This is a genomic window from Larkinella rosea (assembly GCF_003858635.1).
In the GTDB taxonomy this organism is placed as follows: Bacteria; Bacteroidota; Bacteroidia; order Cytophagales; family Spirosomataceae; genus Larkinella; species Larkinella rosea.
Genome location: NZ_RQJO01000008.1, coordinates 1 through 57,671, shown reverse-complemented (window position 1 = coordinate 57,671; position 57,671 = coordinate 1). Strand labels below are relative to the sequence as shown.

At 50.0% G+C, this 57,671-nt stretch carries 47 protein-coding genes, 1 rRNA gene and 1 riboswitch (1 of these 49 running past the window's edge); of the genes, 32 read left to right on the top strand and 16 right to left on the bottom strand.

Going from position 1 to position 57,671, the window contains the following annotated elements:
• From EHT25_RS09120 to EHT25_RS09100, 5 genes are all read left to right on the top strand, one after another.
• Positions 1–269, top strand: partial view of a SusC/RagA family TonB-linked outer membrane protein gene (locus EHT25_RS09120; RefSeq protein ID WP_124873663.1) — the end only. 3,190 nt of this gene lie to the left of the window's left edge; the window shows 269 of its 3,459 coding nt (coding positions 3,191–3,459); the start codon falls outside the window, past its left edge; its stop codon occupies positions 267–269.
• Positions 270–289: 20 nt separating this feature from the next.
• Complete coding sequence (locus EHT25_RS09115; RefSeq protein ID WP_124873661.1) at positions 290–1,729, top strand: RagB/SusD family nutrient uptake outer membrane protein; 1,440 nt, start codon at positions 290–292, stop codon at positions 1,727–1,729.
• A 114-nt stretch (positions 1,730–1,843) separates the two neighbouring features.
• Complete coding sequence (locus EHT25_RS09110; RefSeq protein WP_124873659.1) at positions 1,844–3,256, top strand: FAD-dependent oxidoreductase; 1,413 nt, start codon at positions 1,844–1,846, stop codon at positions 3,254–3,256.
• A gap of 51 nt (positions 3,257–3,307) precedes the next feature.
• Entirely contained in the window at positions 3,308–4,084 is a 777-nt protein-coding gene (locus EHT25_RS09105) for an alpha/beta hydrolase (RefSeq protein WP_185731320.1), read from the top strand.
• Positions 4,081–5,769, top strand: a complete 1,689-nt coding sequence (locus EHT25_RS09100) for a NosD domain-containing protein (protein ID WP_124873655.1) — start codon at positions 4,081–4,083, stop codon at positions 5,767–5,769. The genes EHT25_RS09105 and EHT25_RS09100 overlap by 4 nt, the downstream gene beginning before the upstream one ends.
• Before the next feature lie 4 nt (positions 5,770–5,773).
• Here EHT25_RS09100 and EHT25_RS09095 read toward each other — a convergent pair whose 3' ends face one another.
• Complete coding sequence (locus EHT25_RS09095; RefSeq protein ID WP_124873653.1) at positions 5,774–6,661, bottom strand: DUF6528 family protein; 888 nt, start codon at positions 6,659–6,661, stop codon at positions 5,774–5,776.
• 116 nt (positions 6,662–6,777) lie between these two features.
• On the opposite strand from EHT25_RS09095, the gene EHT25_RS09090 reads away from it, so the two are divergent.
• Both EHT25_RS09090 and EHT25_RS09085 read left to right on the top strand, forming a co-directional pair.
• Complete coding sequence (locus tag EHT25_RS09090) at positions 6,778–7,227, top strand: DinB family protein (protein ID WP_124873651.1); 450 nt, start codon at positions 6,778–6,780, stop codon at positions 7,225–7,227.
• Positions 7,228–7,355: 128 nt separating this feature from the next.
• Positions 7,356–7,745, top strand: a complete 390-nt coding sequence (locus EHT25_RS09085; RefSeq protein ID WP_124873649.1) for a hypothetical protein — start codon at positions 7,356–7,358, stop codon at positions 7,743–7,745.
• Between the two features lie 101 nt (positions 7,746–7,846).
• Here the strand turns inward: EHT25_RS09085 and EHT25_RS09080 are convergent, their stop codons facing one another.
• The 5 genes from EHT25_RS09080 to msrB form a co-directional block, all read right to left on the bottom strand.
• Complete coding sequence (locus tag EHT25_RS09080) at positions 7,847–8,482, bottom strand: gluconate 2-dehydrogenase subunit 3 family protein (protein ID WP_124873647.1); 636 nt, start codon at positions 8,480–8,482, stop codon at positions 7,847–7,849.
• Positions 8,483–8,677: 195 nt separating this feature from the next.
• Positions 8,678–10,423: a GMC oxidoreductase gene (locus tag EHT25_RS09075; RefSeq protein ID WP_124873645.1), complete on the bottom strand. Its 1,746-nt coding sequence runs from the start codon at positions 10,421–10,423 to the stop codon at positions 8,678–8,680.
• A 133-nt stretch (positions 10,424–10,556) separates the two neighbouring features.
• The gene (locus tag EHT25_RS09070) at positions 10,557–11,030 is read right to left on the bottom strand and encodes a hypothetical protein (protein WP_124873643.1); all 474 of its coding nucleotides are present in this window, start codon (positions 11,028–11,030) and stop codon (positions 10,557–10,559) included.
• A 261-nt stretch (positions 11,031–11,291) separates the two neighbouring features.
• The gene (locus tag EHT25_RS09065; RefSeq protein ID WP_124873641.1) at positions 11,292–12,572 is read right to left on the bottom strand and encodes a D-alanyl-D-alanine carboxypeptidase/D-alanyl-D-alanine-endopeptidase; all 1,281 of its coding nucleotides are present in this window, start codon (positions 12,570–12,572) and stop codon (positions 11,292–11,294) included.
• 79 nt (positions 12,573–12,651) lie between these two features.
• Positions 12,652–13,047, bottom strand: coding sequence for a peptide-methionine (R)-S-oxide reductase MsrB (gene msrB, locus EHT25_RS09060; RefSeq protein ID WP_124873639.1), 396 nt, complete (start codon positions 13,045–13,047; stop codon positions 12,652–12,654).
• A gap of 114 nt (positions 13,048–13,161) precedes the next feature.
• Here msrB and EHT25_RS09055 point away from each other — a divergent pair, with 114 nt between their 5' ends.
• Positions 13,162–15,081, top strand: a complete 1,920-nt coding sequence (locus tag EHT25_RS09055; protein ID WP_124873637.1) for a RecQ family ATP-dependent DNA helicase — start codon at positions 13,162–13,164, stop codon at positions 15,079–15,081.
• Positions 15,082–15,085: 4 nt separating this feature from the next.
• Entirely contained in the window at positions 15,086–16,489 is a 1,404-nt protein-coding gene (locus EHT25_RS09050; protein ID WP_124873635.1) for a DUF5723 family protein, read from the top strand.
• A 71-nt stretch (positions 16,490–16,560) separates the two neighbouring features.
• On the opposite strand, the gene tpiA is transcribed toward EHT25_RS09050, so the two are convergent.
• A complete protein-coding gene (gene tpiA / locus EHT25_RS09045; protein WP_124873633.1) occupies positions 16,561–17,319 on the bottom strand; it encodes a triose-phosphate isomerase in 759 nt (252 codons plus the stop codon).
• A 236-nt stretch (positions 17,320–17,555) separates the two neighbouring features.
• On the opposite strand from tpiA, the gene EHT25_RS09040 reads away from it, so the two are divergent.
• Positions 17,556–18,809 carry an aspartyl protease family protein gene (locus tag EHT25_RS09040; protein ID WP_124873631.1) on the top strand — a complete coding sequence of 418 codons (1,254 nt, stop codon included), beginning with the start codon at positions 17,556–17,558 and terminating at the stop codon, positions 18,807–18,809.
• 139 nt (positions 18,810–18,948) lie between these two features.
• Here the strand turns inward: EHT25_RS09040 and rpmB are convergent, their stop codons facing one another.
• Both rpmB and EHT25_RS32630 read right to left on the bottom strand, forming a co-directional pair.
• The gene (gene rpmB / locus EHT25_RS09035; protein WP_124873629.1) at positions 18,949–19,188 is read right to left on the bottom strand and encodes a 50S ribosomal protein L28; all 240 of its coding nucleotides are present in this window, start codon (positions 19,186–19,188) and stop codon (positions 18,949–18,951) included.
• 140 nt (positions 19,189–19,328) lie between these two features.
• Positions 19,329–19,496: a C1orf53 family protein gene (locus EHT25_RS32630; RefSeq protein ID WP_185731319.1), complete on the bottom strand. Its 168-nt coding sequence runs from the start codon at positions 19,494–19,496 to the stop codon at positions 19,329–19,331.
• A gap of 113 nt (positions 19,497–19,609) precedes the next feature.
• On the opposite strand from EHT25_RS32630, the gene rocD reads away from it, so the two are divergent.
• The 4 genes from rocD to EHT25_RS09015 all read left to right on the top strand — a co-directional run bounded on the left by rocD (position 19,610) and on the right by EHT25_RS09015 (position 23,378).
• A complete protein-coding gene (gene rocD, locus EHT25_RS09030) occupies positions 19,610–20,860 on the top strand; it encodes an ornithine--oxo-acid transaminase (protein WP_124873627.1) in 1,251 nt (416 codons plus the stop codon).
• Between the two features lie 265 nt (positions 20,861–21,125).
• Positions 21,126–21,698: an RNA polymerase sigma factor gene (locus tag EHT25_RS09025; protein ID WP_124873625.1), complete on the top strand. Its 573-nt coding sequence runs from the start codon at positions 21,126–21,128 to the stop codon at positions 21,696–21,698.
• A gap of 65 nt (positions 21,699–21,763) precedes the next feature.
• On the top strand, positions 21,764–22,345 hold the full coding sequence (locus EHT25_RS09020; RefSeq protein ID WP_310588743.1) for a hypothetical protein: 582 nt from the start codon (positions 21,764–21,766) through the stop codon (positions 22,343–22,345).
• Positions 22,320–23,378 carry a hypothetical protein gene (locus EHT25_RS09015; RefSeq protein WP_229311485.1) on the top strand — a complete coding sequence of 353 codons (1,059 nt, stop codon included), beginning with the start codon at positions 22,320–22,322 and terminating at the stop codon, positions 23,376–23,378. Before EHT25_RS09020 ends, EHT25_RS09015 begins: the two co-directional genes overlap by 26 nt.
• A gap of 8 nt (positions 23,379–23,386) precedes the next feature.
• Here EHT25_RS09015 and EHT25_RS09010 read toward each other — a convergent pair whose 3' ends face one another.
• The 3 genes from EHT25_RS09010 to lpdA form a co-directional block, all read right to left on the bottom strand.
• Positions 23,387–23,890 (bottom strand): cupin domain-containing protein, encoded by a 504-nt coding sequence (locus EHT25_RS09010; protein ID WP_124873623.1) that lies wholly within the window; start codon positions 23,888–23,890, stop codon positions 23,387–23,389.
• Between the two features lie 148 nt (positions 23,891–24,038).
• On the bottom strand, positions 24,039–25,724 hold the full coding sequence (locus EHT25_RS09005; RefSeq protein ID WP_124873621.1) for a hypothetical protein: 1,686 nt from the start codon (positions 25,722–25,724) through the stop codon (positions 24,039–24,041).
• Positions 25,725–25,929: 205 nt separating this feature from the next.
• On the bottom strand, positions 25,930–27,330 hold the full coding sequence (gene lpdA / locus EHT25_RS09000; protein ID WP_124873619.1) for a dihydrolipoyl dehydrogenase: 1,401 nt from the start codon (positions 27,328–27,330) through the stop codon (positions 25,930–25,932).
• 200 nt (positions 27,331–27,530) lie between these two features.
• Between lpdA and EHT25_RS08995 the strand changes: the two genes are divergently transcribed.
• The 3 genes from EHT25_RS08995 to EHT25_RS08985 all read left to right on the top strand — a co-directional run bounded on the left by EHT25_RS08995 (position 27,531) and on the right by EHT25_RS08985 (position 30,404).
• Complete coding sequence (locus EHT25_RS08995) at positions 27,531–28,376, top strand: RpnC/YadD family protein (RefSeq protein ID WP_124873617.1); 846 nt, start codon at positions 27,531–27,533, stop codon at positions 28,374–28,376.
• Positions 28,377–28,507: 131 nt separating this feature from the next.
• Positions 28,508–29,585 (top strand): peptide chain release factor 2 gene (prfB, locus tag EHT25_RS08990; protein WP_124873615.1). Its coding sequence is split into 2 segments (ribosomal slippage): positions 28,508–28,567 and positions 28,569–29,585, totalling 1,077 coding nucleotides; the frame shifts between segments, so codons are not numbered across the junction.
• Between the two features lie 60 nt (positions 29,586–29,645).
• Positions 29,646–30,404: an alpha/beta fold hydrolase gene (locus tag EHT25_RS08985; RefSeq protein WP_124876064.1), complete on the top strand. Its 759-nt coding sequence runs from the start codon at positions 29,646–29,648 to the stop codon at positions 30,402–30,404.
• Here EHT25_RS08985 and EHT25_RS08980 read toward each other — a convergent pair.
• On the bottom strand, positions 30,396–31,070 hold the full coding sequence (locus tag EHT25_RS08980; RefSeq protein WP_124873613.1) for a TVP38/TMEM64 family protein: 675 nt from the start codon (positions 31,068–31,070) through the stop codon (positions 30,396–30,398). The genes EHT25_RS08985 and EHT25_RS08980 overlap by 9 nt on opposite strands.
• 66 nt (positions 31,071–31,136) lie before the next feature.
• On the opposite strand from EHT25_RS08980, the gene EHT25_RS08975 reads away from it, so the two are divergent.
• Entirely contained in the window at positions 31,137–32,279 is a 1,143-nt protein-coding gene (locus EHT25_RS08975) for a cystathionine gamma-synthase (RefSeq protein WP_124873611.1), read from the top strand.
• A gap of 115 nt (positions 32,280–32,394) precedes the next feature.
• Here EHT25_RS08975 and EHT25_RS08970 read toward each other — a convergent pair whose 3' ends face one another.
• On the bottom strand, positions 32,395–34,776 hold the full coding sequence (locus tag EHT25_RS08970) for a TonB-dependent receptor (RefSeq protein WP_124873609.1): 2,382 nt from the start codon (positions 34,774–34,776) through the stop codon (positions 32,395–32,397).
• Positions 34,777–34,862: 86 nt separating this feature from the next.
• Positions 34,863–34,959: riboswitch (TPP riboswitch) on the bottom strand.
• Between the two features lie 170 nt (positions 34,960–35,129).
• On the opposite strand from EHT25_RS08970, the gene EHT25_RS08965 reads away from it, so the two are divergent.
• From EHT25_RS08965 to EHT25_RS08940, 6 genes are all read left to right on the top strand, one after another.
• Positions 35,130–36,071, top strand: a complete 942-nt coding sequence (locus EHT25_RS08965; RefSeq protein WP_124873607.1) for a ring-cleaving dioxygenase — start codon at positions 35,130–35,132, stop codon at positions 36,069–36,071.
• Between the two features lie 79 nt (positions 36,072–36,150).
• On the top strand, positions 36,151–36,816 hold the full coding sequence (locus EHT25_RS08960; protein ID WP_124873605.1) for an alpha/beta hydrolase: 666 nt from the start codon (positions 36,151–36,153) through the stop codon (positions 36,814–36,816).
• A 13-nt stretch (positions 36,817–36,829) separates the two neighbouring features.
• Positions 36,830–37,126 (top strand): muconolactone Delta-isomerase family protein, encoded by a 297-nt coding sequence (locus EHT25_RS08955; protein ID WP_124873603.1) that lies wholly within the window; start codon positions 36,830–36,832, stop codon positions 37,124–37,126.
• Between the two features lie 31 nt (positions 37,127–37,157).
• Complete coding sequence (locus EHT25_RS08950) at positions 37,158–37,595, top strand: barstar family protein (protein ID WP_124873601.1); 438 nt, start codon at positions 37,158–37,160, stop codon at positions 37,593–37,595.
• A 93-nt stretch (positions 37,596–37,688) separates the two neighbouring features.
• The gene (mfd, locus tag EHT25_RS08945) at positions 37,689–41,042 is read left to right on the top strand and encodes a transcription-repair coupling factor (RefSeq protein WP_124873599.1); all 3,354 of its coding nucleotides are present in this window, start codon (positions 37,689–37,691) and stop codon (positions 41,040–41,042) included.
• A 90-nt stretch (positions 41,043–41,132) separates the two neighbouring features.
• The gene (locus EHT25_RS08940) at positions 41,133–42,398 is read left to right on the top strand and encodes an SUMF1/EgtB/PvdO family nonheme iron enzyme (protein WP_124873597.1); all 1,266 of its coding nucleotides are present in this window, start codon (positions 41,133–41,135) and stop codon (positions 42,396–42,398) included.
• A gap of 36 nt (positions 42,399–42,434) precedes the next feature.
• On the opposite strand, the gene EHT25_RS08935 is transcribed toward EHT25_RS08940, so the two are convergent.
• Entirely contained in the window at positions 42,435–43,151 is a 717-nt protein-coding gene (locus EHT25_RS08935) for a ComF family protein (protein WP_229311484.1), read from the bottom strand.
• 132 nt (positions 43,152–43,283) lie between these two features.
• Between EHT25_RS08935 and EHT25_RS08930 the strand changes: the two genes are divergently transcribed.
• The 6 genes from EHT25_RS08930 (at position 43,284) to EHT25_RS08905 (ending at position 54,166) form a co-directional block, all read left to right on the top strand.
• Positions 43,284–43,670 carry a hypothetical protein gene (locus tag EHT25_RS08930; protein ID WP_124873595.1) on the top strand — a complete coding sequence of 129 codons (387 nt, stop codon included), beginning with the start codon at positions 43,284–43,286 and terminating at the stop codon, positions 43,668–43,670.
• 108 nt (positions 43,671–43,778) lie between these two features.
• Complete coding sequence (locus EHT25_RS08925) at positions 43,779–47,300, top strand: DUF4175 family protein (protein ID WP_229311483.1); 3,522 nt, start codon at positions 43,779–43,781, stop codon at positions 47,298–47,300.
• A gap of 184 nt (positions 47,301–47,484) precedes the next feature.
• Entirely contained in the window at positions 47,485–49,347 is a 1,863-nt protein-coding gene (gene mnmG / locus EHT25_RS08920; protein WP_124873593.1) for a tRNA uridine-5-carboxymethylaminomethyl(34) synthesis enzyme MnmG, read from the top strand.
• Between the two features lie 62 nt (positions 49,348–49,409).
• The gene (locus tag EHT25_RS08915) at positions 49,410–50,240 is read left to right on the top strand and encodes a class I SAM-dependent methyltransferase (RefSeq protein ID WP_229311482.1); all 831 of its coding nucleotides are present in this window, start codon (positions 49,410–49,412) and stop codon (positions 50,238–50,240) included.
• Between the two features lie 57 nt (positions 50,241–50,297).
• Positions 50,298–51,905: an Ig-like domain-containing domain gene (locus EHT25_RS08910; RefSeq protein WP_124873591.1), complete on the top strand. Its 1,608-nt coding sequence runs from the start codon at positions 50,298–50,300 to the stop codon at positions 51,903–51,905.
• A 452-nt stretch (positions 51,906–52,357) separates the two neighbouring features.
• A complete protein-coding gene (locus tag EHT25_RS08905; RefSeq protein WP_229311481.1) occupies positions 52,358–54,166 on the top strand; it encodes a tetratricopeptide repeat protein in 1,809 nt (602 codons plus the stop codon).
• A gap of 38 nt (positions 54,167–54,204) precedes the next feature.
• On the opposite strand, the gene thrC is transcribed toward EHT25_RS08905, so the two are convergent.
• On the bottom strand, positions 54,205–55,509 hold the full coding sequence (gene thrC / locus EHT25_RS08900; protein WP_124873589.1) for a threonine synthase: 1,305 nt from the start codon (positions 55,507–55,509) through the stop codon (positions 54,205–54,207).
• A 158-nt stretch (positions 55,510–55,667) separates the two neighbouring features.
• Here thrC and pruA point away from each other — a divergent pair, with 158 nt between their 5' ends.
• Both pruA and EHT25_RS08890 read left to right on the top strand, forming a co-directional pair.
• A complete protein-coding gene (gene pruA / locus EHT25_RS08895) occupies positions 55,668–57,296 on the top strand; it encodes an L-glutamate gamma-semialdehyde dehydrogenase (RefSeq protein WP_124873587.1) in 1,629 nt (542 codons plus the stop codon).
• Between the two features lie 252 nt (positions 57,297–57,548).
• A 16S ribosomal RNA gene (locus EHT25_RS08890) occupies positions 57,549–57,671 on the top strand; the annotation flags it as partial.

Here is a 57,671-nt window from a genome sequence, read left to right as displayed (position 1 = left end):
ATCTGGGCGTCAACTCGTTTTACGTGGAAGACGGTTCATTTCTGCGGCTGAAAAATGTGTCCCTGAGCTACCAGCTTCCGCTGAAAACCAGGTACATCAAGCGCGTTCGGGTTTATGTGAGCGGCCAGAATCTGCTGACGTTTACGCGCTACAAAGGGTATGATCCGGAAGTAAATTCCGATTTCAACAGCAACACGCTGTACGGTTTCGACCGGTTTGCGTATCCGGCTTCCCGCACCTTTACCCTGGGAGGAAATTTCACATTCTAAACGTCTTACCGTCCTAAACCATGAAACTCCGTACGATTTGTCTGCTTGGCGTCATTCTACTAGCTTCGGTCAGTTGCGAGCAGATTCTGGAAGAAACGCCCAAAAGTTTTTTTGAGGAAGGAAACGCCTTCCAAACCGGCAAGGACGCTACCTCGGCTATCAACGGCGTTTATAACCGGCTGCGAAGTGTTTATAACATGAGCTGGTTTCACCTGTCCGACGTCAGTGGCGAAGAGCTCGAAGCGAATCCGGTTCTGGCCGAAGCCCGCGATATTGATTTAAACCGCTACACTTCGGGTACCACCATTTTCGACGGTTTTTATACCAACTCCTACATCCTCATCGACCGGGCCAATCGGGTGATTGCCAACGTGCCCGCCATCGCGATGGACGCTAAATTACGGGATCAGATCGTTGGGGAAGCCCGGTTTCTGCGGGCGCTGGTGTATTTCAACCTCGTGCGAACCTTCGGCGACGTGCCGCTGGTGACGAGTCCGACCACGGATGTGACCAACGTACAACGCCCGCGCGACGAAACGGAGAAAGTCTATCAGCAAGTTATTCAGGATCTGAAAGAGGCCGAAGCGGTTTTGCCCGCGAAGTATACCGTTGTGGCCGAAATTGGCCGGGCCACTTCTGGAGCAGCCAAAGCCATGCTGGCGAAAGTGTATCTGACCCGGAAAGACTGGACGAACGCGGCCGCTAAAGCCAAAGAAGTCATCGACTCCAAAGCCTACAGCCTGGTACCCAATTACAAGGATATTTTTCCGCCCGAAAAGAAAAACGGCCCGGAGCACATTTTCTCGGTTCAATTCAGCTGCGTGCTGAACACCTACGGAAGCCCGATGGCTGAAGCCTTTGCCATGGTCTTCACGTATCCCGTTCAGCAGGCCGGTGGTTTTTTATACGTTACGCCGTACCACATCAAAACCTACTTGCCCGGCGATGCGCGGCAGGAAATCAACGTAGTGACCGAGAAAAAGAACATCGCGACGGGCGCCATCATCAAACCCGGGGCCGACCAGGGACCCGCAAACGACAAATACTGGGATTCTGCGCCCTGTGGCCGCTCGCAGGCTCGGAATAACTTCATGGTCATTCGCTACGCCGACGTATTGCTGATGTACGCCGAAGCCCTCAACGAACTGAATGGCCCGGGTACCGACGCCTATGCCGCCATCAACCAGATCCGGGCGCGGGCACGAAACGGCGTTGCGACGGCCGAACCACAGGATTTGAAAGGACTCACGCAAGCGCAGTTCCGCGATGCGGTTTTGCAGGAACGAAGCTGGGAACTGTGTTTTGAAGGCCATCGCCGGTGGGATTTACTGCGGACGGGCAAGTTTCTCGAAACCCTCCAGAAAGCCGGAATTCCCGTCGCCGAGAAAAACCTGCTCTATCCCATTCCCCAAAACGAAATCGATGTTAACCCGGCTCTCAAACAGAATCCGGGGTATTAATTAGTTTAGAGTTTATGGTTTAAAATGGATAGCTTAAAAGCGCGTATTGTATTTATTACCAGCGACTTTACTATTGGAACCATAAACTTTAAACCATAAACCTTCAACTGATTTATGGCTTCTTCCAAGAATACGCGTCGCGAGTTTGTCAAAAATACCGTAGCGGCAACGGGCACGTTAACGCTTGCCACCCCCTTGCTGTCGACCCATTCGTCGTTGTCGCGGCTACCGCTGAAAACCGTAAAAACCGAGGTGCTGGTGTGCGGGGGCGGCTGTGCCGGTATTGCTGCGGCCTTGGCATCGGCCCGGAGCGGGGCCAAAACCGTTCTGGTCGAACGGGCCGGTTTTGCCGGTGGCATCATCACCTGCGTCGGGCTGCCTTATTTCGACGGACTCATCGATAAGCCAACGGGGCGGTTTGTCACCTTCGGGATTGTTGCCGAATTTCTCCAGAAAATGGGCGTCGCCAAACCCGGTGCCAAACACATCGACGATTGCCGACCCGATTTGATTACAAAATACTGGGGCTCAGTCCTGATCGATAACACCGAACAGTTCAAGGTGTTGTGCGACGACCTGATTCAGCAGCAATCGGACCACTTGAGCGTGTTGTATCACACCACGGTTTGCGATACGGAGGTGAAAGATGGCCGGATTTCGGCGGTGATGATTGCCAACAAAGATGGCATTACGCGCATCGAAGCCAAACAGGTCATCGACTGTACGGGCGATGCGGACGTAGCCACCTGGTCGGGAGCACCGGTTGAAAAAACCACCCCGCTCATGCCGTTAACGCTGCATTTTCGGATCGGAAATGTGAAACGAAATCCCGAAATGACCGAAGCCGCCAAGCAGGAAATGATCAAAGCCAATCAGCGCGGTGAGTTGCCGTTGTTTTACGGTCCGGGGCTCATTTTCGCTTTTGCCAAAGACGAAGCGTACGTTCACGCGGTGCGGGTGGCGGCCGATGCGAGCAATGCTGCCGACCTCACCCGCGCCGAAATGCAGGGGCGAAAAGATGCCTGGACGATGTTCAGCCACTGGAAAAAGTCCGTACCCGGTTTTGAAGACAGTTATTTCATCACCAGCGGACCGTACATCGGGGTGCGCGAAAGCCGGCGGATTATCGGACAACACGTTCTGTCGGTAGACGATTTACGAATAACCCGCCAGCATGCCGACGCGGTGGCAACTGGCTGCTGGTTTGTCGATATTCACCCGAATAAAATTACGACGGACAAGCCTTTTGCGGGTTCCGGTTTTCAGCCCAAACCGTACGACATTTCGTACCGTTCGCTGGTTCCGCAGAAATTATCCAACCTGCTGGTGGCCGGGCGTTGCCATTCTGCCAGCGCCGACGCGGCTGCGTCCTCGCGGGTGACGGCCACGGCGATGGTATTGGGCGAAGCCGCCGGAACGGCTGCCGCACTGGCCGTCAAAGCCCGAACCGAAGTGGCGCTTTTCGACGGCGTAAAAGTGCGCGAACGGCTGGCGCAGCGGGGAGCCGGACCTTTTTCGGAAGTGTAAAGGCGTATGATGTATTATTGGCTAATTTTTGCTTTACCGGTTTTCGGGGAATTGGCGAAACCGAACGCGGTTTCTTCGCCGGATGATGTGCTAATTAAAGAATACCGGTTTTTCTGCAAAGCTCTCGGTCGGGAAGTACCTTACTCGCTCTTTTTACCGAAGTCCGAAGGGAGTCGGCGGGATAGTTTCCCGGTTTTATTGTTGCTGCACGGCGACGGGCGAACGCACCGCACCATCGCCGACGATTCGGTTTGCCGTCGGGAAATTCTGAAACGGAATTTTGCCATTATCTTCCCCAACGGCGACCGCTCCTGGTATCTGGACAGTAAAACCGATCGAAAAAGTCATTATCAATCGATGCTGCGGGAATTATTGGACCATGTCCGGTCAAGGTTTCCGGTTTACAAATCTTCGCGGTATACCGGTATTTGCGGGTGGAGCATGGGCGGTTTTGGGGCGGTTCATTTTGCGGAAACGTTTCCGGAGGAAATAGGAGCAGTGGCCACCACAATTGGCCTGCTCGATTACCCGAATCCGCAATTACCCGCCGATCAGAACTATCCGGTTTCGGCGGTTTTTGGTACGGATACAACGGATTGGGCGCGGGTGAACTGCCGGAACAACGCAGCGGTTTTACGCGGCAAACACCTGTTATTCATTGCCGGAACGCAGGCATTTGATTACCGAATGAACCAGAATTTTCACCGGAAGCTACAACAATTTCCCATTGACCATACGTATCTTGAACTCGACGGAAAACATGATTTTGAGATGGTGCGGAAATCGATTCCCTTGCTCCTTGATTTTTTCCAGAAAAACCTCCCATGAGACTCCTGCTTAACCTGCTTTTTTGCCTGCATCTGACCCTTCACGTTCTGGGACAATCGTTTAATCTGAGTACGTACAAACCCGTCGCCGATGGCAAAACCGATGACAGCCCGGCCTTCCGACGGCTTTTTGCCGATGTGGCCAAAGCCGGGGGCGGAACTGTCACCATTCCGGTCGGAAATTACTTTCTGAAAGGCGAGACGCCCATCCCGGTTTCGGCCCATACCACCGTTTCGGCCTACGGTGCGCGGTTTTACCTGCCGAAGACGCTGGGCGATAAAGCCCGTATTGTCGTCTTTTCCGGGATTGATATTCAGGACTTTTCGTGGTTCGGCGGTTATTTCGAGGGGTATTGTTTCGACCACCGCAACCCGCCCAACACCTGGGAGCCGAACGTAACCACCCGCATGATCGTGATTACAACGTCGGCCACCGGGAAAACCGACAATTTGCTGTTTCGGGATATTCAGTCCAGCAAGGTTGCGGGCGCCGTTATCACCGTGCAGGGGCTACACCGGGAAGGCTCAGAATCGGAGGTGCAGAACTTTGCCACCAACGTAACCGTCGAAAATTGTACACTCCTGAACAGCGGTAAATTCATGTGGGATTACGGCCTGCTGTGGCAAATCCTGGTCTGGCCGGAAGATTATTCGTCTACCGATCAGGCGATGGCCCAAAAATACTTCCGGAATGACCTGATCCGTTCCGGCGTCAGTCTGGCCGATGGCACCACGCAGGTGCGGTTTGCCAACACCCAGCAACCGATTCCGGTCAGCAAACAGGACTCCCCCCACCACGTGGTTTGTTTTTACGGGGACAAATTGCCCGCCAACATCCGACGCGGCCGCAAGTATTACGTAGTGGCCTCCGCGGCCGATCACATCCAGGTCAGTGAAACATTTGGCGGAAAACCGCTTGTTTTTTCGGGCTCTGCCGGACCCGAAACCAAATTAATATATAACCTACAATCGGCCTTTTCGGCCTTGTACGCACCCGTTGGGGCCGGATCGGGCAAAGGCTGTATCGATCTGATGGCCTGCAAAAACACCCGCATTACGGGTTGCAAGATTTCGGCGCTGGGCGACGCCATGCACATTCACAGCAGCCACAACAACGTGTTTGCCAATAATCAGATTCTGGGTGCAAGAATGGGGGCTTTTTTCCTGGCCGAATACTGCAAAAACTCCACCATTACGGGCAATACCGTCGATGGTACCAATGGGTCGCGGGTTGTCAGTATCGAACGGTCGAACGAAGACGTGACAGTTATCGGCAATACGTTTCGTAACGGCGGACGGGGTAGCTGGATCAATCAGCCAAAAAACCTCATCATTCAGGGGAATATTTTCATCAATAACACCACCAAATGCGAACACGATCCGTGGCGCGGTCGGCGAAGTTTTCATACCGGCGAATGGGAAACTTATTCGGAAATGTATTTCACGACTTATGAGCCTGATGGGCGCTATGGCCCTATCATTCTGCGCGACAACATTTTCGTGACCGGCCCGGAAGCCAAAAGCGTGATTGAATTTTACCCCAAAGGCTTCGATATTCTGGTGGAAGGCAATTTTTTCAGAGGGAATACTTCCACGATTCTGGTCGGCGAAAACACCGATGTTACGGTGGGGCAAAACAAGGGTGGAACGGTTCAGAAAGTGGTTCAGTCCGGCCCATCTCATTAGCCGGTTACCGCCGAAACCAGCGGGCTTTATACACCTTCATAGTCGGAAAACTCAGCGCGTGAACCGGATTCTGAAACCGCACGTGGAATGTCCACCAACTTTCTTCCGGAACCGTGTAAATGAACTGACCGGAGCGATCCTGCCCGACGCTTTTGGTGTGCGGAGCTTCCGTAAAACCGGGTATTTTGGTAAACGTGTGGGCGTTCAGATCGAACTGCCAGGCACCGGTCGTTTCGGTCAGAAACAGGCGATCACCGTCCAGCGTCGGCTGCAAATCATGGCCGCTGTTGCCCGGAATTTTCCATTCCTGCACGTGTTTCAGGGATTTTTGACCGGTTGTAATCAGTTTGTATTCCCGCAAAACCGTTAAGCCGAGCGCGAACAGGCTTTGGCGTTTTTCATCCCAAACCACGCCGTGCGCCGAAAACAGGCTGTCGCTGTAGAGCGGTTTTTCGGGTTGCCGACGGTCGAACAGCATAATCCGGTTGCCCTCTTTGTGCGTAGAAGCCGCAGCCGCGATCAGATCGCCGGGCAGCAACTCGATGGAATGCGCGTTGGGCACACTGGCGACAAAAAGCACTTTTTTGTCCTTGCGGTTCAGGATGGCAATGGCCCCGCCCGACGACGAAACCAGGATCTGCTCACCTCCCCGAATGGCTTTGCAATCGTCCATGGTGTTGAATTTCTTCGTGCGGAATTCCGCCGGCAAATCCATTGCTTCGTGCGCATCCCAGTTCCAGACGACGTGCGGAATGCTGTCTTTGCCGTTTTTATAATCCACCAGCAACACTTGGCTGTCGCCACAAACCAGCAGTAGTTTTTCTGCCGCCGACTGGGCAAAACCCGCAAACGAACCAACCGTCAGCGCAATGAACGCAATGATTCCTTTCATATCTTCGCAAGGATAAAAAATCGGGTACTTCCCCTTATTCCGGCAGCGCCCGTTGCCGCTCTTAATCCATAAAAGTGGCGATTACGAGCGGTTTACTGTCGAAAACACTTCCTTCCATGCTACAAACGCTAAAATCGCTCTTCACCCGGGATCTCAAAAAACTGAGACGTGAAATTGAGCTTTACCAGGACGAAGCAAAAATCTGGATTGCCGCCCCGGGCATTACCAACCCGGCGGGGAACCTGTGTCTGCATCTGGTCGGCAATCTGAATACGTACATTGGAGCGGTTTTGGGCCAGTCGGGCTACGTTAGAAACCGCGAACTTGAGTTTTTGCTTCGCAATGTTCCCCGAAGTGAGTTGCTTCAGAAAGTGGACGATACGCTTGATGTCGTCTTAACTTCCCTGAATAAAATGACCGAAGAGCAGCTTCCGGAAGAATATCCGATGCTGGTATTTGAAGAAAAAACCTCCACCGAATACTTTCTGACCCACCTGACCACCCATTTAACCTACCATCTCGGCCAGATCAATTACCACCGCCGATTGCTGGACAGAAAGCCGTAAATGCTTTTTCCTTTTATCCAACTATTTAGCCTTATGTAAAAATTTATCCCTCGGTAGTGCATAACCATGTACCTTGCAATACAAACTAGACTCAACTTTACAAACAGTTCAACAAAAACAACAATTCTATGAAACCGTCCCATTTTCTACTGGCCTTTTGCCTGCTTGTCAGCCTGGTCGTTATTACGAAGGCCGTCGTTGCGCCCAAATCAGGCCGTACGTCATTCAGCGTGAAAGAATCGGACAATTCGTATCAGATTTCGGCGACATACGATCCGGATAAAACCCGGAAAGTACAGCATTATCTGGATGAATACCTGACCCGAAGTGGAGACGCTTCTTTCAAGAATGCGCAAATCGACGCCACCATGACGTTGAACGACAAGACGATTTTTTACATCAAATCGTCGCCCGGTAACCTGCTCATCAAATTCGATAAGAAACGGAATCCTGAAAAAGCGCTGGGCCGGTTTAAAAAACTGGCGGAGAAATTAAGGGAATTATTGACTGACAAATAACCGGTCCCGGTTTTGCACCCTTATTCATTTTATTAAAAACCACAACGGGCAGCTACAAAACCGGTTTTCGTGGCTGCCCGTTGCGTACATGATCGACCGACTTACTTCTTCGGTTCGTCGTAGCTCAGTCCGTACTGTTTCAGCACATCTTCCGGCACACCGTCCCACTTATTCGGCGTATTGCCCACGTAGCCCAGGTCGTCGATGCCCATTTTGCTGGTGTAAAAACCGCCCAGCACGAAGTTGCGCATCATCGTGAAAAAGGCCACGCCCTGCGTCATGTCGGACGGCACCTGTTTGCCAGGATAAGCAATCTGCTCCACCATGTCAATTTGCTGTTCCTTGGTACACTTCGCAAACGGATTCCCGTAGCGGCTGACGCATTTTCGGTCGAGCCAGCGCAGTCCCCCGCGCATCGGCGTCTGGCTCCGGGGCTGGTCGCGCATCATGAAATCGATAAAAGCCGGGACACCCGCCTGCGACGCGCTCCCCGATTTGGCATCCGCCGGAATGATGATGTCGCTCAGCACGGTAACGGTTTGCAATTCCGCCGGGGTAAAAAACTTCTCGGATGCAAGCAATTTGGCATCGCGTTCAGCCTCAAATTTCTGCCGCCCGGGCAGCAGTTTAACGGCGGGTTTGGGTTCTGGTGGCTCGGGAACAGCGGCTTCGACTGGTCCGACCGCCATACCAAATGACGCGACCGATATAGCTTTAAGTGTATCTCTGCGTTTCATGTCATTGAAAAGAGTTAATGTCGCGTAGCGACTTAATGTTTGTAGCCTAAAGTCTTCTCTGTTTCTTGTGGTCGCGTAGCGATCAAACCAATTAGCTTGGATGTTAGGTCGCTACGCGACCACAAGACCTTACTATTTCTCCTTTTTCTACAAACATTAGGTCGCTACGCGACCAGGAAGACGACTCAAACGTTTTCAAATATTCTTTTTCTTCACCTGATCGATCAAGTATTCGCTCGTGCGCATGGATGCGGCCAGGATGGTCCAGGTGACGTTTTTGTCGCCCTGGGTTACGAAGGGAGCCGCATCGACCACGAACAGATTCTTGACGTCATGGGCCTGCTGAAATTTGTTCAGGGCCGACTTGCCGGGGTCGTTGCCCATCCGGACCGTACCGACTTCGTGGATGATCCGGCCGGGAGCGGCCAACCCGTAGTTCTGCTCTTTGCCCGGTTTGTTGCCCGTCGGCATTCCGCCCATTGCTTCGATAATCTGCTCAAACGTGTCCTGCATGTGCTTCGCCTGTTTGATCTCGTTGTCGGACCATTTGTAGTGAAACCGCAGCGTCGGAATCCCGTATTTATCGACCGTGTTCGGATCAATTTCGCAGTAATTGCTCTCCAGCGGAATCGGTTCGCCCCGGCCCGACATGCTGACGTAGGCCCCGTAAAACCGGCGCATATCGTCTTTCAAACCGGCGCCGTATCCCCCGGCGGGTTTCATTTTGCCGTCGCGCCCGGGAATTTTCCCGTTCAGGGCTTCAATACCGCCCCCAAAACCGTAGCCCGGCATGCCCATGCCACCGCCGTATTCGATGTGGTAGCCGCGCGGGAAATCGAGTTTGCTGTTGTCGAGCCACCAGGGCGTAAAAACGTGCATCCCGCCCACGCCGTCTTCGTTGTAGCGTTTCCGGTCCATCAGCGCGGGCACAAAACCGGAGCGCGACGCCCCCGTCGAATCGTTCAGGTATTTGCCCACCACACCACTTGAATTGGCCAGACCGTTCGGGAAACGGGCCGATTTGGAGTTCAGCAGCAGCCGCGCCGATTCGCAGGTGCTGGCGCCGAGAATGACGGTTTTGGCGTAGACCGACATTTCCTGCATGCTGATCGTATCGACGTAGGAAACGCCCGTTGCCAGACCGGTTTTGGCGTCGGTCAGCACTTCCCGCACCATCGCGTTGTTTTGCAGCGTCAGATTACCGGTTTTTACCGCCGGAATACACAGCACCGACGAGGATGAGAAATCGGCGTAGGCCGAACAGCCCCGATTGCACTGACGGCAGTAAAAGCACTGCCCGCGTTCTTTGTTAATCGGTTGCGTCAGAATCGATAAGCGTGACGGAATCACCGGAATACCAATACCGGTCGCGGCTTTTTTGAGCATCAGCTCGTGCAAACGCGGTTTCGGTGGCGGCAGAAAATGGCCGTCGGGTTCGTTGTGTATATTTTCGACCGACCCAAAAACCCCGATCAGTTTATCGACCCGATCGTAGAACGGTTTCATGTCGTCGTAAGTAATCGGCCAGTCGTCGCCGATACCGGAAAGGGTTTTCCGTCGGAAATCGTCGGGACCAAACCGCATTGAAATCCGGCCCCAGTGATTGGTGCGTCCGCCCAGCATCCGGGAACGGAACCAGAAGAAATCGCCACCCGGTTTGGAGGAATACGGTTCGCCTTCAATTTCCCAGCCGCCCCAGGCCGCGTCGAAATCGCCACCCGCCCGCGTGGTGCTGGCCCCGCGACGGGGTGATTCATAGGGCCACTTGAGCTGCGTCATGTACTTTGGGTCGGCCGGGTCGAAATAGCCACCGGCTTCGAGCAGCAGCACTTTAGCCCCGGCTTTGGTCAGCATGTAAGCTGCCATACCGCCCCCCGCGCCCGACCCGACAACGATGGCGTCGTAAACCGTTGGGGCTTTTTTAATCTGAAAAAGGTCCATGCAATGAGAGTTAGGAAGTAGTCGGAACGTACTGTACAGTAAAAACTTACACCCTAAAAAGCCGTCGGGGCACATCAACTACTGATGCGCCCCGACGGCTTTTGGTATTCGTTTGTGACACTCGCTGTATGACTTACAAGGTGTCCGCGTGATCGCGTTTGTTGGCAGGTTCGACGGAGCCCGCAATTTGCACGGGAATGGCGATGACCGGCTTGCCGTCCATCATTTTCAAGTCCCAGAGGGCAATGGATTCGTGCGGAATTTTCAGTTTGCCCAGCTCAGTAATCAGCTCGTTATACGACTTCTGATTCAGGCTTTTCATGCTCTGCAGGTCCGCCGGTTTCAGGATTGCCAGCGTTTCCGTCAGCGTCAGTCGGCCCACCTCGGCCAGGTTGCAGATTTTCCGACGTCGAACGATGGAATAAAACGTCATCCGGGTCTGCACTCGCAGCGGTATTTGGTCCAGCGTAATGGCGGGAATTTCGCTAAGAATCTGTTTTCGGCGCTGAATTTCACTTTCCAGAAACGACTGCAACCGGATCAGCTCCGCCCCGGAAACCGTTGTGATTTTCTGGCGTAATCGTTCAAGATTGAAGTCCTCCTGCATGTGCAAACGTAAGAAACGGTGGGGTTCAGAACCGCGATGCACCCTGAAACTGGTTACGCGGTTTGACATACAAAAGTAGTTCCCGTTGCTTTCGTTTTCAACGGGAAAACCCCGTTTTTTTGAAGAAATTTACCGTTTTTGATTGAGCAGAACTATCGGACACGCCCTTGTCTTACTTTTTGGAAAGGAAAGTAACTGTTGTCAGACATCATTTTTATAGCCACCGCTGACAGGGTCTATTGGGCTGCTGTCAGCGGTGGCTCAGTATTTTTGGTAAATTTTCGTCAGAAAGGCCGCCGTCCGGTTCCGCATGTCCGAAACCGATCCGGCAAAATTGTTATTCATCAGACTGAACAGCAGCAACTTGCCTTTTTTCGTGATCAGATAACCGCTCAGATTGTAGACGCCGGTCATCGAGCCGGATTTGGCAAACACAAACGGCCGATCGGTTTTGTAAACTCGCTGAATCGTGCCTGTCGAGCCGCCGATCGCCAGCAATTGAAACAATCGTTCCTGCGGAACCTTGCGGTAAATTTTCTGCAGCAAACTAATAATCGACCGTGGCGTAACCAGATTATAGCGCGATAAGCCCGACCCATCGACCCACAAAGGCTTATCTGGCAAATCCGCCAGGTGGGTTTTCAATATGGTTTGAATGCCGACCGTTGTATTGAGCGTATCCTGCATCGACGAGCAGAGCAACATCAGGTGTTCGGCCAAAGTATTGTCGCTGACCTGTAACATTCGTTTGTAAAGCGAATCGGCGGGCTGGCTGTAGAGTGTTTTGGCCGCACGATCGAACCGGATGGGGGCCGTCGAAACCGTCCGGTGCAGCGTGTCGCTTAATAAACGCGCGGCCAGTTCGGGCGACCAGCGGAACGGAACATCCTGCATAAAAGGGCGAATGGCCGCGGGCCGGTCGAAGCGGTTGCTGTTCTCGTCGCGCTGAATGCTTTTTGAAAACTTCCGTGCAGAAACCGCTGACAAGCTGTCCCGAAAAAACCGGGGTTCGACGTCCAGACGCGCCACACGGTCGGGCGAAATGAAACGGACGAAGTTACCGTAGAGCGGCAGCGGCACCACTTCGGCGGAATAATCGTCGTTGAAATCATCCCACGCCCAACCAGGGCCCAGGCGTGAGCCGCTGAAATTAGCCGGTGAAAAAACCAGTTTTTCGGGTCGATTTCGCAAAAACCGCAAAACCGTCGTGTCGGGCTGGTTTTGGTTGAGTAAGAGTGGATCGCCGGTTCCCCAGAAGACCAGCGAATCCGCGCGGGTAAGGTAGCGCAACGCCGGAATCGAATCGCCCAGCGTAACCAATCCGGCGTAAAAACTGAAAAGTTTGGTGTTGGACGCGGGCGTAAAATAGTGGCTGGCGTTGTGCTGAACGACCATTTCCTGTCTCTCCCAATCGTAAAGCGCAAAACCAATGGCGTGGTCGGTCAGTTGGGGATTTTGACGGAGTTCGCGCTGGAGCGGGCGATAGGTTGCGCAACCGGACAAAAATACGAAAAGGAGCAGGGGATAGATGAAGGATCTCATATCCCAAAATACGGTTTTTTGCCGTATCAAAAGCGAAAACCGCCCGAACCGATGCGATTTGGGCGGTTTTTCTAAAAACTTATTCCGGTTTTAATTTTAACGCGACGGAATTCAGACAGTAGCGCATGCCCGAAGGCCGGGGTCCGTCGTTGAAAACGTGGCCGAGGTGCGCATCGCAAACCGCACACAACACTTCCACGCGTACCATTCCGTAGCTGTAATCGTTTTCGAGCTTGACCAATTCCGGGTCGATCGGATCGGTAAAACTGGGCCAGCCCGTGCCGGAATCGAACTTTTGTTTGGACTCAAAGAGGTCGGTGCCGCAGCAAATGCACTGGTAAATGCCGGGGTCGTGGCTCTGGCAGTATTCGCCCGTAAAAGCCCGTTCGGTTCCTTTTTGGCGCGTCACCCGGTATTGTTCCGGCGTCAGTTGCTGACGCCATTCTTCGTCGGTTTTAATGACTTTCGTGATCATGGTTTTTGATTGGTCGTAAGCAAAATTGTCGTCCGAAAACACCAAAAGTCATCGGGCGAAAGTTCTCTTACAAGCGTAAACTAATTTGGGATTGATTTATCTTTACTGTCGGTTATGACCATCCACCAAATTCTTAAACAATTCTGGGGGTACGAGTCGTTCCGGCCCTTGCAGGAGGATATTATTCGCTCCGTACTCGGTCGGCAGGATACACTCGTGCTGCTGCCAACCGGTGGCGGCAAATCACTTTGTTTCCAGCTTCCGGCCCTGGCCATCGACGGCGTTTGCCTCGTCATAACGCCCCTGATTGCTCTGATGAAAGATCAGATCGAGCAGTTGCGCCGACGCGGGATTCCGGCGGTGGCGATTTATTCCGGCATGCACTGGCGGGAAATCGACCGGGCGCTCGACAATTGCATTTACGGCAACATCAAGTTTCTCTACGTTTCGCCCGAGCGGCTCCAGACCGAATTATTGATTGAACGGGTCAAGCAGATGAAAGTGAGTTTGCTGGCTGTCGACGAAGCACACTGTATTTCGGCCTGGGGCTACGATTTTCGCCCTCCTTACCTCCAGATTGCGGTTTTTCGTGAGTTATTAAAAGGTGTTCCGGTGGTTGCGCTGACGGCTTCGGCTACGCCGGAAGTACAGCGCGATATCGTCGAAAAACTGGAAATGCGGCAACCGCAGGTGTTTCGGCAAACGTTTGCCCGCAAGAATTTATCGTATTCTGCGTTCTACGAAGAGAATAAGGAAGCCCGCTTGCTGAAAGTGTTGCAGGGCGTTCCGGGTTCGGCGATTGTGTACGTGCGGAGTCGGCGGCAAACGCAGGATCTGGCCGAATGGCTGCACCACCAGAACATCCGCGCCGATTATTACCACGCCGGTTTGACGGCGAAACAACGCTCGGATAAACAGGATTCCTGGATTCATAACCGGATACGGGTAATTGTGGCAACGAATGCGTTTGGGATGGGAATCGATAAACCGGATGTCCGGACGGTGGTTCACCTCGATGTACCCGATAGCCTGGAAGCCTATTACCAGGAAGCCGGGCGCGCGGGGCGCGACGAGAAAAAGGCGTATGCGGTTTTGCTCTATAACCACAAAGACCTGAGCGACATCGAACAGCGGGTGATCCAGCAATACCAGCCGGTCGAAATGCTCAAACGGGTGTATCAGGCGCTGGCAAATTATGCCAATCTGGCGGTCGGCGGGGGGGAATTTCTGGACATCGATTTCGACCTGAACGCCTTTTGTCAGGCGTTTCAATTACCGGTTACGGATACGCATTACGCCCTGAAACAGTTGCAGTTAGAGGGTTTTATCGAATTGAGCGAAGCGTATTTCAGCCCGTCGAAAGTGATGATTGCGGTGGATAACCGGGCGTTGTACGAATTTCAGGTCATGAATCCGCATTACGACGCCTTTCTGAAGTTGTTATTGCGAATTTACGGCGGTGAATTGTTTACCACGTTCGTCAGCATTTCGGAAAGTTCGATTGCCAAAACCACGCGGATGCCGGAAAATGAGGTGCTGGCTTTGCTGGAACAACTGACGCAGCGGTCGATTCTGATTTACGAAAAACAAAAGGATAAACCGCAGCTGACGTTTCTGACCCCGCGTTTCGATGCCCGAAATCTGCCCATCGACGTCATGGCACTGGAGCGGAGCAAACAGCGGAATCTGGCAAAAGTGCGGGCAATGGTCGACTACGTTCAGAACCCGGTGCAGTGCCGGACGCGGTTGCTACAGGCCTATTTTGGCGAAGAACCGGGCGAAGCCTGCGGTATTTGCGACCATTGTTTACGGCAACAGTCGAATTCGCTGGACAGCATTGCGCTCCGGCAACGAATTTTTCAATACCTCGATGCCACCAACGGGCAGGGACTTGCGCCCCGCCAGTTGGCCGACCAACTGAATCTGACTCCCGAGCGGCTGGGCGACGTTATCCGGCACATGCTGGCTGATGAGCAACTGCGCATCGATGCTGCCGGAAATTTGCACACAAGAAGCACAATGAATCAACGATAAGTACATGAAGAACTATTTTTTGCGTTTAGCCCTGACCGGTTTGGTGGGTTCAGGTTCGCTGACGGTTTTGGCGCAGTATCAGCCGGGTTTGGTCAGCAGCAACTACGGCGGTATTCACCGGATGCTCCAGAATCCATCGTCCATTGCCGGGTCGCGGTACAAGTTTCAGGTCATCGCCTTTACCGGCACGTCTTCCGTCAATTCGTTATACACAAAATACGTATCGAAAGGCTTTTTCCAATCGCTTCAATTGCCTTACAGCCAAAGTCTTAGCTTACCACTTCGGACATTAGGCTCCATTACGAATGCGCCCAAAACAACTTCGTACTCCGAAATCCTGGGGCCGTCCGTATTGCTCAATATCGATGGTAACCAGACTATTGCGCTACACACGCGGCTGAAAAGTTTCCTCTACGGGTCGTCGTTGCCCGAAAATCTGACGGAAGCCTATCGAAACCGCCTTTTTTATAAAAACTTACAGCCATCCTCAGGAAGTTTTGATTTTAATCTGGCGCACAACAGTTATAGCGAAATCGGCCTGACGTACGGTTTGCAGGTTTTCGACGGACAATGGCACCGGCTGAATATCGGGGCAACGGTTCGGCGGCTCGTGGGCGCGCAACTGACGTATTTCAACGCACAAGGCAACTACGCCATTCGGCAGACCAACGGTGATACGGAAAAAACGCTGGATATCACCAACCTGGACTACGGGTTGAGCCAGACCACACCCCGCAAAGATTTTAGCCTGGGATCGGTTTTTTCCAGTGCCTACGGCAGCGGCTGGGGATTTGATCTGGGCGCTACGTACGAAATCGGCCGCCGAACCACCGGTCGGGGCTATAATTCTGAAACGCCGATGAAAGACCCGCGTCCGGCGTACTGGCTCCGCTTATCGGCGGCTTTGATGAATGGTGGAAGCATTACTTACCCGGCAGGGCAGTCGGTGACTGGCAGCGGCCCATTGACGTTTCAACAGGAAGAACTGGAAAAATTTGGCGATGCGCCAACGGATTACCTGACCACCAAAGCCGACACAAAACCGCAAACCTACAATCCTGGCAAAGTCGCTCTTTCGCGGATGCTGCACCTGGAAGCCGATATGCGGCTGGTGCCGTCTTTTTACGTCAACGGTTTGCTGATGAAAAATTTATCATCGGCTGCGCTGGTTCAGATGCCGGATATGCTGATTATTACGCCCCGCTTTGAAGATGAGGATGTCGAATTTGGTTTACCGATTTCCATCATTGGCCCCGATAGCCGGGTGGCCGTCGGTATGTCGACCCGGCTCGGCCCGATTACCCTCGGTTTCAGCGACATGGGGCGGCTTTTCAGTAAAAAAGGTGATAATCGCAGTTCGCTCGCCTGGATCGGCCTCTCGGTTTGGAAGTGGAGGCAGAAGGAGTAACGTAATGATGAACGATGAATTAATGTGTCAACCCATCCATCGTTCATCATTTATAATCCATCATTCTTTTTCTAGCTCTTCACTACAATCGTGAATTCCCGCGATTTCAGCGAGGCTCCGCCAATCAGACCGCCATCGACGTCGGGTTGGGCGAAGAGTTCGGCGGCATTTTTCTCGTTGGCGCTACCACCGTATAGGATGGACGTGTCGTTGGCTACTTCCTGACCGTATTTTCCGGCCAGATGTTCTCGCAACGCTGCGTGCATTTCCTGCGCCTGTTCCGACGAAGCGGTTAATCCCGTGCCGATAGCCCAGATGGGTTCGTAGGCAATGACAACACTTGCAAACTGTTCGGGCGTGAGATGGAACAGACTTTCGGTCAGCTGCGTCCGTACAAAATCAAAATGAACTCCACTCTGGCGTTGTTCCAGCGATTCGCCACAACAGAAAATCGGTGTTAGGCCATTTGCCAGCGCACTATTTACTTTCTCCGCCAGTTGCGCATTGGTTTCTCCGAAATACTGCCGCCGTTCGCTGTGGCCCAGAATGACGTAATTGATCCCGATTGACTTCAGCATCGGAGCGGAAATTTCGCCGGTATACGCACCGGAAGCCTTTTCGTGGCAATTCTGTGCGCCCAGTGCCACCCGCGTCTGACCTTCCAGATACGGTTTAAGCGTTGTCAGATAAATTGACGGCGTGCAGAGAACGACCTGAACATCGCCCGTTACCTCGTCTTTAATCATATTGACCACTTCCGAAACCAGCGCGACAGCCTCGTCGAGCGTCTTGTTCATCTTCCAGTTTCCGGCAACAATTTTCTTCCGCATTAGTAAATAGTTTATGGTTATAAACCCTGATTACGAGTGAAATACAAAAAGAAACAGCATCTACAAACTTTACTATTTCGTTTCACGTTCCACCACTCGCGGGGCGAAATTAGCGGTTTTTCAGCATCATTTTCCATTCAGATAAAAAGTATCAGAATTGTTAAGCAACGAATTGAAAAAAATTGTGTTATTAGACAAATTAGTTGTACCTTTCTTACGTATTCACAAAAGAGGCTATGAAGCTGTTTGTTATTTTCTTCGGAATATTGCTTTGCTGGCAGGAGGTGTCAGCGGGCAACGACGAGCAGAGCGAACGATATGGTTATTTCATCACGAATAACCGCAAACAGACCCGAATTCCCTTCCAGCTGCATTCCAATCTGATCATTATTCCGATTCAGATCAACAATTCCGATACGCTGCATTTTATTCTGGATACGGGTGTTAGCTCGGTTATTATTACCGATCCGGCGGCCGTACGTCGGCAACCGCTGCGGTATACCCGGAAAGTAAAACTCTCCGGCGCGGGCGAAGGAGGGCAATTGATGGCATCAGTCGCCATCGACAACCTGCTGATGATGGGACAGATGCGGGCCACGCACCAGAACATCGTCGTTCTGGATGACGACATTCTCAAATTATCAGAATACGTCGGCGTCCCGATTCACGGTATTTTCGGCTACGAAATCTTCAACAATTTCGTGGTAACTATTGATTTTCAGCGGAAGGAACTGGTTTTAAACACGCCCAAAAACTACCGATACCGCCGGTCACACGGCACGCGTTATCCGATTGCCATTCAGGATACCAAACCGTATACCGACGTAATGGCGCTGCTCGAAAATGGCAAAACGCTGCCGATCCGGGTAGTGATTGATACAGGAGCGGGGCACGCGTTGCTCATCAATCGCAGCAATGGCGACGATATTCGGCTGCCAGATAAAGTGATCCGGGCGCAGTTGGGCCGTGGTTTGAGTGGCGTTATTAATGGGAGCCTGGGGCGGATCGAGAAAATTCGGCTGGGTAATTTTGAGATGGATAATGTCGTCGCGTCGTTTCCCGACAGTACGTCGTTTGGGTTAAAAATCGCGGAACATGCCGCGGAGCGTAACGGCAATCTGGGCTGTGAAATCCTGCGCCGGTTTCGGGTGACGTTTAATTATCAGGACAAATACATGGTGTTGAAACCCATCAAACGCATTCTGAAACAATCGTTCGAGCATGACATGAGCGGTTTGGAGCTGAAAGCGCGGGGAGACAACTTCCGGAATTATTACATCGAGAAGGTGATCGATGATTCGCCGGCCAGCCGGTCGGGTCTGAAAGACGGTGATGAAGTGCTGTTTATCAACAACATGCCCGCCGGTGATCTGAACGTGAGCGAAATCTACAAGATGCTGCAAAAGGGCGAAGGCAAGGAGATCAGCATCCTCGTCCGGCGCAACGGCAACATCATTTTTGCCCAATTTGCCTTAAAGAGAATGATCTAAAATAGTGCAAATGCGAAATGCAGACGAATGAATGTGAAAGCCGAAACTTTACATTTATTCGTCTGCATTTCGCATTTTACTACAAAGTGATTTCATCCATCGGGAAAAACCACTCGTAAAACCGTCAACCAGCGTCGATTTATACCGTCAGCGTGCCTTTGTTGTGGGCATCTTTCAATACGGCTTCAAGACCTTTCTTGTTGATGGTCCGCATGGCCGAAGTAGCAACCCTCAGCGTAACCCATGCTCCCTGTGACTCCAGGAAGAAGCGTTTCTTCTGCAAGTTGGGATAAAACTTCCGCTTTGTTCTATTGTTAGCGTGTGATACGTTATTACCAACCCGCGTCCGCTTTCCTGTAATTTGACAAACTCGTGCCATGACAATACCTGTTTCTGAATGAGCCTGCAAAATTGGGAAATAATTTATTCAAATACAACCCTAAGGAGTTAAAAGTTAAGAATTAAGCATGCCGAGTTGGCGGACGCACAAAACCGAACGCGCCCGCCAACTCGGCACGCTTAATTCTTAACTCCCCTCCAGGGGCAATGTTTGCAGCCATTTTTGCAGCAATAACCGCGCTTGAGGTGATACGACCTCGTAAAAACCAGATAACCCTGTTCATTGAAGTAATAATCGGCGTCGTTCAGACCGTCGACTTGGGGCTTTTTGGGATTCGTATCGGGCATTGTTTGTCGAACTGAGCAAGGAGTTGTATTTTTGAAGCCATTGGCTACCCATCAGCTTTGCCCGAAAAGTACGCATCTGCGGCCAATTTACCCACTACTTCCCGACTACGACTATGGAAACTCTACCTTCGGTAACGGCGACTCAACAGGCCATTGGCCTGGAATGGCACTACGGCGCGCATAATTATAAACCGGTTCCGGTGGTGCTAAACCGTGGGGAAGGCATTTTTCTCTGGGATGTGGAAGGCCGGAAATACTTTGATTTTCTGTCGGCCTACAGCGCCGTTAGTCAGGGCCATTGCCACCCACGGATTATCAATGCGCTCATCGAACAGGCGCAGCGTTTGACGCTGACGTCGCGGGCTTTTCATACGGATTTGCTGGGCGTGTGCGAAAAATACCTGTGTGATTATTTCGGGTATGATAAAGTACTGCTCATGAATTCGGGCGCAGAAGGGGGAGAAACGGCCCTGAAACTGACCCGGAAATGGGCCTATAAAGTAAAAGGCATTCCGCAGAACCAGGCGAAAACCGTCTATGCCACCGGTAATTTCTGGGGCCGGACGCTGGCGGCCATTTCATCCTCAACGGACCCGGAAAGTACGAACGATTACGGGCCACTCTTGCCGGGCTATCTCCTGATTCCGTATAACGATCTGAATGCGCTGGAGACTATTTTCCGCAGTGAACCAAACATTGCCGGTTTTATGGTGGAGCCGATTCAGGGCGAAGCCGGGGTTGTGGTGCCCGACGAAGGTTATCTGAAAGGCGTTCGGGAATTGTGTACGAAGTACAATGTGCTGTTCATTGCCGACGAAGTGCAAACCGGGATTGGTCGAACGGGCAAACGGTTGGCCTGCGACCACGAAGGGGTAAAACCGGATCTGCTCGTGCTGGGCAAGGCTCTCTCCGGCGGCACCATGCCGGTTTCGGCCGTTCTGGCGAGCAATGAGGTGATGCTGACCATCAAACCGGGTGAACACGGTTCGACGTACGGCGGCAATCCGCTGGCCTGCGCCGTCACGATGGAAGCGTTGCGGGTGGTTGAGGATGAAAAGCTGGCCGAAAATGCCGCGGCAATGGGGGAGGTGTTTCGCGATCGCATGAACGCGTTGATCGCTAAAACCGGGATGGTGAAACTGGTGCGCGGCAAAGGTCTGCTCAATGCGATTGTAATCGGTGAACACCCGGCTTACGGCGAAAAAACATCCTGGGAAATCTGCCTCCGGCTGAAAGACAAAGGCTTGCTTTGCAAACCGACCCACGGCGACAAAATCCGTTTTGCTCCGCCCCTGGTGATTACGGAAGAGCAAATGCACGAAGCCTGCGACCTGATTGAGCAGACGATTCTGGCGTTTGCGTAAACCCGCTATTTCAAAAAACCGGCTAACGGTTCATCGAAAATTTTAATTTTCTTACTTACTTTCTGCAACCACTGCCTGCGGGACTGGGAATACCGGCCCCATAGCGTGATTCCAACGTGCTTACGTTCCGGTAAAATTCGCAAAAAACGGCCACAACACCGGTTTTAGTACAACTTCCTGAAAAAAAATAAAAATCTGTGCAACGTTGCTATCAATCACTGTGTCATTGAGAAGAAAATTAGCCGCATCCGATTCCTCAGGCCGCTTGGAAACAAAGTTGTATATAGACCGACATGTCGAACTCGTAGAAAGGTGTAAACAAGGTGAAAGACGTGCTCAATACGAGTTGTATAAGCATTATTCAAAAGCCATGTTTAACGTCTGTATGCGCATCCTGAACCACGTAGCCGAGGCCGAGGATGTGTTGCAGGAAGCTTTTTTAGATGCCTTCAATAACCTTCATTCGTTCCGGAATCAATCGACGTTTGGAGCGTGGTTGAAGCAAATCGTGGTCAATCGGGCTATTAATCACCTTCGGAGCCGGAAAAGCCGCTCCGGATTGCAGTGGGTCGATTTCGACTCGCAGCATCTGGGCGAGGAGGACGGCCTGGATGTGGCCGATACGGAACCGTACGACGAGGAAGGTATCCAGCTGGAAGTGGATCGGGTGCGCCAAACCATGCAGGGGCTGCCGGAAGGCTATCGGGTGGTTTTATCGCTGTATTTGTTCGAAGGCTATGATCATGAGGAAATCGGAGCCGTGCTGGGCATCAGTGAAACCACTTCCCGAACACAGTACATGCGGGCCAAAAAGCGGCTTTTGGAGATGTTAAAATAAATTGTGATTGAGCGAACGAGTGATTGAGTGATATTCACTCATCCGCTCAATCGCGAATTCACTCAATGAAAATGATGAAAGACAAATTAGAACGATTTGTCCGGGACAACCGGGAAGATTTCGATGTATTTGAGCCGAGAGCGGATTTGTGGAAAGATTTGGAGAAAGGACTCGGACACAAAGAACGTCCGTTGTGGCAACGACCATTGGGATCGGGCTTTTCGACCTCCCGCCGAATGGTCTGGCAGATTGCCGCATCCATTGCGCTGATTGTCGGTCTGGGCGGTTTCTGGTATTTCAATCACCAGTACGGCGTGACCGAACAGCCCGATGTGGTGGCTTTTAACCCAACCTACGCTCGTACGGTACAGCAATATACCCGTCTGATTGAGGACAAACGGGGCGAATTAAAAACCGTAACGGAAAATAATCCGGCTCTGTATCAACAGTTTGCGTCTGATTTCGATCGGCTGGAAAAAACCTATCAAAGCTTAAAGCAGGAACTTCCGAAAACGCCCAATCAGGAAATGATGATTCAGGCGATGGTCGAGAACCTGAAAACCCAGATCGACTTGCTCAACCAGCAGTTGATGATTATTCAACGTATTAAGCAACAAAGCAATGAAACGAATAAAATTCCTGTTTAATTTTCTGTTCATCGGCATTGTAACCGTCGGCATCGCAACCGCCGACAATGAAGTCCAGAGTGAGCGGAAAAAGACGATCGTCAAAGTCTACGACGTGACGTCTAAAGATCACTTAATGATTGAAAATCAGTTCGGTAACGTCAATATTAATTTGTGGAACCGGGATGAAATCCGGGTAGATATCACCATCAAAGCGAGTTCCAGCTCGGACGAACGTGTTCAGAAGTACCTTGATGCCGTTGAAATCAGCGAAAAACGCAATGGCGACCAGATTGTCCTGAAAACCAACATCGACAAAAGTGGTTTTGGCGGCAACTGGATTATGAATCGCAACAAAGACGGGGATAAAAACTACGTTCAGATTGATTATCAGGTATCTATGCCGAAAACCAATGCACTGGCCGTCAAAAATTCGTTCGGCAACACCACCATTCCGACGTTTAGCGCGCCTTTAACCATTAACCAGCAATACGGTAATTTCTCGACAACCGAACTGAACGGCAATCAGGTCGATGTGGATGTACGGTTCGGAAAAGCCGATATCCACGAAATGGAAGACGGAAAATTGAACATTCAGTATTCCAAACTTCAGTTGGAAAAAGCCAAGAACATCAACCTGAACAACCAGTTCGGCGGGATGTGGATCGGCGAAGTGGGTCGGCTGGACGGAAAAATCGGTTACTCAGGCGCCAAAATCGGCACCGTCAAACAGTCCTGCAACATCAAGCTGGATTTCTCGGGCGGTTTTAAAATCGACCAACTGAATAAATCCGTCGATAACGTTGACATTCAGGCCAGTTACTCGTCGGTGGTGTTACCGATGGCCGACGTCAATGACTATAATTTCGACGTGACGGTCAGCTACGGCGGTTTTAAGTATCCTTCCGATGGCCGGATCATGATGACCGCTCAACCCAGCGAAGATGATAATCGGGGCCCTAAACTGACGAAGCAATACAGTGGTAAAGTAGGCAAAGGCACGGCCACCAAAGTGCGCGTCACCTCAAAATTTGGCGAAGTAAAATTCCAGTAAGTCGCTGATTAATGGGTCAATAACTCAATTACTTCCCGATGCTGCGGGTACGCTTCCGCGAAGTCTGCGCGGTTTGCCAGTTCAAAATCCGCAAAATCGAACCCCGGCGCCACGGTGCAGCCTACCAGCGAATAAACCGAGTCTGCGGCTGGTTTCGAGCCAAACCAGCACCCGGCCGGAACCACCGCCTGAAACACCTCACCCCGGGTCGGATCGTTGCCCAACCGAATGGTTTCCAATTCGCCCGACGGATGAATGACGTACACATTTAGCGGACCACCGGCGTAAAAATGCCACATTTCGTCAGCCTGAATCCGGTGTAAAGCCGAGATATGGTGGTTTTCCAGTAAAAAGTAAATACCGGTGCTGAAACTCCGGTCGCCGGAAAACCGGTCGGGCAATGCTTCGTGCGGTATTTTCTCGGTAGATCGGTAGGTTTCCGCAAAATAACCCCCTTCGGGATGGGCCAGCATCCGGTACGCATCTATCCAGTATTGGGCGGAAAAATTCATAAGTAGGTATAGTGTTCTGTCCGTATCAGGTAGCAAATATGCTCGAATTAAGGCATAGAAACTGCTCCTGATGGCTAAATAGTTAAAACGTCCTATTCGGGTAACGGTTTTTGTTACCCGAATAGGACAAAATGAAAGATTGCGGTTTTTAATTCGATACGCAGTTCCGAATCAACTGCCTGAAGGCTTCGGCCACATAGCGGCCTTTTTCAATATCACCAATCTGGATTTTTACGGTGTGGACATAATCGGAAGGCTTTCCGTCTTTGTAGGTTTTAACCAGTTTCTCCTTGCCTTTGGTCACCAGGCTGACGTAGACGTGCTTGCCATCCACATCAAAGTTAGTTGCGTCAGCGTTCAGGTCTTTCAACGCCAGATCGTACACGAGCTCCGATACTTTCTTGCCGCCCTGCGTTACCGTCAATTTCAGGTCGCAGGTACCGTTGTCGGTGGTCAGCGCGTACGAGGTAGGTTCTTTTTCGCCCAGGTCTTTCGGCAGTTGTTCCTTGATCCAATCCAGTCGGGCCTGCTGGCTGCCGGTCGGCACCGGGCTTTTCCGGGAAAGCGCACACAACTGCACAGCTTTCTCAAACGCCTGCGACATATACCGGACATTCTCCAGGTTATCAGCCGCTAATTCCATTTGAGAGACATAATTCTGACGAACGCCGTTTTTGGTGTATCCGATAAACCGGCGGTTGTCGCGCGTTTTCAACTCGATGGTATACAGCTCTTTATCGACGCCCAGTTTCGCGCCTTTTTCGGCCAGATCGGCCAGATTGAATTCGTAGACTTCCTCCGTATTGTTTTTATTGTATGTTTCGCGCCGGGTATAGGTACAGATGCAATCCGGTTTCAGCGTTTGCTCAATCGTGCGGTCGTTCGTTTTGGCTGCCTGCAAGCTCGATTCCAGGTATTTCTGAGCACTCGCCATGTTGGCAAAAACCGGTTTCCGGGACTCCAGCTGTTTAACCGCCAGGGGAATCAGTTTGCGCCAGGCTGCGGCCATATCGCGAATTTTGTCTGCATCCCCGCTGATGATTTCAAACGTCTGAACGACATTATCCAGCTTGCCATCTTTGGCATACCCCATCAGCTTTTGCTTCTGCTGCGTCACCAGCGACAGTTCCAGCCGTTTGCCTTTGGTTTCAATCTGCAAGCCCTCCAGCGCCAGGTCGCCGAGGTTGAACGAATACGTTTCGGAAGAAGCCGAGCCTTTCGCGCTCACTTCGCTCCGGCGAAAAACCGCCCGCAACGGATTGTCGTAGTCAAACGTCAGGGCCTGTTCATATTTGTCATTGCCAATGGCTTCGTTGCCGATATTGGTTTTCAGCCAGGTCCGCAACTCGTCCAGCGTTTCCGGCGTCCGGGCCGGTTTGTAGGCTTTTTCAGCCGCCTGAATCACTTTTTTCAGGGACTCGACCAGGGCTTTGGCGATGTCCGGATTATCGGCGTAGAGTTTGACCCGATCCGTCAGGTTTTTCAGTTCGCCATTTTCGCTGTAGCGGACAAATTTCCGGTGCTGTTTTGTGTCCGCCATAACCGCAATCACGTCGCGCTCCACCTTATACGTCACCGTTGAAACGTCCAGATCCGACAGATTCAAAAAGTACGTATTTTCGTCGCCTTTGCCTTTATCGCTGGTTTTGGTGACCGAAAACGTAGCCCGGTAATTCGGCTGGGAAGCTTCGATTTTCTGAACGAACTGGGCATTACCGGTTTTGACCGGTTGGAGTTGGGTCGAGACGCCGGCCAGCGGGCCGGTCATGAGGTCTTGGGCATTGGCCGCTACGGAGAACGTAACCGCCAACCAGAACAGTACTGGTTTTTTCATGATCGTTTAGTCGTATTTGTTGTTAATGGGCGGTTTTGAAAACCGTACAACAAAAGTAAACGACCCGGCGCCGTAGGAAAGGTGACTTATCGGCAAACGGAAAAACCGCCTTATCAACTGTGCATTTTGCCGACTGAATCGTAAAAGCAAAAACCCCACAACGAGTGTTGCGGGGTTTTCAAAAACAAGACTTTATGTAATTGACTTAGAGGTGAATCGCTTCGCCGTAAGCCGCTTCCGTCGCGTCTTTGATGGACTCTGAAATGGTCGGGTGGGGGTGAACCGCTTTCAGGATTTCGTGACCGGTGGTTTCCAGACGACGAGCTGCAACGACTTCCGCCACGATTTCCGTCACGTTATAGCCGATGAAGTGAGCGCCCAGCCACTCGCCGTATTTTTTGTCGAAAATCACCTTCACAAACCCTTCCGGTGCTCCGGCGGCCTTGGCTTTCCCCGAAGCCGATAACGGGAATTTACCGACCAGAATGTCATAACCGGCTTCTTTGGCAGCCGCTTCCGTATAACCAACGGAGGCAATTTCCGGAGTACAATACGTACAACCTGGAATGTTGTTGTAATTCATTGGTTCGACATGATCCAGCCCGGCGATTTTTTCGACACAAATGATGGCTTCTGCCGACGCTACGTGGGCCAATGCCTGGCCTTTCGTACAGTCGCCGATGGCGTAATAGCCGTCCACGTTCGTGCGGTAATAGTCGTCCGTCGTGATTTTACCACGCTCGGTTTTGATGCCGGTTTCTTCCAGACCGATGTTTTCGATGTTGGCCACCACGCCAGCCGCCGACAACACGGTTTCCACTTCGAACGTCTTCTCACCATCCGGTGTCTTGACGTACACTTTGCTCAGTTTGCCGCTCGTATCGACCTTCGTTACTTCCGAACTCGTGTAAATATCGACGCCTAGTTTCTTGTAGTTTTTGGCCAGTTCTTTCGAGATTTCCTCGTCTTCGACCGGCACAATTCGTGGCATAAACTCGACGATGGTTACCTTCGTACCCATTGACGCATAGACGTACGCAAACTCGACACCAATGGCGCCGGAACCGATCACCAGCAACGATTCGGGCTGTTTCGCCAATGACATGGCCTTACGGTATTCGATCACTTTTTCGCCATCGATCGGAACGGCGGGCAGGGCGCGGGCACGGCCACCGGTGGCAATGATGATGTGTTTCGCTTCGTATTCGGTGGTTTTGCCGTCTGCATCCGTCACGTCGATTTTCTTACCCGGTTTTACCTTTCCATTGCCGAGCAGTACATCGATTTTGTTTTTCCGCATCAGGAACGCAATCCCTTTGCTCATGGAGTCGGCCACCCCGCGGCTGCGCTTGATCACCGCCGGAAAATCCGGTTTGGCTTCGCCGTTTATCGTAATTCCGTAATTTTCAGAATGTTTGATGTATTCAAAAACCTGGGCGCTTTTCAGCAAGGCTTTGGTGGGAATACAGCCCCAGTTCAGGCAAATTCCACCCAGACTTTCGCGTTCGACAATGGCGGTTTTCATACCTAATTGCGACGCACGAATGGCAGCAACGTAGCCACCGGGGCCGCTGCCAAGAACAATTACATCATATTGTGATGCCATATTTGAGGAATGTTAATGAATAGGAAGAATTACCCGCACGGGCGATCCCGAGTGAACTCCATTAGGGGAACGCAAAGTTAGCCTGAAAAGTTGATTTACCACCCACTTCTACTCCGCTCCGGTTTTCAAACCCATTTTCCGGCATTACTTTCTTCGTCTGCTCCCGTCTAAGGTAGAAGCACGTTTCAAAACACGGACGTATGTCGCAGGATTATGATAAGATTTTCCGGGAGAATCTGGCGGCAATCATTTTGCCACTGGTTCGAAAAACCGTAGGATTAAATCCCATACACATCGAAAATCTGCCGGAGAAATTACAGCGAACCGTCGAGCGGATTCCCGATTTTTTAAAGAAAGTCGTTGATTCTGACAGCGATCCGTACATTCTGCACATCGAGATTCAAACCAGCGACACACCTGACATGGTGTACCGGATGCTGGAATATGCCGCAATGATGTTGCGGAAATATAAAATACTGGTTCGGCAATATGTCTTTTACATTGGCGAAGGTCACGCCCGAATGCCCGTTCGGTTAGAGACTGGAGCAGTTCATTTTAGCTATACACTGGTCAACCTGAGCGAAATACCGTATCAGCAATTTATTAACTCCACGAAACCGGAAGAACTGATTCTGACGGTTTTAGCCGATTTCCAGGCCGAAGAACCGCGCGAAATCGTCGGTCAGATTTTGCAGAAACTACACCAGGCAGCGCCCGACCATTTGCAATTGGGCAAATTCATCCGACAGTTGGAAATTTTGTCACAACTCCGTAATTTTCAATCAATCGTTTCAGAAGAAGCAGAAACCATGGCACACGGATTCGATATTACTATTGATCGGCTTTATAAAAAAGGCCGCGAGGAAGGGATAAAAGAAGGGGTTCGGGAGGGAACCGAAAGGGGAGTCCGACTTGGGCAAGAGCAGGCACAGCGAAAATTAATTCTCTCGGCTCTTCAAAAAAAGTTGTTATCCATCGAGCAGATTGCCGAACTCCTCGATGTTCCGCTAAAGCTGGTTCTCGACGTGCAACAAAAAGGCATTTAACCGGTTTTCTATTCAAATCGAAAGCGGATGATTTCATCCGCTTTTTTGTTGGGTTCGGATAGCGGTTTACAAAACCGTATCTTTGCAGGCTATAAAGCAGAATTTCATCATTCAATTATTGTTTCACGCATATGACGACCGACCAATTAAAGGACGTGAGGGCCAGAGTAGAGGCCCTGAGGGGGTATCTTTGACTACGATAGCAAGAAAGAACAACTCGCTGATTTAGAAGACCGTACCACCCAGCCCGAATTCTGGCAGGACGCCGAAGGGGCCGAGAAAACCATGAAGCAGGTCCGCGCTCTGAAAGGCTGGACGAACGGTTACGAACAGGTGGATTCGCTGGTAAGTGACCTCGAAACGTTGTACGAATTCTACGAAGCCGGTGACGTGACGGAAGAAGAAGTCGACGCGGAAGGTGAAAAAGTGAAAGCCGCCCTCGACGATCTGGAGCTGAAAAAAATGCTCAGCAACGAGGAAGATCAGCTCAGTGCGGTGTTGGAAATCAACTCCGGTGCCGGTGGAACCGAAAGCCAGGACTGGGCCGATATGCTCTACCGCATGTACCTGATGTGGTCCGAAAAACACGGCTACAAAGTCAAGCAGGTGGATTACCAGCCCGGCGACGGCGCGGGCATCAAGTCAGCCACGCTCGAAGTGGACGGACCGCTGGCCTACGGGTTTCTGAAATCGGAGAACGGCGTTCACCGGCTGGTTCGGATTTCGCCCTACGACGCCAACGCCCGTCGGCACACCTCATTTGCTTCCGTTTACGCCTATCCGCTCATCGACGATTCGATCGAGATTGAAGTCAATCCGGCGGACATCGACTGGGATACTTTCCGATCAGGAGGAGCTGGTGGTCAAAATGTTAACAAGGTAGAAACCGCCGTTCGTCTGCGTCACAAACCATCCGGTTTGATCATCGAATGTCAGCAGGAGCGGAGCCAGTTGCAGAATAAGGAAGTGGCCATGCGCTTGTTGAAATCGAAATTATACCAGATTGAGGTTGAAAAACGCAATGCGGCCCGGGCGGAAGTGGAAGCCAGCAAGAAGAAAATCGAGTGGGGCTCGCAAATCCGCAGTTACGTTTTGGACGACCGTCGGGTGAAAGATCACCGCACCGGTTTTCAGACGTCCAATACCGAAGCGGTTTTGAACGGCGATCTGGACGGTTTTATCAAATCATACCTGCTGATGCAGGATTAATAGCAAAGTCCCCGACGGTTTCTGGCTTGTCGGGGACATTCGTTTATTGTATGTTTGGCGATGCTTCCGGTTTTCAAGCTGTCAAACGGCCCCATTCCTTTATTGGCTTTTCACGGAATTGGTCAGGATCACCGGGCCTTTAAACCCCTGGCGCAGGCTCTGGAAGGGCGGTATGCCATTTATGCCTTCGATCTGTTTTTTCACGGCGCCCACACCGCTCAGGTTACCGACGACGTACTCACCAAAACCCGGTTTCAGGAAATTATTCGGTCTTTTTTAGATCAGCATCAGATTGGGCGGTTTGCGGTAATCGGTTTCAGCATGGGCGGCCGGTTTGCGCTGGCCACGGCCGAAACTTTTACGCAGCAATTGGATGAATTAATTTTATTAGCGCCCGACGGAATTACAATCAGTCCCTGGTTTCGGATGGCGACGAGCACCGGTTTCGGTCGGCAACTTTTCCGGTATTTTCTGAAACACATGCCGCTGCTGCACCGGTTTGGAATGGTTTTTCTGTCGCTTGGCCTGCTCAATCGTAGTGTCTTGCGGTTTGCCGAAAGCACATTGGCCACACCAGAGCAACGCGAATCGGTATATAACTCCTGGAGCTATTTCCGAAAACTCCATTTTAACCATCCAAAACTCGCCGAATCACTGAACAATCATCCCGTGCGGATTCGGTTTTTTGTCGGTTTTTTCGATCAGGTTTTGCCCGTTTCGTTCATTAAGCCTTTAACTCGTCGGTTGCAATCCTACGAACTGACGGTTTTGAAAACCGGTCATAATCGATTGATCGAGAAAGTGGCGAAGCTATTTTAACGTTCGGTTCAAAACCGCAAACAGCCCAAGAACGGACGCCAGCAACAGAACGCCAATTAACAATTGCGTCTCGTTTCCGGCATTCGGATTCTCGACCAGCGTCCGGATTTCTTTGGCTTGTTGTGCCGTCCAAACCGCGATCAGCGTCCGTGGAATCATCCCCAGAAAACCGCCCAACAGAATATTCCGCAGCCGAGCGCCCGACAGCGCAAAAACCAGATTGGTAACGGCAAACGGCAAAACCGGTGATAATTTTGTAAAGAAAATCACTTTCAATTCCTGCCCCCGAATGCGTTCCAACACGTTTTTGGCCTTCGGATTTTGCTCAATAAACCGCACAAACCGGTCCTGATCAAGCCAGTTGATCAATCTGTTCACCAACAAAATAGCCGCCATGTTCAGCGCAAATAGCGGTAACAGCGAATTCCAGCCTAAAAAATAGCCGAAAATCAAGGCTAAAAAAGTCGGTGGTGTCAGCGCAAAGGTCGATGTCAGGCAACACGCCACTGTCAAAAGCAGCCATTCCCAGGCATTGAACTGCGCAACAACCGCTTCATTCGAAATCGTCAGGTAGGTTAGCGCTGAACTGAACAGGAGTGGGGCAACCGACAGAACCAACCCCGCCAGCGCCGGACCCGAAAATGCTTTGAATTGTCCCTTCTTCACGCGCCAAACTTACCGCTTTTTGCGGCAATGACTGGCACGGTTTGCAAAACCGTGTTACATTCGGGTATGAAATTCGCAACCAAAGCCATCCACGCCGGCATCGAACCGGACCCCACGACAGGCGCCATCATGACGCCGATTTACCAGACTTCGACCTACGTGCAGGAATCGCCGGGCAAACACAAAGGCTACGAATACGCCCGGACGCAAAACCCGACCCGGACGGTTTTGCAAAATAACCTGGCTGCGCTCGAAAACGGCAAACACGGTATTTGCTACGCGTCCGGACTGGCGGCCACCGACGCCATTCTGAAGCTTTTCAAACCCGGCGACGAGATTATTGCCAGCAACGATCTGTATGGCGGAACCTACCGAATCATGGTGCGGGTATTTCAGGAATACGGCTTGAAATTCAAGTTCATCGGGCTGGAAAATCCGGCCGCGCTGGAAACCGCGATTACGCCCGAAACGAAGATGGTCTGGATCGAAACGCCGACGAATCCGTTGCTGAGAATCGTTGATATTGAGGCCATTGCCAAAATCACCAAAGCAAAAAATACGCTGCTGGCGGTCGATAATACGTTTGCGTCGCCCTATCTGCAAAATCCGCTGGATCTGGGTGCCGATCTTGTGATGCACTCGGTGACGAAATACCTCGGCGGTCATTCGGATACGGTCATGGGCGCCATTGTTCTGAACGACGACGAATTGACTAAACGACTCGAATTTATCCAGAATGCGTGTGGGGCGGTGCCGGGGCCACAGGATTGTTTTCTGGTGCTTCGCGGCATCAAAACGCTGCACATCCGGATGCAGCGGCATTGCGAAAACGCGCTGCAAATTGCTCAATACCTGAGCCAGCATCCGAAAGTTAGTCAGGTAAATTACCCCGGTCTGGAAACCCATCCGCAGCACGAACTGGCGAAGCAGCAAATGCGCGGTTTTGGCGGTATGGTGTCGTTCGAACTCCACGGCGATTCACTGCCGGAAGCCATCAACGTGATGGAAAGTTTTAAAGTCTTTTCACTGGGCGAATCGCTCGGCGGTGTCGAGTCGCTCTGCACGCACCCGGCTTCCATGACCCACGCCAGCATTCCGAAAGAAGAACGCGAAAAGAACGGCCTGAAGGATACGCTGATTCGTTTAAGCGTTGGGATTGAAGATGTTGAGGATTTGATCGAGGATCTGAAGCAGGCAATCGGACTATGATTACGGTGATTTACATGATTACGGTGATTAAAAAGGATTTTATTGATTTAAATGCTCGCTGCGATAAAACCCTGTCGACCCAATTTAATCACCGTAATCATGTAAATCACCGTAATCATAGTCTAATTCTCACTCCCGCCAGAAAATTCCGCCCCGCTTGCGGAAAGTAAAAATTCTCCGTAGCGGTTTTCCCTTCGGAAATGTAACTGAACGTGTAACCATTCGATTCGTACAATTCACTCAGCACATTATTCAGCAGAAACGTGAACGAAATTTCGTTCATTTTCTTCGGTTTGATGGTGTAAATAAACCGCAGGTCATTGACAAAATACGCGTCCAGTTTGCGGTTTTCGCTGGACGTATTGTCCAGGTATTGCTTCCCGACAAATTTCGATAACAGTCCGATTTCCAGCCCTTTCGCGGGTGTGTACAGCAATTGCGAGCCTACAATGGTGTTAGGTGCGAAGGCAATGTCGGTGTTGGAATAGTGGTTCACCTTCTGTTCGCCATTGTCGTAATTGTCCAGAAACTCCGTGAAGGTCTTGACTTTATTCTGGCTAAATGCTGCGTTTACGTTCCAGCGCAGATTTTTTGCCAAAACCGTTCCAAGCTCCAGTTCGATTCCGGCGCGGTAACTGCTCGGAATATTGACGCGGTTATAGGCTCCCACATCGTTGATCTGTCCGGTCAACACCAGTTCGTTTTTGTACTTCATGTAATACAAATTCGCCGAAAAAGCCATCCGCTGGGTTTGCAGTTTGTACCCGGCTTCCCAATCATTCAACATCTCGGCTTTCGGGCGACTGGCGGGCGTCGATTGTGTGTAATCATTGCGGTTTGGTTCGCGGTGGCCCACGCCGTAGGAAACATACACGTTGCTGCGGTCATTTAACGTATAGGTAAGCCCCGCTTTGGGGTTAAAAAACGTCAGATTAGCATCCTGCTGCACATTTTGAGCCTGCTGGTTAAAACCCAGAAACGAATAATCGACCTTCCGAACCTGCAAATCGACAAACGCATTCAGCCTGGATGTGAACTGATAAAACGCTTTGGCGTACAGGTTAAAATCGGTTTTGGTCGCGTCGTTGTCATAATACCGGTGCCGGATGTCGCCCGTGCTGGCAAACCGCGCCCAGATGACCTCGCCGTAATGCTTTCCCTGGTATTTATTCCAGCCACCGCCGATGTTGGCCGTCAGTTTCCCGAAACTGTTGTAATCCAGCGAAAAAACCGTTCCGTAAAAATCGTTGTCGAGCCATTGTCGACGAATCAGATCGGTTCGGCTGATGGTCGAATCGCGAATCACGATTGGCGGCAAACCGTAATCCGCCAGTTTGTTGCCGGCCCGGAATTGTTCGTAATACCCGCGGCCCTGCGTGTAATGCAGCGAAGCATTCAACCGCCAGTTTTTGCTCAATTCATGCGAACTAATCAACTGATAATGATCTTGTTGGTAATTGTCAACTTCGTTGTCGTAGGTGTACGAATTGTAGGTACGATTGGTTTTCAGCAGGTTCTCCGGAACGCCATTCCAGGACTGATACGTTTTTTCCATTCCCGAAAACACATTCAGGCGGACAAAACTTTTCTTGCCGTACCAGCCACCCGACACGTAAAACGACTTCAGATTGGACGACGCCCGATCGACAAAACCGTCGGACGTGATTCGGGAAAGCCGGGCGTCAACTACAAAATGCTCGTTCAATAGTCCGGAGCCCGCTTTTACAGTGGTTTTCAAGGTGTTGAATGATCCTGCCGAAATGTCCACTTCGCCGTAGGGATTTTTTTCAAAACTGTTGGTTTGCACATTGACCGACGCGCCGAAAGCACCCGCGCCGTTGGTCGAAGTGCCGACGCCCCGTTGAATCTGAATGCTGCTGACCGACGACGCCAGATCCGGCATATTGACCCAATAGGTTCCCTGCGACTCAGCATCGTTGTACGGTATTCCGTTGACCGTCACGTTAATCCGCGTTGCATCCGAGCCCCGAATCCGAAAACCGGTGTAGCCAACGCCCGCACCCGCATCGGAAGTCGTGACTAAAGACGGCGTAAAATTGAGAAGCAACGGAATGTCCTGACCCAGATTTTGCTTGTTCAGTTCCCGGCCCGAAACGTTCGTGTAGGCAATGGCCGATTTCTGATTCGCCCGCGTCGCGCTGACTACCACCTCATCCATAACAACAGCGGTTTTCGTCAGAGAAATCGTAATTTGCTCATTCTGATTGAGTTCGACGGTTTTTAAAACCGGTTCGTAGCCCAGCAGGGAAATGCGAAGTTGCGCGGAACCCGGTTTGAGATTGGTCAGGCGAAAAGCTCCGCTGGCGTCGGCAAACGTGCCTTTGAATGTGCCATCGACGGTGATTGCCGCGCCGGGCAAGGTGCCACCCTCGGCATCGCTGACGGTTCCGGAAATGGAGAATTGAGCCCAGGCGGGCAGGCATGACAGACAAAGTAATGCTGCCACACCAAGAAGATAGGCTGTAATCTTTTTCATATGTATGAAAAATTTACGTAGGCAAGGGGCCAACCTACCTTTTGGTTGTTTTGGTTGAATGTATGAAGTACACTGATCACGGACTAAAGTCCGTGGGTACGTTTCCCTTCGCCGGCATTACCCGGTGCAGGTTCAATGGGTATAATCTCAGCCCGTTGTTTTAAGGCACCCCTTATTAAGATTAGCGATGCAAAGGTAATGCATAAAACCGATCCTATTCATGAAAAAGGCATCTTTACCGAATTATTTAAAATGGATGAACTCAATTGGATTTTTAAATGTATATACATTAAATGTAACAACATTTAAAGATCAAACCAAAACTCATTATCCCAATTAACTGATAGTCAATCATGGAAACGCTCGTCAATGGATTACACCACGTTACGGCACTGGCCGGAGAAGCCCAACGTAACGTCGATTTTTATACTCATATTCTGGGTTTACGGCTAGTCAAAAAAACCATCAATTTCGATGCGCCGGACGTCTATCACCTGTATTACGGTGACGAAACCGGTTCTCCGGGCAGCATTTTGACGTTCTTTCCGTATGGGAAAAACATCCACCGGGGCCGTAAGGGTGGGGGACAACTGACCTACACGGCCTTTTCCATTCCGAGTGCGTCGCTGAATTACTGGATCAATCGGCTGAACGAATTCGACATTGCGCACACCGAACCACTGCAACGGTTTAATGAAACGTACCTGAGGTTTGAAGATTTCGACGGCATGGGCATTGAACTGGTGGCCAATGATGGTGACGAAAGACCGGGCTGGTCGAACGGTTTTATTCCGGCCGAACATGCGGTGAAAGGCTTTCATACCGTTACCTTAAACGAGTTCAATGTCGACGATACGGTAAAATTATTAACCGAATCGCTCGGTCATACGTTGGTAGTGGAAGAAGCCGGTCGATTCCGGTTTCAGGCCGGTAAAGGCGGTTCGGGCAATTATGTGGACGTACTGCATTCGCCCAACGACGTCCGCGGACAGCAGGGTGGGGGATCGGTTCACCACGTCGCGTTCTCGACGGATACCGACGAGTCGCAACTGGTTCTCCAGCATCAACTCCTGGAAGCTGGTTATCAGGTGACGCCCGTTCAGGACCGGAATTATTTCCACAGCATTTATTTCCGCGAACCGGGCGGTATTTTATTCGAAGTGGCCACCAATCCTCCGGGATTCTCCGTGGATGAACCGGTTGCAGAATTGGGTAAAACGCTTAAATTGCCGGAGTGGTACGAACCCCGTCGCGCAAAAATCGAAGCGGCTTTACCGAAAATTGAAGTGAAATAAGTGCCTTTTCCAGTCCGGTTTTGTCATTTCAGTTGTCTGAATTGGCATGACAAAACCGGAATAATCTTTAAAAGCCGCCATGATACACGATCCGAACAATTTTGTAACCGCCGGAAAACCGCTGGAAAAAGCCACGAAAGTGATGGTGATGATTCACGGGCGGGGCGCTCCGGCCCGGGACATTTTATCGCTTTCGAATCACATCGAGGACAAAGAATTTGCCTTTATTGCGCCACAGGCCAGTCAGAGTACATGGTATCCGTATTCGTTTCTGAGCCCGCTGGAACAGAACGAGCCGTATTTGTCATCGGCATTGCAGGTACTGAGCAGCATTCGCGCCCGCTTGCAAGCCGATTATAATTTCAAAACGCCCCAGATTTTCTGGCTCGGTTTTTCACAGGGCGCCTGTCTGGCGCTCGAGTATGTGGCCCGGAACGCGATGCCCTACGGCGGTGTTTTTGGCCTGAGTGGCGGTTTGATCGGCCCGCCGGGAACGCCCCGGCTTTACGAAGGCGAACTGGAAGAAACACCGGTTTTTCTGGGGTGCAGCGATATCGACCCGCACATCCCGAAAGAGCGCGTTATCGAGTCGGAAGGGGTGTTCCGGGCGATGGGCGCAGAGGTAAAGATGAAATTATATCCAAATTTTCCGCATTCCGTCAACGAAGATGAGCTAAAGATTGTTAACCAGTTAATTGCCGGTTCGCCAACGGCCGGTGCCACTGTCCGAGAATTGTACACCTAAAAAAGACCACGCCATGAGCCAGTTTATGGTAGAATTTGATCTTCCGGCCGAGATGACGGAAGAGTTCACGGTCAAAATTCCGCTGCAGCGGCTCAAAGTGAATGAGTTGATGGAAAGCGGAAAATTATTGACGTATGCTTTGTCCTACGACCGTCAGAAATTATGGTGCGTCGTGAAAGCCCAATCGGAGTTCGAAGCGATGGAAATCATTTCGGAATTTCCGCTGATCAAGTACATGGACCCGACCATTACGGAACTGATGTTCAATAATATCGTTTCGTTACGGATGCCCTTGTTTTCGTTGAATTAACTAATTTTGCCGTCTCATTTTCCGCTATTTCATGGCAAATTTTAGATTCGTTCAGTCGGATTCGGACCTGAAACCGTACGCTGATTTTCGAATGGCCCGAATCGACGGCCAAAAGGCGCAAACCCTGAAACAATTTTACGAGCAAATCGCCCGCGAACTCCGGTTTCCCGATCATTTCGAGTTCAACCTGGAGTCGCTTGATGAAGCGCTGAACGACCTGGATTGGCTCGACGACGATAAAATTGCGGTGTATATCACGCATTCGGATGCGTTTCTGTCGCAGGAAAAAAGTGAAGCCAAGAAAGTCGAATTATTGAATATACTGGACGTAGCCGCCGAAGATTGGAAGTGGGTCGATGAGGAAGAAGAGGGCGTAACACCCCGCCAGTTAGTGATCCTGTTCCAGCCCGCCGATACGTTGATTGCTCTGTTCGATAAAGAGGATTTTGCCTACGATCGCGCCATTTAATGTTGCAACAAAAACCGCTTACAAACGGTTATTTTTTTGCTGTTTGCCGCATGGAGATTTCGATCCCTGCGGCTTTTGGTATTTTACGATTCTATGAAAGTAGCCGATTTAATTACCTTATATACCGAAGATAGTTTCATCAAAATCATTGGTGAACAGTTTCGCCAGCCGCACACCGCCGACTCTTCCCGCGTTCAATTGAAAGGCATTACGGGTAGTCTGGATGCCGTTCTGGCGGCTGCGGTTTACCGCATGAACCCGGCTACTTTTCTGTTTATTTTAAGCGACCGCGAAGAAGCATCTTTCTTTTACAACGACCTGCAAAATCTGCTCGGAGAGGATGTGCTGTTTTTCCCGATGTCGTATAAAAAACCGTATCAGTACGAAGAAATCGAGAATGCCAACGTGCTGATGCGGGCGGAAGTGCTGAATAAACTGAATCAGGACGCGAAGGGCAATGTCATTGTGGTTACGTATCCGGAAGCTTTATCTGAAAAAGTAATCAATAAACGGTCGTTGCGGGCCAATACGCTGTCGGTGCAAACCGGTGATAAACTGGACGCCAATTTCATCAACGAACTCCTGAATAGTTACGATTTCGAGAAAACCGACTTTGTGTATGAAGCTGGCCAATTCTCCATTCGCGGGGGAATTATCGACGTGTTTTCGTTTGCCAGTGAGTTTCCGTACCGCATCGAGTTGTTCGGAGATGAAATCGAGAGCATTCGGTTATTCAATCCCGAAAGCCAGCTCTCGACCGACCCGGTGGAACGCATCAGCATCATTCCCAACATCGAAAACAAACTGACGCACGAAAGTCGGGAGCCGTTTCTGGAGTTTTTTCCGGACAATACCACGCTCTGGTTTAAAGACGTGGAACTGACGCTCGAAATCGTTGAGAAGAGTTTCGAAAAAGCCGAAGAAAGTCTGGCCACGCTGGTAGGAGGGAAAGGTGCCATTCAGATTGTTTCCGACCCGGACAAGTTGTTTGAAACCCGGCGCGGTTTTTTGAATCAAATCAAGCCCTTTCGGACCGTTGAATTTGGCCGTCGGTTTTATTTTAAAGTTGACGAGAAACTGAATTACACGTCTAAGGCGCAGCCGTCGTTCAACAAAGATTTCAAGCGGTTGGTCGAAAATCTGGCCGAAAACCAGTCGAAGGGCTATACCAACATCATTGCGGCCGAGTCTTACAAACAGCAGGAACGGCTAAAAACCATTTTTGAAGAGCTCGATCCGTTCCTGAAATTCCAGACGCTGGGCATTTCGCTGAAGGAAGGATTCATTGATGAGCAGACGAAAGTCGTTTGTTATACCGATCACCAGATTTTTGACCGCTATTACAAATACCGCGTTCGGGATAAATTCTCCAAATCGAAAGCCCTGACCCTGCGCGAACTGAAAACCCTGCAAGCCGGCGATTATGTCACGCATGTCGATTACGGCATCGGGCGGTTTGCGGGTCTGGAAAAAGTCGATGTGGGTGGACGCGAACAGGAAGCCATCCGGCTGATCTACCGTGACAACGATATTCTGCTCGTCAGCATCCACAGTTTGCACAAAATTGCGAAGTATACCGGCAAGGAAGGAACGCCACCGGTGATGAGCAAACTGGGTTCGCAAGAGTGGGAACTGAAAAAATCGCGGGTCAAGAAGCAGGTCAAAGACATTGCGAAAGAACTGATTGCCCTCTACGCCAAACGGCGGCAGGCACCCGGTTTTGCGTTTTCACCCGATAGTTTTCTCCAGGCCGAACTCGAATCGTCGTTCATTTACGAAGACACGCCCGATCAGGCCAAGGCAACCGCCGACGTAAAAGTGGACATGGAACAGTCGCACCCGATGGACCGGCTGGTGTGCGGAGATGTCGGTTTTGGGAAGACGGAGGTGGCCATTCGGGCGGCTTTTAAAGCGGTTACGGACAATAAACAGGTGGCGGTTTTGGTGCCAACGACCATCCTGGCAATGCAACACCACAATACCTTTAAGGAGCGGCTGGCCGACTTTCCCGTCAAAATCGAATACATCAACCGGTTTCGAACGGCCGCTCAGATCAAGGAAACGTTGAAACGGGTGGCTTCCGGCGAAACCGGTATTCTGATCGGAACGCACCGTATTGTCAATAAAGACATCAAATTCAAGGATTTAGGTCTGCTGATCATCGACGAGGAACAAAAATTTGGCGTTAAAACGAAAGATCGGCTGAAGGAAATGCGGGTCGATGTCGATGTTCTGACCTTAACCGCAACGCCCATCCCACGAACGCTGCATTTTTCCCTGATGGGTGCCCGCGATCTTTCCGTCATCGCCACGCCACCGGCCAACCGACAACCGGTAACCACCGAAGTTCATACGTTCAGTGAAGCCGTCATTCGCGATGCCGTGAGCTACGAAGTCCGGCGGGGTGGCCAGGTATTTTTTGTCCACAACCGCGTGAGTGACATCGAGTCAATTGCGAATCTGATTATGCGGCTGGTGCCCGACGCCCGGGTGTCGGTGGCCCACGGCCAGATGGAAGGCGATCGGCTGGAACGCGTCATGACTCGGTTTATCGAAGGAGAATCCGACGTATTGGTTTCGACCAACATCATCGAATCCGGTTTGGATATTCCGAACGCCAACACCATTATCATCAATCAGGCACACATGTTTGGTCTGTCGGATCTTCACCAGATGCGCGGGCGGGTGGGGCGTTCCAACAAAAAAGCGTTCTGTTATTTAATGACGCCCCCGATTTCGGCCATCACAACCGACGCCCGCAAACGGCTGCAAACGCTGGAAGACTTCTCGGAACTGGGTGAAGGATTCAAGATTGCGATGCGTGACCTTGACATTCGGGGCGCGGGAAACCTGCTGGGAGCCGAACAAAGCGGTTTTGTCAACGACCTGGGTTTTGAGATGTACCACAAAATTCTGGACGAAGCCGTTCAGGAACTGAAAGAAACCGAGTTCAAAAACCTCTTCATGCCGAATGAGGAAAGCCTGAAAACACTGCTCCCGGACACACTCATCGAGACGGATTTACAGGTATTGATTCCCGAAAAATACGTAGCCAATATCTCGGAGCGTTTGTCGTTGTATAATCAGTTGGATAACATCCAAAACCAGAAGGAATTAGAAAGTTTTCAACATTCGGTGACCGACCGGTTTGGATCGATGCCGGAAGAAGTCGAAAACCTGATCAAATTAGTGACGGTTCGCTGGAAAGCCGAGCGTTTACAGCTCGAAAAATTGACACTAAAAAATAATATCATGAAGGGAACCTTCGTTTCTTCTGGGAATGACGTTTTCTTCAACTCCGGGCAGTTTGGCAAAGTAATTGATTACGTCAAGAAAAATTCGGCAACCTGCTCATTAAAAGACCTTAAAGGAAAACTGATTTTTACGCAACGAGACGTAAATACAGTCGATCAGATGGACGATGTGTTGAGTCAGATGGTGGAATAATAACCGGGAATTGCCTTTCCGGTTGTTCTTAATCGTGAAAGTTTGCCTGACATACTGTAATTTTGAACTTCTATTAGTTACCTAATCACAATGAATCGAAAACAACCGTTACGCTCGATGGTCTACCTGCTGGCTTTTGCCGCAGTTTTAGGCGCGTGTAAGCCCAAGCACCCAACCAGCGTGAAGCCGGGAAAAGAAAGTACGGCCACCGGTATCAACTACAACAAGGAGAATGGTTTTCAGGTAGCGAAGTACAGAGGTCAGTCGGCGGGTCCGAACCTGGTGTTCATTGAAGGCGGCCGTTTTACGATGGGCGCGCTGGAAGAGGACGTGATGAACTCGCGCGATAACCGCGAGCGTACCGTTAGTATCCAGTCGTTCTACATGGACGAAACCGAAATTGCGAACATTCACTACCTGGAATACCTCGACGCGATTCAGCGCGATTCGTCGGAAGAAATTTACACCCGCGCGTTGCCCGACACGAACGTCTGGAAAAATCCGCTTTCGTACAATGATCCTTACGTAACGCAGTACCTGCGTTTCCCGGGCTTCCGGTATTACCCGGTGGTTGGGGTGTCGTGGGAGCAGGCCGTCGATTATTCGACCTGGCGGACCGATGCGGTCAATGCCAACCTGGCTCAGAAAGGCAGTTCGTCCGGCAAGAAGAAAAAAGGCTTCTCGCTGAAACGCAAGAAAAAAGAAGAAGCCGCTCCGGTAGCGGAACAGGCGGTTGCCAAAAATTCGCAGACAACGGCGTCGATGGAAAGCGGAAATGTGTTGCCCAATTATCGTCTGCCGTCGGAAGCTGAATGGGAATATGCTTCCAAAGCGATGATCGGTACACAATACATCGACGAAAACCAGTCGAATCAGCGAATTTATCCCTGGGATGGTTCGTCGGTGCGGAATGCCAAGAAAGGCCGGAAACAGGGTCAGATGCTGGCCAACTTCAAACGCGGTCGGGGTGATTACGCCGGTATTGCCGGAAAATCGAACGATGCGGCTATCATCACGGCTGAAATCTATACGTATCCGCCCAACGATTTCGGTCTATACAACATGGCCGGAAACGTGAACGAATGGGTGTATGACGTCTATCGTCCGTTGTCGTATCAGGACATGAACGACCTCAACCCGCTGCGTCGGGATGGGTATCAGGATGAAGAGAAGAACTACGACACGAAAAATGGCAATTCGCTCATTAACGATAAATTACGGGTTTACAAAGGCGGTTCGTGGGCTGACGTAGCCTACTGGCTGGCTCCGGGAACCCGTCGGTTCATGGCGCAGGATTCGGCAACGGCAACGATCGGTTTCCGTTGTGCAATGATCGCCGGAGGACGGAACAAATAAGACCTGACTTCCTGGACCCTTACAGCGGCCACTCGACTATCGGGTGGCCGCTATTGTTATAATCCCAACCGATTGGCAGTTGGAGGCCAATAAAGTCGCCGTACAGGCCTCCAATGTAGCTCCGGTGGTCAGGACGTCATCTACGAGCAAAATCCGCTTATTTGCCACTAAATCGGGCTCGCTCACGGTAAAGACGTGGCTGACGTTCTGCCAGCGCTCAATCCGGTCTTTTCCGGTTTGACTGATTGTGTACTGATTCCGGATCAACGCCTTGTCGCTCCACGGGACTTCCAGCATTTCCGACAATCCTTTGGCAAACCAGTCGCTCTGGTTGTAGCCCCGTTGCCGCAATTTGGCAGGATGCAACGGCACGCCCACAATCAGATCGATTTGCTCCTGTAATTGAATTTCGGTTTTTAACTGAAAACCGTACCAGCGTCCCAGCAAACTGCCGACTTCTTTCTGGCCGCGGTATTTCAACGCGTGAATCAGTTTTTGCGTTTTTCCTTTCTTGTTGAAATACAAGTAGGCATACACAAATTCCACTGGAATTTTTCCGGCAAACTTGATTTGTCCCGACACCAGCGCTTCGCCCCGGTGCTGACCGGTTTCGGGTAATTGAAGCCGACACGTCGTGCAGACCAATTCTTCCTGGCTTTGCAACGTGTTCTGACACAACAAACACGGATTCGGGTAGAACAGATTTAGCAGGTCCTGAAAGCCGCTTACAATTAGTTTTCCGATGATTTTCACGAACTTAGTTAGCCGAAAACGTTTAAATGCAACAAACCGGTTTTTGCGCTCCTCTTTTATTCTGTACTATGTGACGAATGAGGTCGTAAAAAGTCATAAAAACGAGTAAAAAACTCACAATTATTACGAAATATGATTACACAGGAAATAGAACAGGAGTGGGAGCAGGTGCTGGATTATCTGGAAAAAACCGTCGGCAAACGCCCGGCCGATTTGAACAGCGTCCTGTTTTTGATTGGCGTGCAGGAATTGGGTCGTGGAACACAGATTTTCACGAAAGAACAGAAACAGGATTTGATGCACATTGCCATTTGCAAAGTGCTGAGTTTGTCCGGTTATTATGAATTGGTCGGCACTGATCAGGACGGTTGGCCCCACTGGAAGCTGGTGCAGAAAGTACCGTACATCGATTTGCTGACGCAGGAGAATTTTCTGAAACTCCACGTCATTACGTATTTCAACGAATACCTCGACGAGCCGGAAAACCGCGGGTCCGGGCCAGCGGATAAAATTGTCTAACGATCTTTTTCGTTAGCATAAGGAAGTTAGTGATCAATTGATTATCTTCATTTTAGGATACTCGAATTGCGTTTATCGAAGCAGTATTAACCCTTTACGAACAGACCGATGCAGATGCAAGAATCGATTCAAACGCTGCTGCTGCGTATTGAAGAATACCGAAAGAAGTTTTACATTAATCAGGTGGCTAAAGGCGCCATTTTTTTCATTGCCTTTTCGTTGTCGGTCTATTTGCTGATGAACACGGCTGAATTTTTTGGCCGTTTTAGCTCACCCGTCCGGGGCATTTTGTTTTTTGGTTCTCTGGCGGTTATGCTAACGGCTTTATACTACTGGGTGATTAACCCACTGGTGCATCTGTACGGCATTGGCAAATCGCTGACCAACGAAGAAGCTGCGCAACAGATCGGGCGGTTTTTTCCGGAAGTAGGGGACAAGCTGCTGAACACGCTCCAATTGCGCGCGCTCACCCGCCAGCAAAGCGATCTGCTCGAAGCCAGCATCAACCAGCGGTCGAAACAACTCCTGATTGTACGGTTTGCCGACGCGATCCAGATCAACCAAAACCGCCGGTTTGTGAAATACGCCGTTATCCCGGCTTTTATCATTGGTGGTTTGCTGTTGTTGTATCCGGCTTTTCTGACCAGCACCTCGAAGCGAATCATCAGTTACGATCAGGAATTTGCGGAAGAAGCCCCATTTCAGTTTCAGTTGCGAAATAAAAATCTGAAGGCTTTCCGGAATGAGGACTATACGCTCGAACTCCAACTGAAAGGAAATACGCTGCCGCAGGACGTTTATCTGGTTTCGAATAACACCCGGTTTAAGCTCAACAACGACGGCAAAGGAACCTTCTCCTATACCTTCGATAATGTTCAGCGGAACATTCCATTCCGGTTTGAATCCGTCGGATTTGCATCGCCCAGTTATGAACTGGTCGTTCTGGATCGGCCGGGTTTGCTTTCCTTTGACGTTAGTTTGGTTTATCCGGGCTATTTGAACAAACCGTCTGAACAACTTTCGAACGTCGGCAACTTGCTGGTACCGGAGGGAACGCAGGTTACCTGGCGATTTTCGGCGGCCAATACCGATTCGGTTTTGATTCGGTTTGCGGGCGAACCGCGCGGTTTGGTAGCCGAAAAACAGTCGTCCGACGAGTTTGAATTTTCGCGGGTAGTAAAAAAATCGTCGAATTATTCGGTTTCGCTGAAGAACAAAGTGGCTGCCAGCCGCGATAATATTCAGTATACGTTGAACGTCGTCAATGATAAATTCCCGCAGGTTTCGCTGGAAAACTTTAAGGATACGACCTTTTATAACTACGTCATGCTGGGCGGAACGATCACCGACGACTACGGTTTTTCCAACCTGAAAGTCCAGTACAAAGTGATTCGGGCGGGCCAGGATGCGCCGGATAAATTCCTGACCCGCGCCATTCCGTTCAACCGCTCAGCGGCTACCCAGAATTTTTATTACCAATGGGGGCTCGACAGCCTGAAAATGCAACCCGGCGATCGGCTCGAGTATTTCGTTCAGGTTTGGGATAACGATGTTATTAACGGCTTCAAAAGTGCCCGTTCGACCTTTGCTCAGTTTGCCGTTCCCGATCAGGCCAAGCTGGCGGAAGAAGCCGAACGTTCGTCGCAGAAAACCGAGAACCAGATCAGCAAAACACTAACGAAAGCCCAGCAACTCAAAAAGGATCTGAACACGCTGGAAAACCGCCTTCAAACGAAGAAGAACCTGGATTTCCAGGATAAGAAACAGGCGGAAGATCTGCTGAAAAAGCGGGAAGAATTAATGCAGGAGCTGAAAGAATTGCAGGAACAGAACAAAACCAGCAACGAACGTCAGCAGCGGTTTAACAATCAGAATCCGGAAATGCTCCAGAAATTCGAGCAATTGCAAAAGCTGATGAACGAGCTGATGGATCCTGAAACGCAGAAGCTCTACGAAGAATTGAAGAAGATGCTGGAGCAAAAGCAGGACGATAAAATGATTGACATGCTCGATCGGCTGAAGAATAAAGAGAAGAATCTGGAGAAGGAATTGGAGCGCGCGCTGGAACTTTTCAAGCAGCTTCAGATGGAACAGAAGATGGAAAACGCCATCAAAGACCTCGAAAAGCAAGCCGAAAAACAAGAGAAATTAGCGAACGAAACCGAGAAGCAGGAAGCTCAGAAAGACAAAGACGATAAGGCGCAGCCGAAAAAAGACGATGCTAAATCCAAAAAGGATGAGGATGCAAAGTCGAAAAAAGACGAAAACGCGCAGTCGAAGAAGGATGAAAATCAGCAATCCAAGAAGGACGAAAAGGACGATAAGAAGGATCAGAACAGCGACTCCAAGAAAGATGACAACGCCAAAAAAGACGAGAAAGGTGAGCTGAGCAAAAAGCAGGAAGAACTTAACAAAGAGTTTGAAAAGACGCGTGAGGATTTGAAGGACATTGAAAAGATGGCCGAGGAGATGAAAAATGCGGAGAAACAAGATACGCACGAAGATCTTCAGCAGGAAATCAGTAATGAGCAACAGGAAAGCCAGAAGCAGCTGGATCAGAAGCAAAACGACAAAGCTTCGAAATCTCAGAAGAATGCCGCCAAGCAAATGAAGAAGCTCAGTGAGCAACTGGAGCAACAACAGCAGTCGGCGGAGATGGAAGAGTCCCAGGAAAACATGGATGATCTGCGCGACATACTTGAGAATCTGATTCAACTGTCATTCGATCAGGAGCGCGTCATGAAGGATTTCAAGGCGGTTTCGTTGCAGGATCCGCGCTTTGTCAAGCTCGCTCAGGATCAATTAAAGCTTCAGGATGATGCTAAAATCATCGAAGACAGCCTGTATGCGTTGGCAAACCGGGTGCTTCAAATCCAGACATTTGTAACTCGCGAGCTCAATAATATGAAGGGCTACATGGACGAAAGCGTCAAATACATTCGCGAGCGTCGATTAAATGTTGCTACATCGAAGCAGCAATTTGCCATGACGTCTATCAATAACCTGGCCCTGATGCTGAGTGACGTGTTCAAGCAAATGCAGGAACAGCAGATGAGCCAGATGTCGGCTTCGGGCAAAGGAAGTAAGGGCAAGAAAAAAGGCAAAGGCAAGGCGATGTCGATGGGCGAAATGCAGAAGCAATTGAATGAGCGGATGCAAAAACTCATGAAAGAGGGGCAGGGAGGCAAAGGTGGACGTGGTATGTCCGAAGAACTTTCCCGACTAGCGGCCGAGCAAGCCATGATGCGCCGGATGCTGAAAGAACTTCAGGATGCTCAAAAAGGTACGGAATTGGGCAAAAAATTGGGCGGTGAAATGAATGATATTATGAATAAGATGGATGAGACGGAAACAGATCTGGTCAATAAACGGGTCACCCAGAACACCATTAAACGCCAACAGGAGATGCTGATTCGCTTGCTGGAATCCGAAAAAGCCATTAAGGAACAGGAAGAAGATTTGCAACGGAAAGCAGAACAGGCGAAACCGGTGATGCGAAAACCACCACCACAGTACGAACAATTGGTGAAGGACAAACAAAAGCAAGTTGAATTGTTGCGTTCTGTTCCACCTGATTTTTCACCATTTTACAAACGCGAAGTTGATTCGTATCTCAAAAAGTTAAAGTAAGTTAAGGGGCTTCGGCCCCTTTTTTTATTTTGAATCTTTTCGTCTGTAGTTACGTTGATTTTAACAATCCTCATCTTTTACGCGTACTTTATTTCCTATTTTTGTATTTGCGTTTTTTCTGTTGCGCGCTGTGAAATGTTTCCACGTGGAACATTTTTTCAAACTTTGTAAAATTTCACGCATTATGTTTAATAAGTATGATGTCATCGTAGTTGGTGCGGGACATGCCGGTTGTGAAGCGGCTGCGGCTGCGGCCACAATGGGTTCGTCGGTTTTACTGATTACAATGAACATGCAAACGATTGCCCAGATGTCTTGCAACCCGGCGATGGGTGGTGTGGCGAAAGGACAAATCGTTCGGGAAATTGATGCACTTGGTGGACAATCCGGAATTATAAGTGATAAATCAATGATTCAATTCCGGATGTTGAATCGCTCAAAAGGCCCGGCGATGTGGAGTCCACGTTGTCAAAGTGATCGGATGTTGTTTGCGGCAGAGTGGCGTAAAACACTGGAAGAAACACCAAATCTGGATTTCTGGCAGGATATGGTCACTGAAATTACGGTAAAAGACCAACGCGTAACCGGCGTGAAAACCAGCATGGGAATGGAAATTCAGGCTGATTCCGTTGTACTTACAAATGGAACATTTCTGAATGGAAAAATCTACATTGGTGAAAAAACATTCGGAGGGGGAAGAACGGCCGAACGCTCAGCCAGCGGTTTAACGGAACAATTGGTACAGCTCGGATTCGAAGCAGGGCGCATGAAAACCGGTACACCACCGCGCGTCGACGGACGAAGTTTGAACTACAACCTCATGGAAGAACAACCCGGAGATGAAAATCCCGGTAAGTTTTCGTACCTCAATACACCGGTTTTAACCAAACAACGGCATTGCTGGATTACCTACACGAACCCGGAAGTGCATGAAATACTGAAGACCGGTTTTGAACGATCACCGATGTTTACAGGCCGAATCAAGGGGCTAGGGCCCCGGTATTGCCCGTCGGTGGAGGATAAAATCAATCGGTTTGCGGACAAAGATCGGCACCAGATTTTCGTAGAACCGGAAGGATGGGATACGGTTGAAGTGTACGTAAACGGTTTTTCGACCTCTTTGCCGGAGGACGTGCAAATAAAAGCCCTGCGAAAGATACCCGGTTTTGAAAACGCCAAGATGTTTCGCCCTGGGTATGCGGTCGAATACGACTACTTTCCACCGACACAATTGAAGCAAACGCTGGAAACTCACCTGGTCAACGGGCTCTTTTTTGCCGGCCAGATCAACGGAACAACGGGCTATGAAGAAGCCGCCTGTCAGGGTTTGATCGCGGGAATCAACGCGCATAATACGGCGAAAGAACTGGACGCGTTCACCCTGAAACGCTCGGAAGCCTACATTGGCGTATTGATCGACGACCTGATCACGAAAGGGACTGAAGAGCCTTACCGCATGTTCACCTCCCGCGCCGAGTACCGAACCATTCTGCGGCAAGATAACGCCGACTTGCGGTTAACAGAAAAAGGGTACGAAATCGGCTTGGCAACGCAGGAGCGGTATGAGTTGATGCAGGCAAAAAAAGCCAATGTAGCTGCCATTCTAGAGGAGATGAAGCAGATGCGGGTGCAGCCCGAAACCATCAATACGGTTTTGGATTCGCTGGGCAGCGCCCAGATTCGGGAAAAAACATCCCCTTATTCGCTGTTAAGACGGCCGGAAATTAACCACAAAGAGCTCATCTCATTAAGCGATAATGTCGCCGATTACCTCCATTCGTTCAACGAGGAAACCATTGAGGAAGCGGTTATTCTGGTGAAATACGAGAGTTATATTGAGAAGGAACGATTGATGGTGGAGAAAACGGAAAAGCTCGAAAGCCTGCTGATCCGCCCGGATTTTGACTTTGACCGGTTGTCAGCCTTGTCGTTCGAAGGGCGTGAAAAGTTGAAGCGTATCCGACCACAAACCATTGGCCAGGCGTCGCGCATCAGCGGGGTCAGCGCATCCGACATTTCCATTTTAATGATTTACTTAGGCCGGTAATGATGACGGTTGAACACCTTAGAGAGTGCCCGGTTTGTGGAAATCAGTCGTTTTCAAACTGGATGACGTGTACCGATTTCCTGGTTTCGAAGAAGGAATTTACGATTCAGAGTTGTGAGCAGTGCGGTTTTAAAGCCACAAATCCGCGGCCGGTAGAAGCGGAGATCGGGCAGTATTATCAATCGGAAGACTACATTTCACACAGTGATACACGTCAGGGAATCATCAGCCAACTGTACCATTCTGTCCGGAAAATTACGCTGCAGCAGAAGGTAAAACTGATTACCAGTCTTTCACCCCGGAAAGGAGAATTGCTGGATATTGGCTGCGGTTCTGGTTATTTTCTGGAAGCCAGTCAGGAAGCGGGTTGGAAAATAACGGGTACTGAGCCGGATGCCAACACGCGACAGCAAGCTTTTCAGCGGACTAGTGTACCCTTGAAAAAGTCGATTTTTGAACTGAATGATGATCAGCCCTACGATGTGATTACGATGTGGCACGTATTGGAACACGTCCATGAATTATCGGAAACCCTGGAGTGGATCCGTAGTCACAGTCGACAAAATGGGCATTTAGTGATCGCGGTTCCTAACTATCATTCGTGGGATGCGCAGCATTATAAACCATTCTGGGCCGCGTATGATGTGCCCCGACATCTCTATCACTTTTCTCCGGACGTCATGAAAACACTGCTGAAAAGATACGGTTTTGAGTTGAAAGAACAGCGGCCGATGCTGTTCGACGCGTTCTATGTGAACATGCTCAGCACGAAAAACCGAGATGGAAAGCCCGCTTATCTTGAAAGTTTTTGGAATGGAATTCGTTCTAATTGGGCAGCTTATCAGGATGGGGGTAATTATTCAAGCTTGATTTACGTCGCTCAGGCACAATAATAAATTAATTCTCACGCCCTGAATAGCCCAACTATTCAGGGTTTTTTATGCCAACTAATGAAACAAGCACTCGTACTATTCGCCATTATCTGCGTTTTTCTAAATTCCTGTTCCCAATACGCGGCTCCAATTGGCGGTAAAAAAGACACGCTGGCACCGGTTTTGGTGAAAAGTACGCCCATTAATAAGCAGAAGAATTTCAACGAAAAATCGATTGAACTTTTCTTCAATGAATACATCCGGGTGGAAAATGCTAACCAGAAAGTGCTGATCACACCCGAACCGGAATCGCCGTTTAAACCTAAAATAAAGCCCACGAGTTTACGACTGGTATTCGATAAACCGTTCAAAGAGAATACAACCTACACGTTCAACTTTACGGACGCCGTAAAAGACGTAACGGAGAATAATCCGGCCTTGAGTCTTAAACTGGTTTTCAGTACCGGCAGTACCATTGACTCCATTCGGGTAGGAGGGAAGGTGACGGATATGCAAACCGGGCAGCCCACCTTGAACACCCTGGTCGGTCTATACGTACTCAATGACACATTGACGCCAACCAAAACAAAACCGTACTATTTCACACGGACCGATACCTCCGGCGTGTTCTTGTTGGAGAATGTGAAGGATGGTCGCTATAAAATCTTCGCATTTGATGATAAAAATTTAAATTATATTCTAAATCCGAATACCGAAAAAATGGCATTATTGAAAGGCGATCTTGATCTAAAAGCCAATAATGATACGATAAAATTGCAATTATTTTCGTTTTACAACACTCCTCCACGCTCCGTGAGGACGCAGCAGCTCGTCAACACGTACACATATGTGTTTGACAGAGGTATAGAAAGCTACCAGGTGCAGTTTACCAATCCGCAGGATACGCTTCCGTCTTATTTTAGAACGCCAACGGAACTCACCTTTTTTAATGCCCGCGCAACGACGGATACGGTTCGACTGAAGATTACGGTGACGGATTCCTTAAAAAATAAAACCGAGCTTACTCAGAAATTTAAGTTCCGAACACCCACGCGCCGTGAAACACCGGAGCCCGTTACCGTTTCGGCCAAACCCGCCGACAACGGCGACGTCGATCGGGTGATGGAAGTGGTGCTTCAGTTTTCGAAACCAATGAAACACATCACCACCGATTCGCTCCGGCTTTTCAGCGACACGACAAACCGCATCCCCTTAACGACGCAGGACTACCGGTGGGAAAACAATCAAACCCGCTTCGTTCTGACAAAGACAACAACTGCCAAAAATAGCGTCGTGCTTCGGTTGGGAAGAGGAGCATTTATTAGTGTCTTGAACGACTCGACGGCGGCCGCGGAACTGAACTACTTTATCCGTGATCCGGAAAAATATGGGGTGCTGACGGGCAAGGTTAATACAACCGCAAAACAGTTTATTGTGGAATTATTGGATGAGAATTTCAAGCTCGTTGATAAGCAGTCAAACAACCCGACCTATCGTTTCGTTAACATAAAACCGGGTCGCTACCGGCTCCGCGTTATCATCGATGAGAATGGCAATGGCCGGTGGGACAGTGGTAATCTGACCGAAAACCGCCTGCCCGAACCCATCTATTTCTTCACCCGAAATAAAGGGATTATACCCATCAAAGCAAACTTCGATATATCGGAAGATTTAGACGCCTTTTGAAAGGTCAATGTGAAATTAAAAAAACACAAATAATCCGTGGAAAAGTAAGTGGAAAACCGTGTGGATAGTGTGGACAAAATGTGAAAGGGTACAAATGTTGCTGTGAACAACCCAGGTAACGCTGTGGATAAAAAATTTGTCGACTGTGGATAGTGTACAACTCCGATATTTTCCACAACTTATTCTACGAACCATTAACACGTGGAAATGTTTAACACCTATCTTGTGGAAATGTGCTTAAATCCGGTGGTAGTTTAAAACAACAATTGTGGATAAACAAAATTTGAATTGATTTTCAGATAGTTACATGTGGATAAATGAAATTCAAGTGTGGATAACCTGATTTTCTTATCCACAGCGTTCAAGAATAAATGTGCATAAAGAACTTGTCCACATATCCACAGACAACAATCCTTTAAATCCTTTATTCTTTAAATTAATAAAAAAGAAAAATGAAGAAGATAACGGGAGTACTGATTATGCTGCTGGTAGTCGGCTTGGTAAATGGATTTGCCCAGGAAGGACCGGATCTCGCGGATGAATATTTCAAAAAAGGCGAATTTGAAAAAGCGTACACGATTTATCAGAAACTGATGAAAACCGGTGCCAGTAAACAACTCATCAGTCAATATGTGGAGAGTGCGGTAAAATTGAATAAAATCGCGGACGCTGAAAAAGTGATTCGACGGCTGATCAAATCGGACGATAAAAATCCGTACGTGCTCCTGCAAGCCGGTGTTCTGGAAGAAAGCCGGAATGACTCGGCTAAAGCAGACGTTTATTTTAACAAGGCTATGTCGGTTGCCAGCAGCAACGTAAACGGTTTGCCCGAACTGGCGCAGGACTTTGCCGAAAAACTCAAAGCAACCTGGGCGATTAAGGTGCTGAAGAAAGGCCGGGAGCAAAGCCGGGAGCCGCTAGCCTACGCCGGCGAACTGGCGCGCTTGTACGGCGCCGTGGGTCAGAAAGAAAACATGATCGACGAATTGCTGCATTGGGGTCTGATACCGGGGAACCGGGACAACGTGCAGGCCATGTTGCAGGACAATCTGAAAGACGCCGATCAGAAAATGCTCGAGACGGTTTTGTACAAGAAAGTGCAGGAAAATCCGAACGAGATGTTTTATACTGAAATGCTCGTTTGGTACTTAACGCAAAAGAAAGAGTTCTATAAAGCATTCATTCAGGAACGAGCCCTCGACAAACGCTTAAAATTGACCGGTGTGCGCGTTTATGATCTCGGTGCGGTTGCACTCCAGAATAAAGATTACAAGAACGCTGCGGCCATGTTTGAGTATGTAGCGAAGGAGTATCCGCAGGGGCAGCTCTACGCCTTCGCCCGTCGGCTGGTGATCAAGGCGCGGGAGGAACAGGTCAAGAACACCTATCCGGTGGATAATTCCGAAATCCGGAAGCTGATCGCCGATTACCAGAAGATGTTTCAGGAACTGGGCAAAAATAACCGTACCCTCGAAGCGCTGCGGAGCACGGCCAATCTGTACGCTTTTTACCTGGATGAAAAGGATACGGCGATAACAATTCTGCAACTGGCCACCGAAATCAGTAAAAACGAAAAAGCGTTCATCGACCGCTGCAAACTCGATATGGGCGATATCTATCTCCTGAAAGGGGAACCCTGGGAAGCAACTTTGTTGTATTCGCAGGTTGAAAAATCGCAGAAAGAAGAACTGCTGGGCTATGAAGCGAAACTGCGAAATGCCCGGCTACACTATTACAAAGGCGAATTTGAGTTGTCGAAAGAGGTACTGGATATTTTGAAACAGGCCACCAGTCGAGAGATTGCCAACGATGCCGGGGCGCTTAGTTTGCTCATTATGGATAATACCGGTATGGATTCGGACAGCAACGAAACTGCCATGAAGGAGTTTGCGTCCATTGAATTGATGTTATTTCAAAACAAAGTAGATTCGGCCGCTTTGGCTCTCAACCAGATGTACGCCAAATACAAGGATCACAGCCTGGCCGACAATATTCTGTGGTTGCGGGCTAATACGCTCATCAAGCAAAACAAAATTGACGAAGCCTTGCAGGATTTGGAAAAAATCTCGGCCAATTACGGCGAAGATGTACTGGGAGACGACGCGCTTTTTCTAACCGCAAAAACGTATGAGGAAAACAAGCAGGATAAACCCAAGGCGATGGAACTCTACAACCAGCTTTTGCAAAAATATCCGGGAAGTATTTTCGGTGCCGATGCCCGAAAGCGGTTTCGGGCCTTGCGGGGAGATACAATCAATTAACGAAAGAGTCCCGTCAATCTGGCGGGACTCTTTCGTTTTCAGGCCGTTTGCAAAAGAAATTCCTTGAATTCGTCGAAGTCGGCTTTCATCTTGAAACTGTGTTTCGGACGATTCATCAGCTCTTCCAAAGCCGCCGGAATTTCCACCGGTTTGTGGATAACTGACTCCACCAGTTCTTTAAACTTCGCCGGATGCGCGGTGGCCAGCGTTATTCCACATACACCCGGGTTGGATTGTTGATAACTTGTCAACCCTAAATAACCGACTGCCGTGTGCGGGCACATGACGTAGTCAAATTGTTGATAAACAGCTTCCATAGCCTGTTTGGTCTGTTCATCATTGAAGAAATAGCCGGTTAAAATTTGTTTTAACGTTTCATAATGGTCGTCAAACAGGTGAGTTAACCGCACAAAATTGCTCGGACTGCCCACATCCATCGCGTTCGAGATCGTTTCAACCGACGGTTTGGGTTCGTAAATACCGGTTTCCAGATACTTCGGAACTACGTAATTCAGGTTTGTCGAAGCAATAAATTGCTGAACCGGCAACCCCATTTTATAAGCCAGCGCACCCGCACTCAAATTACCGAAATTGCCGCTGGGCGTCGAAAAAACCACCGGTTTTCCGAACTGTTTCACTTGTCCATAGGCCCGGGCGTAGTAAAAACTTTGCGGAATCAGCCGGAAAATATTGATCGAATTAGCCGAAGCCAACCTAAACTGTCGATTCAACTCACTATCGGTAAAGGCGGTTTTTACCAATGCCTGACAATCGTCAAACGAACCGTCTACTTCAATGGCCGTAATATTCTGACCCAGTGTTGTCAACTGTTTTTCCTGCAAATCGCTCACCCGACCGCTTGGGTACAGAATCGTTACTTTAATACCGGGAACGCCCAGAAAGCCCATCGCAACGGCGCCACCCGTATCACCGGAGGTGGCCACCAGAATGTGAACTTCCTGATTCGATTTTTCCAGATAATAGCCCATCATGGCTGCCATATACCGGGCGCCGACGTCTTTAAAAGCCAGCGACGGACCATGAAACAACTCCAGAACGTGCGTTTTTCCATCTTCCAGCGTCACAACCGGCGTGTCGAACGGAAAGGCGTGATGGACCAGTTCTTCCAGTTTATCGGACGGAATCGAATCCTTGAAAAGTGCCTTACTAACCTGAAAACCAATATCTGACAGTGAACCGTCCGAAATGGAATTAAAGAAATCAGCTCCCATAAAAGGAATCGTTTCCGGCATGTAAAGGCCCCGGTCTGCGGGCAAACTGCGGAGCAAAGCTTCCTCCATCGAAACCCGGAGTGAAGGATTATTCGTACTGTAAAACTTCATGGCAAAGAGTTGAAAAATGGCCGCAAGTTACGAAACCTCAAACCGTTAACCGAACAAATGAACCGACAAATGACAAAAACCGGGTCACAATTAGTAAGGAACCTTAATGGTTTGCTTTCGATTATCTAATTTAGCAAGCTTCAAAAATCAACAAACACATGTCAGTAGGCTTTTTTCAGGTACCAATTCCACAAAATGAGCCGGTTAAAGAATACCGTCCCGGTTCCGACGAGCGTGCGAAATTAAAAGCGGCTCTGGCCGAAGCGTCTTCAAAAACGATTGATATTCCAATGTATATCGGCGGAGAAGAAGTGCGAACCGACGTTCAGAAAGAGTTACTAGCTCCCCATAACCGCCATCAGATTCTGGGATATTTCCACGAAGGGGATCAAACCCACGTTGAGCAGGCTATTACGGCGGCTTTGAATGCAAAAGAATCATGGGCCAGTATGTCGTGGGAACACCGCGCCAGCATCTTTTTAAAAGCTGCTGAACTGTTAGCCGGCCCCTATCGCTATAAAATCAATGCAGCAACGATGCTGGGCCAGTCGAAAAATGCCTATCAGGCTGAAATCGATTCAGCGTGCGAACTAATTGATTTTCTTCGGTTTAATGTACATTATGCGACGGAAATCTACAGCCAGCAGCCGCGTTCGTCGGCCGGAGTCTGGAACCGCTCGGAATACCGGCCGCTGGAAGGATTCGTTTTTGCACTGACGCCGTTCAACTTCACGGCCATCGCCGGAAATTTGCCGACAGCGCCCGCCATGTTGGGAAATACCGTCGTTTGGAAACCGGCCTATCAGCAAATTTATTCGGCACAGGTGATTATGGAAGTGCTGAAAGAAGCTGGTTTGCCCGAAGGCGTCATCAATCTGATTTATGTCGATGGTCCGCTGGCGGGCGAGGTGATTTTCAAACACCCGGATTTTGCGGGCATTCACTTTACGGGAAGTACCGGCGTTTTTCAACAAATCTGGAAAACCATTGGCGAAAACATTCACCGGTTTAAGTCGTATCCGCGCATTGTTGGCGAAACCGGTGGGAAAGACTTCGTTTTGATTCATGAATCTGCCGATCCCAAAGCCGCAGCCACCGCACTGGTTCGCGGGGCCTTTGAATACCAGGGGCAAAAATGCTCTGCGGCATCACGAGCGTATATTCCGTCGACGCTTTGGGATCAGATTCGGGAATACATTCTGGCTGACTTACAGGCTATTAAGATGGGAAGTGTGGAAGACTTTGGGAATTTTGTGAATGCGGTTATTGATGAAAAAGCATTTGATAAAATCAGCAACTACATTTCCGATGCGAAAAAGGATCCGACGGTTGAGGTAATTGCGGGTGGAAATGTGGATAAAACCAACGGTTTTTTTGTGGAACCGACGATTCTATTAGCCGCCAATCCGCTGTATATAACCATGTGTGAAGAAATATTCGGCCCGGTGTTGACAGTTTATATCTATCACCCCGACAATTTCGAGCAAACCATTGAACTGGTGGATCAGACTTCGCCGTATGCATTAACGGGCGCATTTTTCGCTAAAGACCGGTATGCGATCGATCTGGTGACCAAAAAACTGTCGAATGCCGCCGGCAATTTCTACATCAACGATAAACCGACGGGAGCCGTGGTGGGTCAGCAACCATTCGGTGGCGCCCGGGGATCCGGTACCAATGACAAAGCCGGTTCGTTGCTGAATTTGTACCGTTGGATTTCCGCCCGGACCATCAAGGAGACGTTGGTGTCGCCAACCGATTTCCGCTATCCGTTTTTGGATAGTTAAAGGGTGTTTAAAATGAGCAATAAGGAGATAGAATTGTATTGAAAAAAGAATGTTGTGCTAAATCAACTTTTTTCGAAAAAGGACTTGCGCTAAGCAAAACAAACCTCTATCTTTGCAGTCCCAAATAGATAATACGGCTGGACGGAAACGTTCAGCAACAGTTTTCCAAGCGAGGAAAACACGTTCTTTGACAATTTGACCAAGTAAGTAAGAAGCTAAAGTTCCTGCGTAAAGTACAAGTACAAATCATTTACAATGGAGAGTTTGATCCTGGCTCAGGATGAACGCTAGCGGCAGGCCTAATACATGCAAGTCGAACGGATAGCTTCGGCTATTAGTGGCGTACGGGTGCGTAACGCGTAAACAATCTACCTT

Excerpts from the sequence above, each read along its gene's own strand:
- EHT25_RS09115 (WP_124873661.1), top strand. The coding sequence starts at position 290 with ATGAAACTCCGTACGATTTGTCTGCTTGGCGTCATTCTACTAGCTTCG.
- EHT25_RS09110 (WP_124873659.1), top strand. The coding sequence starts at position 1,844 with ATGGCTTCTTCCAAGAATACGCGTCGCGAGTTTGTCAAAAATACCGTA.
- EHT25_RS09100 (WP_124873655.1), top strand. The coding sequence starts at position 4,081 with ATGAGACTCCTGCTTAACCTGCTTTTTTGCCTGCATCTGACCCTTCAC.
- EHT25_RS09095 (WP_124873653.1), bottom strand. The coding sequence starts at position 6,661 with ATGAAAGGAATCATTGCGTTCATTGCGCTGACGGTTGGTTCGTTTGCG.
- EHT25_RS09090 (WP_124873651.1), top strand. The coding sequence starts at position 6,778 with ATGCTACAAACGCTAAAATCGCTCTTCACCCGGGATCTCAAAAAACTG.
- EHT25_RS09085 (WP_124873649.1), top strand. The coding sequence starts at position 7,356 with ATGAAACCGTCCCATTTTCTACTGGCCTTTTGCCTGCTTGTCAGCCTG.
- EHT25_RS09080 (WP_124873647.1), bottom strand. The coding sequence starts at position 8,482 with ATGAAACGCAGAGATACACTTAAAGCTATATCGGTCGCGTCATTTGGT.
- EHT25_RS09075 (WP_124873645.1), bottom strand. The coding sequence starts at position 10,423 with ATGGACCTTTTTCAGATTAAAAAAGCCCCAACGGTTTACGACGCCATC.
- EHT25_RS09070 (WP_124873643.1), bottom strand. The coding sequence starts at position 11,030 with ATGCAGGAGGACTTCAATCTTGAACGATTACGCCAGAAAATCACAACG.
- EHT25_RS09065 (WP_124873641.1), bottom strand. The coding sequence starts at position 12,572 with ATGAGATCCTTCATCTATCCCCTGCTCCTTTTCGTATTTTTGTCCGGT.
- msrB (WP_124873639.1), bottom strand. The coding sequence starts at position 13,047 with ATGATCACGAAAGTCATTAAAACCGACGAAGAATGGCGTCAGCAACTG.
- EHT25_RS09055 (WP_124873637.1), top strand. The coding sequence starts at position 13,162 with ATGACCATCCACCAAATTCTTAAACAATTCTGGGGGTACGAGTCGTTC.
- EHT25_RS09050 (WP_124873635.1), top strand. The coding sequence starts at position 15,086 with ATGAAGAACTATTTTTTGCGTTTAGCCCTGACCGGTTTGGTGGGTTCA.
- tpiA (WP_124873633.1), bottom strand. The coding sequence starts at position 17,319 with ATGCGGAAGAAAATTGTTGCCGGAAACTGGAAGATGAACAAGACGCTC.
- EHT25_RS09040 (WP_124873631.1), top strand. The coding sequence starts at position 17,556 with ATGAAGCTGTTTGTTATTTTCTTCGGAATATTGCTTTGCTGGCAGGAG.
- rpmB (WP_124873629.1), bottom strand. The coding sequence starts at position 19,188 with ATGGCACGAGTTTGTCAAATTACAGGAAAGCGGACGCGGGTTGGTAAT.
- EHT25_RS32630 (WP_185731319.1), bottom strand. The coding sequence starts at position 19,496 with ATGCCCGATACGAATCCCAAAAAGCCCCAAGTCGACGGTCTGAACGAC.
- rocD (WP_124873627.1), top strand. The coding sequence starts at position 19,610 with ATGGAAACTCTACCTTCGGTAACGGCGACTCAACAGGCCATTGGCCTG.
- EHT25_RS09020 (WP_310588743.1), top strand. The coding sequence starts at position 21,764 with ATGAAAATGATGAAAGACAAATTAGAACGATTTGTCCGGGACAACCGG.
- EHT25_RS09015 (WP_229311485.1), top strand. The coding sequence starts at position 22,320 with ATGAAACGAATAAAATTCCTGTTTAATTTTCTGTTCATCGGCATTGTA.
- EHT25_RS09010 (WP_124873623.1), bottom strand. The coding sequence starts at position 23,890 with ATGAATTTTTCCGCCCAATACTGGATAGATGCGTACCGGATGCTGGCC.
- EHT25_RS09005 (WP_124873621.1), bottom strand. The coding sequence starts at position 25,724 with ATGAAAAAACCAGTACTGTTCTGGTTGGCGGTTACGTTCTCCGTAGCG.
- lpdA (WP_124873619.1), bottom strand. The coding sequence starts at position 27,330 with ATGGCATCACAATATGATGTAATTGTTCTTGGCAGCGGCCCCGGTGGC.
- EHT25_RS08995 (WP_124873617.1), top strand. The coding sequence starts at position 27,531 with ATGTCGCAGGATTATGATAAGATTTTCCGGGAGAATCTGGCGGCAATC.
- EHT25_RS08985 (WP_124876064.1), top strand. The coding sequence starts at position 29,646 with ATGCTTCCGGTTTTCAAGCTGTCAAACGGCCCCATTCCTTTATTGGCT.
- EHT25_RS08975 (WP_124873611.1), top strand. The coding sequence starts at position 31,137 with ATGAAATTCGCAACCAAAGCCATCCACGCCGGCATCGAACCGGACCCC.
- EHT25_RS08970 (WP_124873609.1), bottom strand. The coding sequence starts at position 34,776 with ATGAAAAAGATTACAGCCTATCTTCTTGGTGTGGCAGCATTACTTTGT.
- EHT25_RS08965 (WP_124873607.1), top strand. The coding sequence starts at position 35,130 with ATGGAAACGCTCGTCAATGGATTACACCACGTTACGGCACTGGCCGGA.
- EHT25_RS08960 (WP_124873605.1), top strand. The coding sequence starts at position 36,151 with ATGATACACGATCCGAACAATTTTGTAACCGCCGGAAAACCGCTGGAA.
- EHT25_RS08955 (WP_124873603.1), top strand. The coding sequence starts at position 36,830 with ATGAGCCAGTTTATGGTAGAATTTGATCTTCCGGCCGAGATGACGGAA.
- EHT25_RS08950 (WP_124873601.1), top strand. The coding sequence starts at position 37,158 with ATGGCAAATTTTAGATTCGTTCAGTCGGATTCGGACCTGAAACCGTAC.
- mfd (WP_124873599.1), top strand. The coding sequence starts at position 37,689 with ATGAAAGTAGCCGATTTAATTACCTTATATACCGAAGATAGTTTCATC.
- EHT25_RS08940 (WP_124873597.1), top strand. The coding sequence starts at position 41,133 with ATGAATCGAAAACAACCGTTACGCTCGATGGTCTACCTGCTGGCTTTT.
- EHT25_RS08930 (WP_124873595.1), top strand. The coding sequence starts at position 43,284 with ATGATTACACAGGAAATAGAACAGGAGTGGGAGCAGGTGCTGGATTAT.
- EHT25_RS08925 (WP_229311483.1), top strand. The coding sequence starts at position 43,779 with ATGCAGATGCAAGAATCGATTCAAACGCTGCTGCTGCGTATTGAAGAA.
- mnmG (WP_124873593.1), top strand. The coding sequence starts at position 47,485 with ATGTTTAATAAGTATGATGTCATCGTAGTTGGTGCGGGACATGCCGGT.
- EHT25_RS08915 (WP_229311482.1), top strand. The coding sequence starts at position 49,410 with ATGACGTGTACCGATTTCCTGGTTTCGAAGAAGGAATTTACGATTCAG.
- EHT25_RS08910 (WP_124873591.1), top strand. The coding sequence starts at position 50,298 with ATGAAACAAGCACTCGTACTATTCGCCATTATCTGCGTTTTTCTAAAT.
- EHT25_RS08905 (WP_229311481.1), top strand. The coding sequence starts at position 52,358 with ATGAAGAAGATAACGGGAGTACTGATTATGCTGCTGGTAGTCGGCTTG.
- thrC (WP_124873589.1), bottom strand. The coding sequence starts at position 55,509 with ATGAAGTTTTACAGTACGAATAATCCTTCACTCCGGGTTTCGATGGAG.
- pruA (WP_124873587.1), top strand. The coding sequence starts at position 55,668 with ATGTCAGTAGGCTTTTTTCAGGTACCAATTCCACAAAATGAGCCGGTT.